At 36.1% G+C, this 57671-nt stretch carries 61 protein-coding genes and 1 riboswitch (2 of these 62 only partly in view); of the genes, 58 read left to right on the top strand and 3 right to left on the bottom strand.

The genetic code is table 11. The features are described 5' to 3' along the window. Both GMJ66_RS05255 and GMJ66_RS05250 read left to right on the top strand, forming a co-directional pair. A protein-coding gene (locus GMJ66_RS05255; protein ID WP_156289278.1) for a M50 family metallopeptidase crosses the window boundary here: on the top strand, positions 1 to 419 show its 3' portion. Its footprint begins 40 nt before the window's first position; 419 of the gene's 459 nt are visible here — the last part of the coding sequence; its start codon lies beyond the left edge, outside the window; its stop codon occupies positions 417 to 419. A 183-nt stretch (positions 420 to 602) separates the two neighbouring features. Beyond that, entirely contained in the window at positions 603 to 959 is a 357-nt protein-coding gene (locus GMJ66_RS05250) for a GNAT family N-acetyltransferase (protein ID WP_156289277.1), read from the top strand. Positions 960 to 1025: 66 nt separating this feature from the next. Here GMJ66_RS05250 and GMJ66_RS05245 read toward each other — a convergent pair whose 3' ends face one another. After that, a complete protein-coding gene (locus tag GMJ66_RS05245) occupies positions 1026 to 1109 on the bottom strand; it encodes a YjcZ family sporulation protein (RefSeq protein ID WP_060668722.1) in 84 nt (27 codons plus the stop codon). A 143-nt stretch (positions 1110 to 1252) separates the two neighbouring features. Between GMJ66_RS05245 and GMJ66_RS05240 the strand changes: the two genes are divergently transcribed. From GMJ66_RS05240 to GMJ66_RS05165, 16 genes are all read left to right on the top strand, one after another. Next, positions 1253 to 1990, top strand: a complete 738-nt coding sequence (locus GMJ66_RS05240; RefSeq protein WP_156289276.1) for a segregation/condensation protein A — start codon at positions 1253 to 1255, stop codon at positions 1988 to 1990. 2 nt (positions 1991 to 1992) lie between these two features. Further along, the gene (gene scpB, locus GMJ66_RS05235) at positions 1993 to 2586 is read left to right on the top strand and encodes an SMC-Scp complex subunit ScpB (protein ID WP_156289275.1); all 594 of its coding nucleotides are present in this window, start codon (positions 1993 to 1995) and stop codon (positions 2584 to 2586) included. 475 nt (positions 2587 to 3061) lie between these two features. Continuing rightward, the gene (locus GMJ66_RS05230) at positions 3062 to 3925 is read left to right on the top strand and encodes a superoxide dismutase (protein ID WP_156289274.1); all 864 of its coding nucleotides are present in this window, start codon (positions 3062 to 3064) and stop codon (positions 3923 to 3925) included. Between the two features lie 126 nt (positions 3926 to 4051). After that, positions 4052 to 5155, top strand: a complete 1104-nt coding sequence (locus GMJ66_RS05225; protein WP_197046605.1) for a D-alanyl-D-alanine carboxypeptidase family protein — start codon at positions 4052 to 4054, stop codon at positions 5153 to 5155. Positions 5156 to 5157: 2 nt separating this feature from the next. Continuing rightward, complete coding sequence (locus tag GMJ66_RS05220; RefSeq protein ID WP_156289273.1) at positions 5158 to 5742, top strand: nucleoside recognition domain-containing protein; 585 nt, start codon at positions 5158 to 5160, stop codon at positions 5740 to 5742. A 2-nt stretch (positions 5743 to 5744) separates the two neighbouring features. Beyond that, positions 5745 to 6275 (top strand): spore maturation protein, encoded by a 531-nt coding sequence (locus GMJ66_RS05215; protein ID WP_156289272.1) that lies wholly within the window; start codon positions 5745 to 5747, stop codon positions 6273 to 6275. A gap of 74 nt (positions 6276 to 6349) precedes the next feature. Continuing rightward, positions 6350 to 7093, top strand: a complete 744-nt coding sequence (locus tag GMJ66_RS05210; protein ID WP_156289271.1) for a pseudouridine synthase — start codon at positions 6350 to 6352, stop codon at positions 7091 to 7093. Positions 7094 to 7147: 54 nt separating this feature from the next. Continuing rightward, complete coding sequence (resA, locus tag GMJ66_RS05205) at positions 7148 to 7720, top strand: thiol-disulfide oxidoreductase ResA (protein ID WP_156289270.1); 573 nt, start codon at positions 7148 to 7150, stop codon at positions 7718 to 7720. A gap of 33 nt (positions 7721 to 7753) precedes the next feature. After that, complete coding sequence (gene resB / locus GMJ66_RS05200; RefSeq protein ID WP_156289269.1) at positions 7754 to 9403, top strand: cytochrome c biogenesis protein ResB; 1650 nt, start codon at positions 7754 to 7756, stop codon at positions 9401 to 9403. Positions 9404 to 9439: 36 nt separating this feature from the next. Further along, on the top strand, positions 9440 to 10627 hold the full coding sequence (gene ccsA, locus GMJ66_RS05195) for a cytochrome c biogenesis protein CcsA (protein ID WP_156289268.1): 1188 nt from the start codon (positions 9440 to 9442) through the stop codon (positions 10625 to 10627). Between the two features lie 364 nt (positions 10628 to 10991). Further along, entirely contained in the window at positions 10992 to 11708 is a 717-nt protein-coding gene (locus GMJ66_RS05190; RefSeq protein ID WP_156289267.1) for a response regulator transcription factor, read from the top strand. Beyond that, positions 11708 to 13456 (top strand): ATP-binding protein, encoded by a 1749-nt coding sequence (locus GMJ66_RS05185; RefSeq protein ID WP_156289266.1) that lies wholly within the window; start codon positions 11708 to 11710, stop codon positions 13454 to 13456. The genes GMJ66_RS05190 and GMJ66_RS05185 overlap by 1 nt, the downstream gene beginning before the upstream one ends. A 62-nt stretch (positions 13457 to 13518) precedes the next feature. Beyond that, positions 13519 to 13703: riboswitch (cobalamin riboswitch) on the top strand. Positions 13704 to 13854: 151 nt separating this feature from the next. Beyond that, positions 13855 to 14283 carry a DUF4430 domain-containing protein gene (locus tag GMJ66_RS05180; RefSeq protein ID WP_156289265.1) on the top strand — a complete coding sequence of 143 codons (429 nt, stop codon included), beginning with the start codon at positions 13855 to 13857 and terminating at the stop codon, positions 14281 to 14283. Between the two features lie 5 nt (positions 14284 to 14288). Continuing rightward, positions 14289 to 14804 (top strand): ECF transporter S component, encoded by a 516-nt coding sequence (locus tag GMJ66_RS05175; RefSeq protein ID WP_156289264.1) that lies wholly within the window; start codon positions 14289 to 14291, stop codon positions 14802 to 14804. 111 nt (positions 14805 to 14915) lie between these two features. Continuing rightward, entirely contained in the window at positions 14916 to 15446 is a 531-nt protein-coding gene (sigX, locus tag GMJ66_RS05170; RefSeq protein WP_156289263.1) for an RNA polymerase sigma factor SigX, read from the top strand. Next, entirely contained in the window at positions 15446 to 16645 is a 1200-nt protein-coding gene (locus GMJ66_RS05165) for a hypothetical protein (protein WP_156289262.1), read from the top strand. Before sigX ends, GMJ66_RS05165 begins: the two co-directional genes overlap by 1 nt. A 702-nt stretch (positions 16646 to 17347) precedes the next feature. Here the strand turns inward: GMJ66_RS05165 and GMJ66_RS05160 are convergent. Continuing rightward, positions 17348 to 17599, bottom strand: a complete 252-nt coding sequence (locus GMJ66_RS05160) for a ferredoxin (RefSeq protein ID WP_156289261.1) — start codon at positions 17597 to 17599, stop codon at positions 17348 to 17350. Between the two features lie 120 nt (positions 17600 to 17719). Here GMJ66_RS05160 and GMJ66_RS05155 point away from each other — a divergent pair, with 120 nt between their 5' ends. From GMJ66_RS05155 to GMJ66_RS05115, 9 genes are all read left to right on the top strand, one after another. After that, a complete protein-coding gene (locus GMJ66_RS05155) occupies positions 17720 to 18760 on the top strand; it encodes a helix-turn-helix domain-containing protein (protein WP_156289260.1) in 1041 nt (346 codons plus the stop codon). Between the two features lie 681 nt (positions 18761 to 19441). Continuing rightward, positions 19442 to 20992, top strand: coding sequence for a RecQ family ATP-dependent DNA helicase (locus GMJ66_RS05150; protein ID WP_156289259.1), 1551 nt, complete (start codon positions 19442 to 19444; stop codon positions 20990 to 20992). Beyond that, positions 20979 to 21545, top strand: coding sequence for a CPBP family intramembrane glutamic endopeptidase (locus GMJ66_RS05145; RefSeq protein ID WP_156289258.1), 567 nt, complete (start codon positions 20979 to 20981; stop codon positions 21543 to 21545). The genes GMJ66_RS05150 and GMJ66_RS05145 overlap by 14 nt, the downstream gene beginning before the upstream one ends. Before the next feature lie 12 nt (positions 21546 to 21557). Further along, positions 21558 to 21860, top strand: coding sequence for a hypothetical protein (locus GMJ66_RS05140; RefSeq protein WP_156289257.1), 303 nt, complete (start codon positions 21558 to 21560; stop codon positions 21858 to 21860). 51 nt (positions 21861 to 21911) lie between these two features. Continuing rightward, complete coding sequence (locus GMJ66_RS05135) at positions 21912 to 22688, top strand: metallophosphoesterase (RefSeq protein ID WP_156289256.1); 777 nt, start codon at positions 21912 to 21914, stop codon at positions 22686 to 22688. Between the two features lie 89 nt (positions 22689 to 22777). Next, positions 22778 to 23356, top strand: coding sequence for a genetic competence negative regulator (locus tag GMJ66_RS05130; protein ID WP_156289255.1), 579 nt, complete (start codon positions 22778 to 22780; stop codon positions 23354 to 23356). Positions 23357 to 23406: 50 nt separating this feature from the next. Further along, a complete protein-coding gene (locus GMJ66_RS05125; protein ID WP_156289254.1) occupies positions 23407 to 24336 on the top strand; it encodes a D-alanine--D-alanine ligase in 930 nt (309 codons plus the stop codon). 137 nt (positions 24337 to 24473) lie between these two features. Next, positions 24474 to 25754 (top strand): Glu/Leu/Phe/Val family dehydrogenase, encoded by a 1281-nt coding sequence (locus GMJ66_RS05120; RefSeq protein WP_156289253.1) that lies wholly within the window; start codon positions 24474 to 24476, stop codon positions 25752 to 25754. 682 nt (positions 25755 to 26436) lie between these two features. Further along, positions 26437 to 27414 carry a YpdA family putative bacillithiol disulfide reductase gene (locus GMJ66_RS05115; protein WP_156289252.1) on the top strand — a complete coding sequence of 326 codons (978 nt, stop codon included), beginning with the start codon at positions 26437 to 26439 and terminating at the stop codon, positions 27412 to 27414. A gap of 187 nt (positions 27415 to 27601) precedes the next feature. Here GMJ66_RS05115 and GMJ66_RS05110 read toward each other — a convergent pair whose 3' ends face one another. Further along, positions 27602 to 28561: an asparaginase gene (locus GMJ66_RS05110; RefSeq protein ID WP_156289251.1), complete on the bottom strand. Its 960-nt coding sequence runs from the start codon at positions 28559 to 28561 to the stop codon at positions 27602 to 27604. A gap of 90 nt (positions 28562 to 28651) precedes the next feature. Here GMJ66_RS05110 and prsW point away from each other — a divergent pair, with 90 nt between their 5' ends. The 31 genes from prsW to GMJ66_RS04955 all read left to right on the top strand — a co-directional run. Continuing rightward, complete coding sequence (gene prsW / locus GMJ66_RS05105) at positions 28652 to 29305, top strand: glutamic-type intramembrane protease PrsW (RefSeq protein WP_156289250.1); 654 nt, start codon at positions 28652 to 28654, stop codon at positions 29303 to 29305. Positions 29306 to 29477: 172 nt separating this feature from the next. Further along, positions 29478 to 30434, top strand: a complete 957-nt coding sequence (sleB, locus tag GMJ66_RS05100; RefSeq protein WP_231514815.1) for a spore cortex-lytic enzyme — start codon at positions 29478 to 29480, stop codon at positions 30432 to 30434. 14 nt (positions 30435 to 30448) lie between these two features. Continuing rightward, complete coding sequence (ypeB, locus tag GMJ66_RS05095; protein ID WP_156289249.1) at positions 30449 to 31792, top strand: germination protein YpeB; 1344 nt, start codon at positions 30449 to 30451, stop codon at positions 31790 to 31792. A gap of 169 nt (positions 31793 to 31961) precedes the next feature. Further along, on the top strand, positions 31962 to 32621 hold the full coding sequence (locus tag GMJ66_RS05090; RefSeq protein ID WP_156289248.1) for a flagellar brake protein: 660 nt from the start codon (positions 31962 to 31964) through the stop codon (positions 32619 to 32621). Between the two features lie 122 nt (positions 32622 to 32743). Beyond that, complete coding sequence (cmk, locus tag GMJ66_RS05085; RefSeq protein WP_156289303.1) at positions 32744 to 33433, top strand: (d)CMP kinase; 690 nt, start codon at positions 32744 to 32746, stop codon at positions 33431 to 33433. A 15-nt stretch (positions 33434 to 33448) separates the two neighbouring features. Beyond that, a complete protein-coding gene (locus tag GMJ66_RS05080; protein WP_156289247.1) occupies positions 33449 to 34051 on the top strand; it encodes a lysophospholipid acyltransferase family protein in 603 nt (200 codons plus the stop codon). Positions 34052 to 34123: 72 nt separating this feature from the next. Further along, entirely contained in the window at positions 34124 to 35257 is a 1134-nt protein-coding gene (gene rpsA / locus GMJ66_RS05075) for a 30S ribosomal protein S1 (protein ID WP_156289246.1), read from the top strand. Between the two features lie 341 nt (positions 35258 to 35598). Next, positions 35599 to 36201 (top strand): YphA family membrane protein, encoded by a 603-nt coding sequence (locus tag GMJ66_RS05070; RefSeq protein WP_156289245.1) that lies wholly within the window; start codon positions 35599 to 35601, stop codon positions 36199 to 36201. Beyond that, the gene (locus tag GMJ66_RS05065) at positions 36198 to 37094 is read left to right on the top strand and encodes a YIEGIA family protein (RefSeq protein ID WP_156289244.1); all 897 of its coding nucleotides are present in this window, start codon (positions 36198 to 36200) and stop codon (positions 37092 to 37094) included. Before GMJ66_RS05070 ends, GMJ66_RS05065 begins: the two co-directional genes overlap by 4 nt. Further along, positions 37091 to 37276 (top strand): capping complex subunit for YIEGIA, encoded by a 186-nt coding sequence (locus GMJ66_RS05060; RefSeq protein ID WP_156289243.1) that lies wholly within the window; start codon positions 37091 to 37093, stop codon positions 37274 to 37276. The genes GMJ66_RS05065 and GMJ66_RS05060 overlap by 4 nt, the downstream gene beginning before the upstream one ends. 100 nt (positions 37277 to 37376) lie before the next feature. After that, on the top strand, positions 37377 to 38687 hold the full coding sequence (der, locus tag GMJ66_RS05055; RefSeq protein WP_156289242.1) for a ribosome biogenesis GTPase Der: 1311 nt from the start codon (positions 37377 to 37379) through the stop codon (positions 38685 to 38687). 12 nt (positions 38688 to 38699) lie between these two features. Beyond that, positions 38700 to 39737: an NAD(P)H-dependent glycerol-3-phosphate dehydrogenase gene (locus tag GMJ66_RS05050; protein WP_156289241.1), complete on the top strand. Its 1038-nt coding sequence runs from the start codon at positions 38700 to 38702 to the stop codon at positions 39735 to 39737. Positions 39738 to 39796: 59 nt separating this feature from the next. Further along, on the top strand, positions 39797 to 40057 hold the full coding sequence (locus tag GMJ66_RS05045) for a stage VI sporulation protein F (protein WP_156289240.1): 261 nt from the start codon (positions 39797 to 39799) through the stop codon (positions 40055 to 40057). A gap of 366 nt (positions 40058 to 40423) precedes the next feature. Beyond that, positions 40424 to 40621, top strand: a complete 198-nt coding sequence (locus tag GMJ66_RS05040; protein ID WP_197046604.1) for a DUF2768 domain-containing protein — start codon at positions 40424 to 40426, stop codon at positions 40619 to 40621. A gap of 22 nt (positions 40622 to 40643) precedes the next feature. Next, on the top strand, positions 40644 to 41366 hold the full coding sequence (locus tag GMJ66_RS05035; protein WP_231514814.1) for a hypothetical protein: 723 nt from the start codon (positions 40644 to 40646) through the stop codon (positions 41364 to 41366). A gap of 210 nt (positions 41367 to 41576) precedes the next feature. Further along, positions 41577 to 43055 carry a stage IV sporulation protein A gene (spoIVA, locus tag GMJ66_RS05030; RefSeq protein WP_156289239.1) on the top strand — a complete coding sequence of 493 codons (1479 nt, stop codon included), beginning with the start codon at positions 41577 to 41579 and terminating at the stop codon, positions 43053 to 43055. 1801 nt (positions 43056 to 44856) lie between these two features. Continuing rightward, a complete protein-coding gene (locus tag GMJ66_RS05025; RefSeq protein ID WP_085992027.1) occupies positions 44857 to 45129 on the top strand; it encodes an HU family DNA-binding protein in 273 nt (90 codons plus the stop codon). Between the two features lie 115 nt (positions 45130 to 45244). Beyond that, complete coding sequence (gene mtrB, locus GMJ66_RS05020; RefSeq protein ID WP_156289238.1) at positions 45245 to 45469, top strand: trp RNA-binding attenuation protein MtrB; 225 nt, start codon at positions 45245 to 45247, stop codon at positions 45467 to 45469. A gap of 118 nt (positions 45470 to 45587) precedes the next feature. Beyond that, positions 45588 to 46379 carry a heptaprenyl diphosphate synthase component 1 gene (locus tag GMJ66_RS05015; protein WP_156289237.1) on the top strand — a complete coding sequence of 264 codons (792 nt, stop codon included), beginning with the start codon at positions 45588 to 45590 and terminating at the stop codon, positions 46377 to 46379. Continuing rightward, positions 46380 to 47090, top strand: coding sequence for a demethylmenaquinone methyltransferase (gene menG / locus GMJ66_RS05010; protein WP_156289236.1), 711 nt, complete (start codon positions 46380 to 46382; stop codon positions 47088 to 47090). It begins immediately after the preceding gene. 65 nt (positions 47091 to 47155) lie between these two features. After that, positions 47156 to 48127 carry a heptaprenyl diphosphate synthase component II gene (hepT, locus tag GMJ66_RS05005; protein WP_156289235.1) on the top strand — a complete coding sequence of 324 codons (972 nt, stop codon included), beginning with the start codon at positions 47156 to 47158 and terminating at the stop codon, positions 48125 to 48127. A 78-nt stretch (positions 48128 to 48205) separates the two neighbouring features. Next, a complete protein-coding gene (gene ndk / locus GMJ66_RS05000; RefSeq protein WP_156289234.1) occupies positions 48206 to 48652 on the top strand; it encodes a nucleoside-diphosphate kinase in 447 nt (148 codons plus the stop codon). A gap of 60 nt (positions 48653 to 48712) precedes the next feature. After that, the gene (locus tag GMJ66_RS04995) at positions 48713 to 49489 is read left to right on the top strand and encodes a CheR family methyltransferase (protein WP_156289233.1); all 777 of its coding nucleotides are present in this window, start codon (positions 48713 to 48715) and stop codon (positions 49487 to 49489) included. Between the two features lie 152 nt (positions 49490 to 49641). Beyond that, positions 49642 to 50811, top strand: coding sequence for a chorismate synthase (gene aroC, locus GMJ66_RS04990; RefSeq protein ID WP_156289232.1), 1170 nt, complete (start codon positions 49642 to 49644; stop codon positions 50809 to 50811). Next, positions 50811 to 51884 (top strand): 3-dehydroquinate synthase, encoded by a 1074-nt coding sequence (gene aroB, locus GMJ66_RS04985; protein ID WP_156289231.1) that lies wholly within the window; start codon positions 50811 to 50813, stop codon positions 51882 to 51884. Before aroC ends, aroB begins: the two co-directional genes overlap by 1 nt. After that, positions 51881 to 52249: a chorismate mutase gene (aroH, locus tag GMJ66_RS04980; RefSeq protein WP_156289230.1), complete on the top strand. Its 369-nt coding sequence runs from the start codon at positions 51881 to 51883 to the stop codon at positions 52247 to 52249. Before aroB ends, aroH begins: the two co-directional genes overlap by 4 nt. A gap of 2 nt (positions 52250 to 52251) precedes the next feature. Continuing rightward, complete coding sequence (locus GMJ66_RS04975; RefSeq protein WP_156289229.1) at positions 52252 to 53352, top strand: prephenate dehydrogenase; 1101 nt, start codon at positions 52252 to 52254, stop codon at positions 53350 to 53352. 18 nt (positions 53353 to 53370) lie between these two features. After that, complete coding sequence (aroA, locus tag GMJ66_RS04970) at positions 53371 to 54660, top strand: 3-phosphoshikimate 1-carboxyvinyltransferase (RefSeq protein WP_156289228.1); 1290 nt, start codon at positions 53371 to 53373, stop codon at positions 54658 to 54660. A gap of 845 nt (positions 54661 to 55505) precedes the next feature. Continuing rightward, positions 55506 to 56771, top strand: a complete 1266-nt coding sequence (locus GMJ66_RS04965; RefSeq protein ID WP_156289227.1) for a tetratricopeptide repeat protein — start codon at positions 55506 to 55508, stop codon at positions 56769 to 56771. A 36-nt stretch (positions 56772 to 56807) separates the two neighbouring features. Continuing rightward, positions 56808 to 57383 (top strand): ReoY family proteolytic degradation factor, encoded by a 576-nt coding sequence (locus tag GMJ66_RS04960; protein ID WP_156289226.1) that lies wholly within the window; start codon positions 56808 to 56810, stop codon positions 57381 to 57383. A gap of 64 nt (positions 57384 to 57447) precedes the next feature. Continuing rightward, on the top strand, positions 57448 to 57671 hold the beginning of the coding sequence (locus GMJ66_RS04955; RefSeq protein WP_156289225.1) for a YpiF family protein. 235 nt of this gene lie beyond the right edge of the window; only the first 224 of its 459 coding nucleotides appear in the window; the start codon lies at positions 57448 to 57450; its stop codon lies beyond the right edge, outside the window.

The raw sequence follows: 57671 nt of genomic DNA, 5'->3' as shown, positions 1-57671 counted from the left end.
TCGCCCCATTAAGTACTTTCTTCCATGAATTAGGTCATGCCTTGGCTGCAAAACAGGTGAAAGCGGAAGTCGTCACGTTAAGGATTGGAAAAGGAAAACAACTGTTTAGGATAGAAATCCGTGAGTTACAAATAGAAATATTTTCTCTCTTCTTTATGGGTGGGCATACCGTTAGCTCACGGAGCCCATCCTATAAATTAAATGAATTAATATACATTACTTTATTAGGACCGCTTCTAAATGGCATAATTGCGTTTCTTTTGATTCTCATTAATAGAATAGAACCTTTTAAGTTCATAGAATTAGCTATATGGTTTAATTTATGGCTGTTTTTCGTCAATATGATTCCAATCCGAATAAAAGATAAACATACAGACGGTTATATTGTATATAAATTATTATGGAAACAATTAAAATAATTCATTCATGTATAATTTTGGCGAAAAATGTACATAATAGTATCTAAACTGCCTGTTGTATGTCGTTATTTGACAAACAACACAATTAGTGCAATAAATATATATATACTTTCCTATAGTGTAATCTGATTTATTTTGATTAAATGAAATTATTCTATTAGTCTTATATTAAGAGGGGTCTTTATGTTAATTCGTTTTAAGAAGAATATGGAAAAAATTGCAATGGGACTATTGTCATTTATGCCGGATGAAAAAAAAGACGTAAAAAAATTACAGAATACTATTAAAGAATATGAAAGCAACCCTAATTGGAATCTTTATTTATGGAAAGAAGAAGATGTTTTGGGAGCAATTGGTGTTAGGGTGGAAGAACATCATGTGATTATTCAACATGTTTCCGTAAATCCATCCCATCGGAATATGGGGATTGGCAAGAAAATGATAAATGAAATAGATCAACTTTATCAAGAAAACTATACTGTTTATGCAGGCGAAGAAGTGCAGGATTTTTACCAGAAGTGTAAAAGTGACAATGTTTAAACCTAAAGCAGTAAGAAAGCCAGCCCTAATAGAAAAGGGCTGGCTTTATAAGTGTCTATATTAATTTTAGAACCAAGCAGCACCAACGATGATTAAAAGAATGAACAATACAACGATTAACGCAAATCCTCCGCTATATCCATGACTCATAACAAATTCCTCCTTTTTCTTCTTTGTATAAATGTTTTATGGTAACATTTATCTTACGTTAATAACTTATGTTGACATTTATCATGGTGTATAGGCGATTGTTACATGTGAGTATAATTTCCAGGTAGAGAGGAAGGAAAACGGTGAATCAAGCTTACCAAGTTAAATTAGATGCATTTGAAGGCCCGCTTGATTTACTTCTGCATTTAATTAACAAGTACGAGATTGATATATATGATATCCCTATGGCGGAATTAACGAAACAATATATGGATTACATACATACGATGCATCAGTTAGAATTAAATATAGCCAGTGAATATTTAGTGATGGCTTCCACTCTTGTTGCAATTAAAAGCCAAATGCTTCTCCCAAAACAGGAAATGGTGGATGATACAGAGGAATACATGGAAGATCCGAGAGAAGAATTGATTGGCCGTTTAATTGAATATCGAAAGTATAAGGAAGCGGCAAGCAAACTAAAGGAAAAAGAAGAAGAAGCAAACCAAATTTTCACAAGACCACCCACAGACTTTAAGGAATTATCAGCAGAGAAGAAGCCGGTTACTCCTGGCGAAGTTTCGGTTTATGACATGCTGAATGCCTTAGGTAAAATGTTTGAGAGAAAAAAGTGGGAAGAACCACTGGATACGAAGGTTAGTCGTGCAGAGATCCCGATAGAGCAGCGTATGACAGATGTATTGCAAATGGTGAAAAAAGCAGAACATGGTATTGCGTTCGATCAATTATTTCCATATCCTTCGCGAACACATATTGTCGTTACGTTTATTGCATTATTGGAATTAATGAAAGTTAGGGAAGTTTATTGTAAACAAGAACAACATTTTGATACATTATATGTATTTTCTATGGAGGAATAACTGTGGAAATTGCAGAATTAAAGGCAATCATAGAAGGGTTATTATTTGCTAGTGGTGATGAAGGGATTACTGTAAAACAATTAAAGGGTATTTTAAATATTTCAGAAGAAACGGTCAGTCATTTAATTGAAGAATTAAAATACGAATATGAGCGAATAGATCGTGGAATTATGATTATGGAATCAAATGAAGTACTTCATTTGACAACGAAACCAGAACATAGTGAATACTATAAAAAGCTTTTAGAAGTGCCTCAATCAAGTCGTATGTCACAAGCGGCACTAGAGACCCTTGCGATAATCGCTTATAGACAGCCAATTACAAAAACTGAAATTGAAGAGTTACGAGGTGTCAAAAGTGACCGGCCAGTACAAACATTAGTTGCAAGGTCTTTAATTGAGGAAATTGGCCGAAAAGAAAGTATCGGGAGACCTATTTTATATGGTACAAGTAAAGATTTTCTGACTTATTTTGGTTTAACATCACTGGAGGAGTTACCACCTCTTCCCGAAACAGGTGAATCTGAAGATGTCAATCAGGAAGCGGATTTATTCTTTGAACGATTTAATGAAGAATTAGAATTAGATAATGAGTAATGAAATCCTTACATTATGATAATGTAAGGATTTTTTATCGTTTGAATAACTGGCTGCTGTAAGACATTCAAGGATAATAAGTGGAGGCCGGGCAGCCGGTAATCTCCTGATTCATATTTAACATGGAGTGGAGGATGAAAAAAACACTGATTGAAGATTCACTTTATTTCACAAGCCTATAGAATTTTGACGCCCTAAGTAAAAAAACGAGCGAATGTGAATTTTTTTAAAGGATATTGTTTAAAACTTCACTTTTTTCGTTGCAAAATATATAAACTCCTGACTAGTATATGTGCACCGTTGATTTCCGCTTTGGACATCCGCTTTCCGTAGCGGTAGATGAATCTCCAACATCATCTAAAGTTAGTTCGCATTTATTTCAACTGAAAAGAGTTTACTTTATAATTAAATTTTCGAACAACCTCTATATACACAATTAAAAATATTGGGCATATGCTGCATAGGGGGTGTAAGAATGGAAAACCAGCTGAATTATCTTAAAAGACTTCGCGAATGGGGAGACCGAGTCAAAGAATCACTTCTTGCGGCAAATATACCAGAAAGCAGCCGTAAAGAATGGATGGAACAAATTGAAGAATTTCTAAACGATATTCATGTCTCTTTAAAGAAACATGAGGTTAGCGGTGACGAAGTTAGACTATTGGAAAGTAAAGGCAAAAAAATAACCAACATGCTGAAAAACGCAGATAGTGAAAGCAGTATTCCTTATGGAAAACATCAATTACCGCCATTACCTTATGCATATGATGCGCTGGAACCATATATCAGCAGAGAAATTATGCGCCTGCATCATGATGAACACCATCAGTCCTATGTAGAAGGATTAAATAAGGCAGAAGAGCAAATATATAATAAGAAAACAGATAAGGATACTTTGAAACATTGGTTAAGAGAGCAAGCGTTCCATGGATCAGGTCATTACTTGCATACAATATTTTGGAACAATATGACACCAAAATCGACGAAGCGGCCAATTAAAGAAATAAAAAGACAAATAGAGAAGGATTTTGGTTCTTGGGACAAATTCAAAAAGTTATTTTCAGATGCAGCCGATTCTGTAGAAGGAGTGGGCTGGGCGATTCTGTTATGGAGTCCGAGAAGCGGTAAATTAGCCATTCAAACCTTTGAAAAACATCAATTATTCCAAATTGCAGATACCATTCCTTTACTAGTACTTGATATGTGGGAGCATGCGTATTACTTACAATATCAAACGGATAAAAAGGAATATGTTAAAAATTGGTGGAATGTTGTTAATTGGGAAGACGTGAATAACCGTTTATTAGTGGCGAAACAGGTGGAGTGGAAAAAGTTTTAAATGCTATATCCTTTTTAAAAAGCGGTGTTCTCTCCAGATATGGTATGTTTTTTGAAAAATGCTCATAACTGTTTTTCTCTTGCATAAACTATATTAGATACCATATCTGTGGGAGGACAACAAAAAATGAAAATAAAATATGTTTTACTGAGTGTTATCATATTAACCGCTCATTTGCTATCTCCTTCAACAGGACAAGCTGCACCGAGTGTTTCTGCGAAAAATGCAGTTTTAATAGAACAATCCACAGGCCGTGTGTTGTTTGAAAAAAATGCACATAATCCAGAATCGATTGCAAGCATTACCAAAATTATGACTGCAATTATAGCCATTGAATCAGGAAAAATGAATGAAAAAGCTACTGTGAGCAGAAATGCCATTTATACGGAAGGATCATCAATCTATTTAGAGCAAGGTGAAAGAATGACAATTGAAGATCTCGTTTATGGTTTAATGCTCCGGTCTGGTAATGATGCTGCGGTAGCGATTGCAGAACATATTGGTGGCAGTGTGGGAGGGTTTGCCTTTTTAATGAATGAAAAAGCAAAATGGTTAGGAATGACAAATACGCATTTTGACAATCCGCACGGTCTCGATTCGGACAACCATTATTCCAGTGCATATGATATGGCTATGCTCATGCGCTATGCAATGGAAAATGAAACATTTAGAGAGATAACCGGGACCACTTCCTATAAGTCCGATGATAGAACATACAGCTGGCAAAATAAAAACAAGCTGCTAACCCAGTTTTATGAATATTGTACTGGTGGAAAAACTGGTTATACGAAGAAAACAGGAAGAACATTAGTTTCTTCTGCTAGCAAGGATGGGATGGATTTAATTGCCGTAACGTTGGATGCCCCTGATGACTGGCAAGATCATATGGCAATGTTTAACTGGGGGTTTGACAATTATAATATGGAATCCATAGCAGAGGAAGGAGAAGTAAACTTTCATTTAATTGATCTAAACAGGAGTGAAGTAGGTTATATACGTGAAACTATTCAGTATCCATTATCTGAGGAGGAAGTAAATCATCTTTCCCTGAAAAATTTTATTTTAAAAGATGCGGAAGAATCGGACAACCATCTCCTAGGTAAAACGGTATTTTACCTAGGAGATGAAAAAATTTTCGAAACACCTATTTATGCAGAAGCGCAAATAGAAAAAGAGAATCATTTCTTCTCGAATATTCTATCATTCTATAAAAAAGTAGCAGGGATGTAATTATGGTTAATCTAATATGGGCATTTATGGCAATTGTTGGTATCGTATATGCAATGTTTAATGGTACGATGGATGAAGTGAATAAAGCGCTTTTTGAGAGCGCCGATGAGGCAGTAAAACTATCAATTGGGTTAATTAGTATATTAGTATTTTGGCTTGGCATTATGAAAATAGCGGAAGAAGCAGGGATATTAAAAGTATTAGCAAAACTGATGCGTCCAATTGTAGTAAAGATTTTTCCTGAAATTCCAAAAGATCATCCTGCCATGGGATATATCTTATCCAATTTTACAGCTAATATGTTTGGCTTAGGGAATGCTGCAACTCCATTAGGAATAAAAGCGATGGAACAAATGAAAGAATTAAGTGGAACAGATACCGCATCTAGATCAATGATTACGTTTTTAGCGATTAATACGGCCGGTTTAACAATCATTCCATCAACGATTATAGCTATTCGTATGCAATATGACTCTGTCTCTCCTACCGAAATCGTAGGTACGACAATTATCGCTACCGGGATTTCCCTAATCAGTGCATTGCTGCTGGACCGCTTCTTTTATTATCGAAGTATTAGGAGGAAGTAATAATGGGAATAATTACCGCAATTAGCACGTGGCTGATTCCGTGTTTCTTATTGATTGTCCTGCTGACAGCCACTTGGAAAAGGATTCCTGCCTATGAATTGTTTGTGGAAGGAGGAAAGGAGGGTGTCAAAATGGCATTTTCTTTACTTCCTTTTTTAGTTGGGATGCTTGTGGCCATCTCAATCTTAAGAAGTTCGGGAGTATTGGAGGCATTCATTCATTTTATATCCCCTTTATTAACCTTTATCGGTGTTCCTCCTGATATAGTTCCGTTAGCATTAGTTAGACCGATTTCAGGTAATGCTGCATTAGGTGTTACTTCCGAGCTAATTGCAACACACGGACCTGATTCATTTATTGGTAGACTGGCATCAACCATGCAAGGAAGTACAGACACTACATTATATATATTAACCGTTTATTTTGGAGCAGTAGGGATTAAAAAAATGAGATATGCAGTGAAAGTTGGACTCTTAGCAGATTTAGTTGGTATAATTGCCTCAATCATAATTGTTACCCTTGTTTTTGGGTAATGCTAAAAAGTAGCGTTAACGTATAGTTAACGCTATTATTATTTATGAAAATATTTATAAGCATGGGTGATAAAATGACAAACAACTTGGAAAGACTGCAAAAAGTAATTGCAAAAAGTGGGGTAACTTCCAGAAGAAAAGCCGAAAAACTAATTCTTGATGGAAAAGTTAAGGTGAATGGTGAAGTTGTTACCACTCTGGGAACAAAGGTTTCCGATAATGATAAGGTAGAGGTTAACGGAGTTCCTTTAGAGAAGGAGTTACCAGTTCATTATCTTTTGTACAAACCGCGTGGTGTGATATCCAGTGTGAAGGATGAGAAAGGAAGAACGGTAGTTACAGATTTATTAGGAGAAGAAGTGGAGGAACGTGTATTTCCAATTGGAAGGTTAGATTACGATACATCAGGCATCATCCTTTTAACGAATGATGGGGATTTTGCCAATCTTCTCATGCACCCTAAACATAAGATTGATAAAGTTTATGTAGCTAAAGTGAAAGGAATCCCTGCGAAATTTGATTTATCACAGCTGAAAAAAGGAGTGAGATCAGATCATGATGTGTTAAGGGCTGTTCATTCACGAATTCTATCAGCAGATAAGAAAGCAAACACAGCGATTATAGAACTGACCCTGCACGAAGGGAAGAATAGACATGTAAGAAGGATGATGGAGGAACTGGGGTACCCGGTTTCGAAACTGAAGCGGGAAAGATATGGTTTGTTGACATTAGATGGTTTAAAGCCGGGCGAATATCGGGCACTAACACCCAAGGAAGTGAAACAAATGTATAATTTGGCTCAGCAAATTGTTGAATAATCGTCAAATTTGCCGGTGATTAACGTGATATAATGGGCTGAGGAGTGATTGGAATTGAGTTTAGAAAAAGCGAAACAATCAAAGAGAAAGAAAAAAAGAAATCGCTTAATTTTCCGGTCTGCAATTTTAGCAGTTCTCATTGGGGCAACTATATTTGCAATTGTATCCAATTCAAAAGCTGATAATTCGATATATCGTGAAGGGGATCTTGCACCGGATTTTCAGTTGCAGCAAGTCAATCATAATAATGAACTAGAGACAATTAGACTTAGTGATCTAGAAGGAAAGGGAGTTATGCTTAATTTTTGGGGGACATGGTGCAAACCATGTGAGGCTGAAATGCCTTATATGCAATCCTTATATCCGGAATATAGCGAAAAAGACGTTGAAATTGTGGCGGTAAGTTTAGATAATACGGAATTGGTAATTAGTCGTTTTATTGACAAATATGACTTAACCTTTCCTATTCCACATGATAAAACAGGGGAAATAAGGGATCTATATAAAGTTGGACCAATACCTAGTACCTTTTTTATCAACCCAGAAGGTGAAATCACGGAAGTTGTTAATGGTGCCCTTACACTAGAAAGACTCGAAGAATCTTTGCAAAAAATTATGCCGGAATAATCCGGTAATTTCAATACAACGTGGGGGTTAACGATGAAGGAAATAAAATGTGAATGCGGACACGTGAATCCATTAGGAACTGTACTTTGTGAATCCTGTGGTAAACCTATCGAAGGAAATCAGCATATTGATGGTAATGATGATGAAAAACTATTAAATATGCGTTATGATGGAACAGCACGCCGGTCAAAAACCTATAATAAATCGTGGATTGATCGGGTATGGAGCTTTTTTTCGTCTGTCAAAGTTGGGATTTGGCTGATCGTATTGGCATTAGTTGCTTCCATGATTGGTACCATATTTCCACAGGAAATGTACATACCAGCCAACGCACCAAATAGAGACCCAGCAGTTTTTTATGAGGAACAATATGGAATACCTGGACTGATTTATTTTCAATTAGGGTTTCATAATTTATATTCTTCCTGGTGGTTTATGGTACTAATTGCTTTAATAGGCATCTCTTTAGTTATTTGCAGTCTAGATAGATTCGTACCGCTCTTTAAAGCATTAAGAAATCAAAAGCCAAAAAAACATAAATCTTTTTTAAGCAGACAGCGTTTATTCAGTGAGACCGATTTCGTAACAGATCATGACATGGAAACAGTGAAGAAGCAATTGAGAAAACGCCGATATAAAATCACAGAAGAAAACGGTCATATTCTGGCAGAGAAAGGCAGATTCTCCAGATGGGGTCCATATGTCAATCATATTGGCTTAATAATTATACTACTGGCAGCTATTTTACGTTCCACTCCTTTATTTTACATGAATGAATATGTATGGGTTCGTGAAGGAGATATAGAAGTTCTTCCAGAAACTAACGGTGAGTATTATATTGAAAATAAAGATTTTATTTTAGAAACTCATGATGAGAATGATGAAAGATTTCGGGAAGCAATCACTCAAGAAGGGGTAGTTGCCAGCAACTTCCAAACTGATGTTATTGTCTATAAGGCGAACCGTCCAATTCCAGGTGCCGAGCCAGAATTGGAGCCGATTGCTGAAGATTCCATTCGAATGAATCAGCCGTTAGAATTTGATGGTTATGAATTATATCAATCTGGCTATCAATTAAATGAGTTTTCCAATATGACTTTTAAAATTCATGAAACCACAGACTCTGATGAAGAGGCTTTAGCTTCATTTACAGTAGATTTAAGAAATCCTGAATCTGAGTTTGAACTAGAAAGTGGGTTTCGAGTTGTTTTGGATCAATATTACCCGGATTATTACTTAGACGATGATGGAGAACCAGCATCGGAAACTAATTTCCCTAGAAATCCGGCATTTGTATTTCTTGTATATCCTCCGAATAGTGAGTCTGCTGAAGTTAGTTTTCTAGGTATTGGAAGGAATATCGATGCAACCGGAGAAAATGAATATAAAATAGGTATTCAGGACTTCGAAATGCATGATGTAAGTGGTTTAACTTTTAAGTATGACCGTTCCCTGCCGTTTTTCGGTATTGGTGCTGCTATCTTTATGATAGGGGTTATCCAGGGCATGTATTGGCAGCATCGGAGATTATGGATTCAGCGGAAGAAAGATGGAAGCCTGTTAATGGCTGCCCATACGAATAAAAACTGGTTTGGTTTAAAGAAAGATATTGAAATAGTGATAGAAAATACAAATGTTAACATGGTAACTGATCAGCAGGAATTAGAAGAAAAAGTGGAATAAGTTTTCACTTGTCGGTTAATCAAGGAGGATATTTTTATGGATTTATTAAATATTAGCAGTACAGCATTATATGCAGCATTTGTCCTTTACCTTATTGCTACCTTTTTCTTTGGGGCTACCATAAGAGATAAAAGAACAGACAATAAAAAAGGAATTTCAGCTAAAATTGCCATGACACTCACTGTTTTGGGGTTCCTTGCCCAACTCGTTTATTTCATTACGAGATGGATGGCAAGTGGACATGCCCCTGTAAGCAATATGTTTGAATTCCTTACTTTTCTGGGGATGGCGCTTGTTCTAGCGTTTATCATTATTTACTCGTACTATAAATTGAGCTTTTTAGGCTTATTTGCACTGCCAATTGCGATGATTATTATTGCTTATGCAAGTATGTTTCCAACCGAACTGGCACCACTTGTTCCTTCTTTGCAAAGTCACTGGCTATACATCCATGTTACGACGGTTGCACTCGGACAAGGAATACTCGGTATTAGTTTTGTAGTTGGTTTAATGTATCTAATTAAGCAAATCGACCAGACAGTAAAAAGTAAGCAACGATCCTGGTTAGAATTTGTTTTATACTTGTTATTTGTATTAATCGGATTTGTTGTCATAACGACAACATTTAATGCAGTGAACTATAATGCATCATTTGAATATCAATCCGGTACAGAAACATTAGTTACAGAGTATCACTTACCTGCAATTGCTGGACCTAATCAGGGTACATTAATTACAGAAGATATCATGGAACCTTGGTTTGAAACTCCTTCATGGTTCCAAGGAGGGGACGCAGGTCGCAAATTCAATACGGTCATATGGTCACTGATTGCTGGTTCTGTCATTTATTTAATTACTCGCTTGATTTTAAGAAAACGGATTGGTGCTGTGATTCAGCCGCTTCTAAAAAATGTAAAAGCGGATTTATTAGACGAAATAGAATATCGTTCTGTAGCAATTGGTTTTCCGGTTTTTACTTTAGGAGGCTTGATTTTTGCATCAATCTGGGCAGAAATTGCCTGGGGCAGATTTTGGGGCTGGGATCCAAAAGAAGTTTGGGCATTAATAACGTGGTTTTTCTATGCTGCATACTTGCATTTACGGCTTTCAAGGGGATGGCATGGAGAAAAATCAGCATGGCTTGCTGTGATCGGCTTCGGGATTATCATGTTCAATTTAATTGTTGTTAACCTGGTATTGGCCGGTTTACATTCTTATGCATAATAGATATTACTAGAAGAGGCGAGGTTATAGTATTTTTACCTCGTCTTTTATTTAGGCTCTTTTGAAAAATTTTTGCTATAAACATAAGAACTTGTTAGAAACTCCGAACTAACTTTAGAATGCTAAGTCAGGTTTATCGATTTACTGGTAAAAGTACAAATCTTTTACACGTTAGGAATGGATATATACTTAGCAGAAAAGTGGATTCGTCGTAGTTAAAATTAACGTCCCAACCCTAGAAAAAACGACCACATTCGTTAAATGACGATCGAATACGGGTTTTTCAAAGAAAACAGCCTTTATTTATACATTTTAATCATTTTCGTTTATAATTGCTTTAAATAGACGGTTAGGGGGGCTTCAAATGGATCAGGAAACGAAGATCTTAATTGTTGATGATGAAGAAAGAATCAGAAGGTTAATTCGTATGTATTTAGAGAAAGAAGAGTATATTATCGAAGAAGCCGATAATGGGAAAGATGCGCTGGATATGGCTTTAAACAATGATTATAATGTCATCATTCTTGATATAATGATGCCAGAAATGGATGGAATAGAAGTATGTCAGGAGTTAAGAAAAGAAAAAACAACACCAGTAATCATGCTAACAGCAAAAGGTGAAGAGGCAAACCGGGTTCAAGGCTTTGAAGTTGGTGCTGATGATTACATCGTCAAACCCTTCAGTCCCAGAGAGGCGGTATTGCGCGTGAAAGCACTGCTCAGAAGAGTTACTACATCTACTTTCAATGATCAAGACGTATCAGCAAAAAATTTACTTGTATTTCCTCACATTACGATAGATTATGATGCACATCGGGTAACAGCGGATGGACAAGAAGTAAATCTGACACCAAAAGAATATGAATTACTTTGCTTTTTAGCGAAATCACCTGATAAAGTATTTAATCGTGAACTTTTATTAAAAGAAGTATGGCAATATGAATTTTTTGGTGACTTACGCACAGTAGACACCCATGTTAAGCGTTTGAGAGAAAAGCTAAGTAAAGTATCTAAAGAGGCAGCAAAAATGATTGTAACCGTATGGGGTGTTGGTTACAAATTTGAGGTTGATGATAAGTAATGTTTTGGCGTAGTGTTGTTGGAAAACTAGCAGTAACTATTTTATTGCTAGTTTGTTTTGTACTGTTTATTCTATCCATTTTTTTATTACAGTTTTTTGAGAACTTTCATGTAGAAGAAGCTGAGGAAGTTATGATGGAAACGGCTACAAAAATATCTTACTTGGTGGAACAGCAGGAAAATCACTCATTTATACAGGAAACGGCCGATTTAGTAAAAGACCCATCCAGTCGTGTCGCTATCCTATATCCTGATGGTGATTTTTGGGTATCCAACACCAGTGATGAACATCTATCACGTCTGGAGGAAGACTGGATACGCAATGATCCGGATTTGATGGAAGTTATCAATGATAAAGAAGAAATAAACAAACAAATTGTTCTTCCTGACAGTGAGATGGAAGTTATTATTGTTGGAAAACCAATTCTTAATAATGGTGGAATATTTGTCTACCAGTCTTTGGAAGTAATTAGTCAAACAAAGGCCGACACGAGGAAAATTATTTTTTTAGCAGGAGGAGTAGCGATTATTTTAACTACTTTCTTTGCTGTGTTCTTATCTACGCGCATTACTTCCCCGCTTATTAAAATGCGTGAAGCTGCCCATGAACTAACAAGAGGAGAATTCAATACGAAGGTACCCATTTTAACGCATGATGAAATTGGTGATTTAGCCATTGAATTTAATCGTATGGGCAGACAACTAAAGTTTCATATCAATGCCTTGAGACAGGAAAAAGAACAATTTTCCAGTATTGTAACCTCCATGGCGGACGGTGTTGTGACTTTAAACAGAAATGGAGATATGATTGTTACAAACCCACCTGCTGAAAAGTTCCTGGAAAATTGGTATTTTGAAAATAACATAACGGCTTCCAATAAAAAATTACCAACAGAACTTAATATGGTGTTACAGGAAGTTATTGGCGGCGAAGAAAAAGTACTGCGAGAAATTATTATACAAGGCCGAAATTACATGATGTTAATGACACCTTTATATGATGGCTCGCATGTTAGGGGAGCCGTAGCTGTTATACGGGATATGACAGAAGAGAGAAGGTTAGATAAATTACGTAAAGATTTTATTGCGAATGTGTCACATGAATTACGAACACCAATTTCTATGCTACAGGGATATAGTGAAGCAATTGTTGATGATATAGCTGAAAGCAAGGAAGAGAAGAACGAACTTGCGAAAATCATTCACGAAGAATCATTAAGAATGGGACGTCTGGTTAATGATTTACTTGATTTAGCACGGATGGAAGCTGGTCACATTCAATTAAACAAAGAAGAGATAAAGGTACAATCTTATGTAGAGCGAATTATGAAGAAATTCCAAGGAATTGCAAATGATAATCAAATTGAATTAATTCTGGAAAAAAATATTATCGCCCCTAGCGCCGTTTTTGATCCGGACCGTGTGGAACAAGTGTTTACGAATCTCATTGACAACGCGATTCGTCATACAAATGAAAAAGGCTATGTGAAGGTTAGTATAGTTAGCAATGAACAGGAATTAAATGTATCAGTTGAAGATAATGGGAGTGGAATTCCTGAAGACGATTTGCCATTTGTGTTTGAGAGATTCTACAAAGCGGATAAATCAAGAACTAGAAACAAGGAAAAGAAAGGTACTGGTCTTGGGTTAGCCATAGCAAAGAACTTTGTTAATGCACATAGGGGTTCTATTAATGTCAAAAGCAAAATAAACCAGGGAACGACATTTACCTTCAAAATCCCACAATAAAGTAGCATTATAGTTTGATTTGTTCATGTAATATGATAATATTTTAATTGCCATTAATTGAATATAGATGCCCCGAAGATGGTGCGATGATGCTTAAAAAGGGAACCCAGTGGAATTCTGGGACTGTCCTCGCAACTGTAAGTGATATACGAAATAAGCGAAACCACTGTATGGCTTTCATATGGGAAGGGCTTAGACTAGGATAATATCACGAAGTCAGTAGACCTGCCATGTTCGACGTTTCAGGTGCTTCGAGGAAGAGCAATGGAGACATTCGGATTACATAGACTGTAGCGTTATTCGTTTGTCAAAAAAAACTGATTCGGAAATCTGAGTCAGTTTTTTTACTTTTTCTTCCAATGTTCAATCGATTAAATTTTTGAAAGGAAGTGGAAAGAATGAAAATGTGGAAAATACCATTGATGACATTGCTATTGTTAATGGGGGTTCTAGCAGGCTGTGCTTCTGAAGAAAGTGATGAAACGGAAAACAATGCCTCTACAAGCACAACGAATAGTTCTCAGACAGAAGAGGTTGCGGAGGATCATGTCCGCATTACGATTTCTGTTGATAATGGGGCTGAGTTTATCACTGAAGAAGAGATACCTATTGAAGAAGGAGATATTTTACTCGATGTAATGGAAGAACACTTTTATGTGGAACACGAAGGTGGCTTTATTACTTCTATTGAACGAGTAGAAGCCAGTGAAGAAGAGCAAACAGCATGGATGTACTTTGTGAATGATGAGATGCCTACTGTTGGAGCTGCAGAATATGAATTATCTTCAGGAGATAAGATTGTATTCGACTTGCAATCCTGGGAATGATTTAGTTGAACACATATAAATTAACCTTACTAGCATTACTTGCAACATTAGCAATCGTTGGAAGATATGTATTTCAATTTCTACCAAATATACAGCCTGTGACTGCCATCATTATTATCTGCGGCTTTTTATTGGGACCAATCGAAGCAGTAATTTTAGCATTGCTTGTAACTTTTCTTTCCAATATGTTAATGGGAATGGGAGTCTGGACCGTGTGGCAAGTAGTTGCCTGGGGGTTAATTGGCCTGATTAGTGGTTTATTGGGAAGATTTCAGCGTCATATTTCCGCTATGAAACTGGTGATTCTTGCAGTCTTTAGTGGTTATTTATATGGATTTGTCATATCGCTTACCACATATCAAATTACAGGTAAGTTTTGGCCTTATTATTTGGCTGGATTGCCTTTCGATACCAGTCATGCCATTGGTAATGCCATATTTATGGTTATCTTTTATCCGATTATTTTACATTTGGTTAAGAAGTATTCCAAGAATCGTTTCTCTATTCGAAATACCAACTAATAATTAGTTGGTATTTTTTACTATAATCATCTATAGTATTAAGTAAAATTGGATAATACATGTAACCTTTTGAAATACATAACGACAAAGGAAATGAACGGAGGATCTTTTATGAAAGCCGTTTTTGATAAATTATATGATAGTTACCATAAGGATTTATTTCAATTTATTTTTTATATGGTGAAAGATAAACCATTAACAGAAGATCTCGTTCAAGAAGTTTATATTAGAGTTTTAAATTCATATGCTTCTTTTAAAGGGGAAAGCAGTGAGAAAACGTGGCTTTTTTCTATTGCAAAACATGTTACGTATGACCACTTTCGCAAGAAGAAAAGAAAGGCACAGCGCATCCTCGATTTCTTTGACTGGAGTGAAAGAGGGGAAACCATTCCTGATCAAAATGCTTTACCTGAAGAAATAGCGATCCAAAGTGATGAAATGCAAAGAATATACAAATACTTAGATAAGTGTACGGTAGATCAAAAAAGCGTTTTACTACTCCGGTTTATCCAATCTTTTTCCATTCAGGAAACTGCAGAGGTGTTAAACTTTAGTATCAGTAAAGTTAAAACGGTCCAGCATCGTGGATTGAAAACATTACGAAAATACCTTGAAAGTGAAGAAAAAGGAGGAGAGATATAGTGAAGAAGCAGGATAGGCATGATGAATTGATTGGATTACTAAAAAACATGCCAGATATTAAAAATAAGACAGATAAAAACATCTTATATCAGCGTATCTCCTCGAATAATAACAATACTAGCGAAAACGTGGAAAAAGCAAAAAGAAAGATGAAACTATTTCCGGTATTAGGATCTGTATTGGCTGTTATTCTTATTGTTTGCATACCGTTTTTGTTTAATGGCACTTCTTTTCAGACAAGTGAAGAACAAAGCAATCAAGCTTATGATACTCAATCAACGGAAGATTCTCTAATGGAACAAGAATCTGCGGACGAATCTGAGAGCGCACAGGAATTTGAAATTGCAGAAGAGTCCGGGGAATCGAATGTTACAGAGGAGGAGAATATTTCCTTATACTCAAATGAAAGTCAATTTGTACTGGATTCAATAAATGACAATGCAAATATTGTCTATGCAGCTATTTCTGATGAACAATTTCAGTACGCTATCCCGATTACTTTTGTTGTATCTGATTCGAAAAATATGAATGATCATTATAATAATCTGGAGCAATATTTACGTGAATATAATCTGACAACTGCTGATTATTTATTGGAAGGGTTATCCTATAACATACATGATACAAATAAAGAAGTACAAATTAGTCTGCCTGATGATTTTTCTATTGAAAGTTCAGCACGTGCAGCAATGTTTGAGAAGTTACTGGAGACAATGTTTATCCCAGCTGGAATTGAGAAAGCGACTTTCCTTTCAGGCAGTGATGAAGGTGTAGAATTAGGTCCTTATGGTGAAATTGATGAAATGCAATTACATGATGACGGGAATGCGAGCTATAAACTTTATAATGATGAATTTTTAGTGCCCATTCCGCATGAAGGAGATAACGTGGAAGAGGCTATAACAGAAATGAAGAATAATCAGGAGGCATTTGATATTTTTCAGACCATTCCTAATGAGATTGATTTTTCTATAGAAACCTTTGAAGATGAACTACGGATAACGTACACAGGGCAAGCACCTTTGGCTAATGACGATCAAGCAATCATCATGATTGAAGCCATCCTTATGACTGCAAAAAGCTATGGATTTCATTTTGTAAACTTTGATAACATGCCATTGGAGCAAATTGGTAATTATAATTTTAATGAGCCCATCAAAGTACCGGAAGCAGTAAATCCTTTTGACATACATTACTAAAACACTCAGTAATAAGGGCGAATGATTTACAATAAGGAAATTTAAAAGGCTCTTTTCGCAAAGTTTGTTGCTATGAATTGATATAAAATACGAATTAGTTTAATTTGAGATAATATTACCGCTACGGAAATTCACTAAGCGCACTTTAGGACGGCTGGTGATCCTTCTCGTACTGTCTCGTCTTTAGGAGTCTCACCGAGCCACATTTCCCGCAGGACAAGGAAGGCTTTGACAGCGTTATATCGCATGCGGAAAAAGCGCTTTTCTTTTTCAAGGAGTCTCCGTGTAATTCCTTCGCTAGTTTTGTGCTTCTATATTAATATTTGATTTCTCTTAATAAATTCGGTTTAGCTAAGCTAACCACTATTAAGCTGGTTGGTTGGAGCGGAGGGCAGTCAACTCCTGCGGGAAAGCGATTGATGAGACCCCGCAGCGAGCGGTTTTTGCTCGTGAGGAGGCTCATCGCTAGCCTCAAGGTGCGTGACTGCCCGGAGCGGAAATCAACATTGCACAATACTAGTTCGAAGTTTATATAAAATACGATATAAAAATTCTCATCTAAAAAAAACAATCTTTAAAAATCAGCCCTAATAATAAGAAAAAATCCGAACTAATTCGAATTAAAAATGAAGAATTAGTTTGGATTTTTTTGGTCCCAGACTCTTTTTTATTTAGAATGTATGTCGTATAATAAAAAATATATTATTCTTCTAATTTCAATAGATTTCCATATAATGGTTTCTTGGATAATTTTATCGAATCCGTAGGACAACCTTCAAAAGCATCTAGTACGTCTTCTTCTTTCTCTTCTGGAACTGGTGTTGTGCCACTGTTATGATCTAAGATAACGTAGGATATTCCTTCGTCATCATAATCGAAGACTTCTGGTGCAGCTGCTCCACAAGCCCCACAAGCGATGCAAGTTTCTTTATCTACTATGGTATATATAGGCATTGTTTTCCTCCTAGAATTAAGAACAGCCATTGGACTAATGATACTACTATCATTGTAGAGTGATTCTCATGTTAATTCAATATTACTTCTGCAATTATATCAAGACAGAGGTGGTCTTTATTGCTATTCGAATGGATTTTACTTGACTGTTTCAAAACTATACATGCGGAGCGAACGGCTTCCAGTGTTTATCATTTATTAAAAGGAAAGCGTTCGATACAAACGGTTCAAGATGCACATATTTACAAATTGAATCAATATTATGGAATCTATAAACATCTGACAAAAGCACATTTTGAATCGAAGCTAACTGGATTGATGAAGGAAAACTTTCTAGAGGAAAGTTCCAGCCTACAATCTGGGTATTTTATCACAAGACCTGGTTACGAATGGTTTCAGAAAAATCAACCTGGTTTGTCCTTTGAAGGATTAAGGTACTATGATAAAACAGATGTGTTCCTGGAGCGTTTGTTATTACTCATTCAAACATTAACGAATAGCAAAATGAGCTTCTATTCTTTCATTCCGGTTATTGATAATTCCAAAGCTGAAAATTGGGTGAAACAAGTATATAAAAAAGTGAAGGGAAAAGAATCTCATGTACTTACAAAAATATACGAGGAATTACATATTTTATTAAGTAGTTTTTCAGAACAGGAAGCAAGTATATTTGTAGATAGGTTAACGGGATATAAAAAATATGGATTAAGTTTGTTCCAATTAGCAGAGAAGTATCAAATGACTGAAGATGATGTTTATTTCACTATTATTAGTATGACGCATCGTATATTAAAAAGTGTGGAAACGGATAAAACTGTATTTTCTGTATTACCCATATTTATAAAAGATAAAAACGCAGTCAATCAACTTACGAAGTCAGCTAATGAAACATACCAATACTTAATAAATGGTTATTCAATAAGCCAGATTACAAGTATAAGAAATCTTAAAGAAAATACGATATTTGATCACATTGTGGAAATCGCATTGTATACCGATAACTTTCCAATTAGAGATTATGTAAATCAAGAGGAACAAAACGAAATCATAGAAGCAATTGAAAAAGCAGAATCATATCGGTTAAAAGATATAAAAAAACTGGTTGCTGATCATATTAGTTATTTTCAAATTCGGCTGGTAATTGCAACGGTAAATAAATAAAGACTGTTTTCTAAATGTTGTTTGTTGCACTAAATAATAAACTGAGAACTAATGAAGGTTCTTAGAGTGGCTCTCGCTAGTTCTAATGATGATACGTGCATGTATTCGCTCCGGTAGAATACTTACGGTTCGTGGGCACGACCTAAAGCCTCATCAAGGAAAACCGGTGCTGCTAAGGTCGACACGTGCTTTTCCCACAGGTTTACTTATTCTGTCTAAGCTAGTGCTGGTTTTCTGATTCATGTATAGCTATAACCTATAATAGTGGCGTATGATAAGTTTCTTTTTTACTGAAGAGATAATACTCTAGAGAAATAAACTGTTCTTTGATCCAATTAAACACCGATTAGCAGCACTTATTAAGAAAGTTGAATAGCATTAACCAAGGGAGGAAAAACATAGAGACTCCTTGAAATAGAAAACCGCTTTTTCTGCGTGCGATGTAACCTTACCGAAGTCTTCCTTGTCCTGTAGGAAAAGAGGCCTCGGTAAGACCCCCTAAAGACGAGACAGCACGAGGAGGCTCACCAGCCGCCCTAAGGTGCGCGTAGTGTATTTCCGTAGCGGTAGATTACGCTCCAACATCATCTTAAGTTAGTTCGTACTTTACATAACTTTAGAAATTGCGAGCGTTAAAAAGACACGAAACTTAGAGTCTAAATAAAAAATAAGGTGGTTAACATGAATCAGGAATTTACATTGGAACAAGAATTAAAAAAGTATTTTCATTTTTCCTCTTTTCGAAAGGGTCAAAAAGAAATTATTCAAGACGTTCTTGAAGGAAAGGATGTACTCGGTATTTTGCCAACAGGTTCAGGGAAATCCATTTGCTACCAGCTTCCTGCCATTTTACTCGAAGGATTAACTATTGTTGTCTCACCTTTAATTTCTTTAATGCTTGATCAAGTAAAGCAGCTAAAAGCCAGCCACTTTAAAAACGTTGTTGCTTTAAACAGTTTTATGAACCCACAAGAAAGAAAAGACATATTGAGAAATTTACATATGTTTAAGCTTTTGTTCATTTCCCCGGAATTGCTGCAGCAAAATGAGATGATTAGGGTGATACAACGGATAAAGGTTAGTCTATTTGTAATTGATGAAGCGCACTGTATTTCGCAGTGGGGGCATGAATTTCGCCCGGATTATTTAAAGCTTGACACCATTATTTCTAAATTGGGCAACCCCACTACTCTAGCATTAAGTGCAACAGCTACACCTGCTGTACAGGAGGATATTGTCTCCTCCTTAAACAAACCAAATATGGTTAAACATATCTATCCTGTAGATAAACCCAATATTGCCTATTGTATCGAGAAGCTGGTAAATGACCAAGAAAAAAATGAACGGCTTATTCAGATTCTATCAAACTATCGTGTTCCAGTACTTATATATTTTTCCAGTCGAAATATGACAGAGAAAATAGCTAAACTACTGTCTAATAAACTGAGTGGATTACGAATTGCTTTTTATCATGCGGGTATGGAAGCCATGGACCGAATAACGATTCAGCAGCAGTTTATGAATGATCAATTGGATGTAATATGTTGTACGAGTGCATTTGGTATGGGGATTAATAAGAGTAACATTCGGCTTATCGTGCATTATCACTTTCCATTGCAGATGGAATCGTTTATCCAGGAAGTAGGAAGAGCAGGTAGAGATGGGAAATCCAGCGTCAGTCTTCTGCTGTTTACCAAAAATGATATCGTCATGCCGCATAATATGATACAGAATGAGCTTCCTGATGAGAAACGATTATCCAACGTATATGACTATTTATATCACCTTTCTCAACAAAAGCAAGATATGCCTGAAGATGATGTGCAAATACAAAATAGTCTTGAATTAAGTGAGATACAGTGGAGGTTTTTGCGTTATCAATTAGAAAAACATGGTATTATTAAAGATAATAAAATAATGACATATAATGAAAATTGGAAATATATTTTTCAGACCATATTCCATGTAATAAAAAGCCGTGTTAAACTGAAGGAAAGTAAACTTACTGAAATATTAAAATGGATACACGAAGAAAAATGTTTAAGAGAAACGCTGTATAAAAGTTTTCAGCCCAGTAGCACCGAAGCTTTATATCAGTGCTGTAGTAACTGTGGTTTTTCATGGGTAGACTGGGAGCCGAAACAAAAATTAAAAGAAAATAATATGGAACTGGACTGGGCTACGCAGTTAAGGAATTTACTCCTCATAGGTGAACAAAATGAAGCAAAGTGAGATAATTAAACAACTATCTGATGAAGAACTCAAAAAGCAGTTATTTTTATCACAAGGTATTTTACTATTTATCGCTGCCTTATTAAGTATCGTTTTTTTTGAGAATGTTAGCGACTGGTTGTTATATGTTAATTGGGGTATACAGGAAATCTTTTATTTTGGTGTTATTCCAGGATTATTCATTGTTTTTTTGGATATTTTGCTGATGAAAGTATTTCCGAAAAAAATGTATGATGATGGTGGAATAAACCGGCGAATATTTGAAAATCAATCGATTGGTTTTATTTTTATATTAGCGTTTTTTGTCGCAGTTTCCGAAGAATTATTATTTAGAGGTGTTCTTCAAACTTCATTTGGCTACTTTGCTGCCAGCCTTATTTTCGCGCTCGTGCATTTTCGGTATTTATCAAAGCCATTACTTTTTATTTCTATAGTTGCCGTAAGTTTCTTCATAGGCTATCTGTTTGAATGGACAGGGAATTTACTTGTTACCATCTCCGCCCATTTTACAGTTGATTTTTTGCTTGGACTAATCATTCGCTTTAAATCGTGAGGTGTAAATATCATGAATCCGAAATTGGAAGACGATCAAGCAAACGAATTAAGAAGCATATTTAATGAAATAATAGAAGATAAACAGGAACAAATACAACAAGAGAAGGCTGAGCCAGAAGAAAAGGATGTCGACATACTTAATTTACCTCCTAGAAGAGAAGTACATACAAGTAATAGTCGAACACATATTAAAATGGACAAGCCTTTAATCCGCTTTTTAATTGTCATTTTTTTACTAACTGCAATAATCATCGGGGCATACTACAACTGGGGAGATAGTTTATTTAATTTGTTCAATCAAACCAATGAATAGTCTTCGAACAGGTGACATAGAATTTATACTTCTAAGGAGAATTATGTTAAGTTGAAAAAATACATTTTGCTATTTACTTTTGCTTTTCCAATCTTATTATTTTACATGATTTATAGAGCACATCATGATAAAATAGACTATCGTATCATTGTTGATCATAAACTGCCTAAAGATTTCGATGGCTATCGAATATTTTATATATCCGATATTCACCGCAGGCATATTGAAAAGTCTACTATTCAATCTGTAACTATGAACATAGATGCCGTTGTCATTGGTGGTGACTTAACGGAAAAGTATGTACCACTAAAACGAACCAAACGAAATATTGAAATCTTAAAGAAATGGGGTGCACCAATATACTTCGTTTGGGGGAATAATGATTACGAAACAAATACGGCAAGATTCTCCGCTTTGCTTGAAAAAGAAAATGTAAAAATATTAGCAAACTCGAGCGAAAATGTAAAAAGGAATCATGCTGTTTTAAGTTTTTTGGGACTTGATTGCACTACATATAAAGAAGCAAGAGTAGATTTGGCATTAAAAGAAGCTACTGGGGATTATTATATTTTACTGACACATATACCATCCTCTTTTTATGAACTGGACAAAAATGACCAGGAAAAAATGAATATCGTTCTGGCGGGACACACGCATGGCGGACAGATTCGTGTTTTTGGAGTGGGGCCGTACGAGAAAGGGTCCTTTAAGAAATATAAAAATACATCTATCCTTGTAAGTGAAGGGTACGGTTATACACTTTTGCCGTTTCGCTTTGGTACAAGTGCAGAGTGTCATGTGCTAACGCTTCACCAAAAGCGTGCTTAAGAAATGAAAAAGTTCAATAATTATATGGTCAGCATATAATGAAGTAAAAGATTCCCCTCGATAAAATGCGTTTAAAGGAGGATACTAGTATGCGCGTTGAACGTTTGTCTGATAATCAATTTTCAATCTTTTTACCTTTTGATGATTTAGTGGAACGGGGTTTTACTATGAAAGAATTATGGAATGATGTATCAAGTGTCCGGAATTTATTTAGTGATATGATGTACGAGGCAAGTTCAGAACTTGGTTTTGAAATAGAAGGAATGCTGCTTGTTCAGGTTCATTTAATGCAGGCACAAGGAATGCACGTCACCGTTACACAAAACTCTGAAGAAATGATCTGGGATGACGATTTTATCGAGATGAAGGTAACCTTGGATGAGAGTCAGGAGGTCATTTTTTCATTTGCAGAATTTGAACATATTATTCAAGTTTCGTCTTATTTATCGTCGGTGTCTATAAATGGTGGTCAAGTATATTATTTTGATAACCGTTATTATATGTTATTTACGGAAGAAGATATTGCAATGCAATCAAGAGAGGATGTAATTGCGATTCTTTCCGAGTATGCATATCCAAGTATTATAACGTCCTATAGGTTAAATGAATATGGTAAAGCAATATATAATCATAATGCTGTTCGCCAAATTATTGACGTATTTTATTGATTACGAAAGAAAGAAAGTGGGTATTTAAGTAGAGGAGTGGAGTACTTATAATGAAGATTGCTGTTCTTTACGGAGGAACTTCCGGTGAAAGGGAAGTATCTCTTTCTTCTGGAAAAGGAATTATAAATGCTTTAAAACAGAAAGGTCATGAAGTAATTGGAATTGATTTTCATCCTGAACGTTTAGATGAAATTATAGGGCTAAATGTTGACCTGGTATTTATCGGTCTGCATGGGAAATATGGGGAAGATGGAAAAATTCAAGGTTTATTGGATATGTTAAACATTCCTTATGTCGGCTCCGGAGTATTGGCTTCGGCATTGGCAATGGATAAAGCAAAAGCAAAACAAATATTTGAGATGAATCATATTCCTGTTGCTAAGAGTAAAACATATAAACTGTTAGATAATATAAATAGCCAGCAGATAGCAGACGCCATTAAAAAAGATTTTCAAACTCCATTTGTGATTAAGCCTAATCAAGAAGGATCCACATTAGGGTTATCTATTATAGAAGATGTGAAACAGATAAGCGATGCAGTAACAACCGCTTTACAAAGTGATGATACGATACTAGCTGAAGATTTCATTAAAGGGAAAGAGCTTACCGTTCCCGTATTGGGTTTAACTGGAAAGGAGAAAGCACTCCCTGTTATTGAAATTATTCCTAAAAATGCGTTATATGATTATGAATCTAAATATGCTCCTGGTGGAAGTGAACATGTTGTTCCGGCAAAGATTAACGGTAAATTAGCGAAGCAAATACAAGAATATGCCGTTCTTGCACATCAGGCTCTTGGGTGTGAAATTTATTCCAGAGTGGATTTTATCCTTTCTGAAGAAAATGTACCTGTTATACTAGAAGTAAATACGCTGCCTGGTATGACACCTACAAGCCTTTTTCCGGATTCAGCGAAAGCGGTGGGCATTTCTTACAATGACATGATAGAGGAGTTTGTTAACTTGTCCGTTAAGAAGTAGGAGGAAATTTGTATGAAGAAGGGAAACGTTCTATTATTCATTAGTTTTACTTAATTGCATATTTGCAATGAATGTGTATACTAATCACTGAATAGAACGTTTACAAAACTTTTATGCATAATCTAGGAGGTAAATTCATGGTAGCCGAACAAGCAGCAAATTCTGCCAATATAAATCAAGAAAATATGGATGTTTTAGTTTCAACACGTGCTGTTATTAAAACTGCATTGGAAAAATTAGGTTACCCGGAAGAGGTTTATGATCTGTTAAGAGACCCGATGAGAATGATGACGGTCCGAATACCAGTTAGAATGGATGATGGATCTATAAAAGTTTTTACTGGTTATCGTGCTCAGCATAATGATGCTGTCGGACCAACTAAGGGCGGAATCAGATTTCATCCAAAAGTAACAGAAAATGAAATTAAAGCACTGTCTATATGGATGAGTTTGAAAGCGGGAATTGTCGATCTTCCTTATGGTGGGGCTAAAGGTGGTATCGTATGTGATCCAAGAGAAATGTCTTTCCGTGAATTAGAAGGACTTAGTCGTGGTTATGTACGTGCAATTAGTCAAATCGTAGGGCCAACAAAGGATATTCCAGCACCAGATGTATTTACAAATTCGCAAATTATGGCATGGATGATGGATGAATATAGCCGAATTGACGAATTTAATAATCCTGGATTTATTACTGGAAAACCAATTGTTCTTGGCGGTTCTCACGGCAGAGAGACTGCAACTGCAAAAGGTGTCACGATTGCCTTAAATGAAGCAGCAAATAAAAAAGGCCTTGATGTCAAAGATGCCAGAGTTATTGTACAGGGCTTTGGAAATGCGGGGAGTTATTTATCCAAATTTTTACATGAAGCTGGAGCTAAGGTGGTAGGTATTTCCGATGCCTATGGCGCGCTATATGATTCAGATGGTTTGGATATCGATTATTTACTGGATAGAAGAGATAGTTTTGGAACAGTAACAAAGCTCTTTAATAAAACCATCACAAATAAAGAACTACTGGAACAAGAATGCGATATTCTCGTTCCTGCTGCAGTTGAAAATCAAATTACGAAAGATAATGCTCATAAAATCAAAGCAAACATTGTAGTTGAAGCTGCAAATGGACCGACTACGATGGAAGCGACGAAAATCCTAAGTGATCGTGGGATATTACTAGTTCCGGATGTTTTAGCCTCTGCTGGAGGGGTAACCGTATCTTACTTTGAATGGGTTCAGAATAACCAAGGATATTATTGGTCTGAAGAAGAAATAGACCAAAAACTTAACGAAATAATGGTTAAAGCATTTAATACAATTTATAATACAGCAGAAACCCGAAGAGTTGATATGCGCCTTGCAGCCTATATGGTTGGTGTAAGAAAAATGGCTGAAGCCTCACGCTTTCGAGGGTGGGTCTAAACAGAAAAAAAGACGAAAAAACTCTTATCGTTTATAATTATGATAGGAGTTTTTTGTTTGGCTATTTTCTAATTAATAAATTCTTTCTGACACATAATATATAAACTTCGAACTAATGATAATTCCTATCGTGATGCTCTCATTTGTTCAAATGATGGTAGCGTGCTTGCATTCGCTCCGGCAGAATTCTTACGGTTCGTGGGCATGACCTAAAGCCTCCTCGGGGAAAACCGGTGCGCCTCTAGTCTTCTAGTAACGCTTCGAAGTTGATTTCCTTGGCGTAAGGGAACAAAGAAGATTACTCAAGAAGTACCCTCGCTGCTCAGGTCTGGAACGTGCTATTCCCACCAGACAAGGACGTAAACTGCAGCTCTACATCGCACGAAGAAAATCGGTTTGTATTTTCGAGGAGGCTACGTATTCTGCCTACGTAATTTCTTGTTTTCTGATTTATGTATAGATATAACCTATAAAAGGAAAGTTTTAAAAACTTCTTTTCACCTGAGGAGGCTCACAAGCCGCCCTAAGGTGATCGTAGTGTGTTTCCGTAGCGGTAAGTTATGCTCCAACATCATTTAAAGTTAGTTCGAAGTTATATCAATAGTGACGATTAAAATGCCCGAAAGCTTACGAAAATAGCCATTTATTTTATTTAATTACATAATTAAAGGAAGTGAATACATTGCAAAATGAGGAGATAATTATAATAGGTGGTGGGCCTTGTGGAATGTCCTGTGCCATAGAGTTGCAGAAAGCTGGATATTCTCCACTTATTATTGAAAAAGAAAATATCGTAAATACGATATATCGTTTTCCAACCCATCAAACTTTTTTTAGTTCTAGTGACAAGCTGGAAATCGGAAATGTACCATTTATAACAGAAAACAAGAAACCTGTAAGAAATCAGGCACTGGCGTATTATCGAGAGGTTGCTTCAAGAAAAAATCTCAGAATACATTCGTTTGAAACAGTTTTAGATGTTAAACGTTTGGATGAAGGAAATTTTGAACTGATCACAAGAAAAAATAATGAGGAACATAACACGTATGTCTGCAAAAAAGTAATTGTTGCGACAGGATATTATGACCAGCCGAATTATATAGATGTTCCTGGAGAAAAATTATCTAAGGTTATGCATTATTTTAAAGAAGCACATCCCTACTACGATAAAGATGTTGTGGTAATTGGAGGAAAGAATTCGGCGGTAGATGCAACTTTAGAGCTGCATAAAGCGGGTGCAAGAGTAACCGTACTATATCGTGGAGAAGAATATTCGAAAAGTATTAAACCATGGATTTTGCCAGAATTTGAATCGCTTATTCGAAATGGCCATGTCAACATGGTTTTTAATTCGCATGTGACCAAAATAACGGAAGGTACGGTTTCTTATACCGTGAATAATCAAGTATCCACCATAAAAAATGACTTCGTATTCGCGATGACCGGATACCGTCCTAATATAGCCTTTCTTGAAAACATAGGCGTTCACGTTGATAAAACGAGTGGGAAACCTGAATATAATGAATCTACTTATGAGACCAATGTCCCAGGACTATTTATTGCAGGTGTTGTAGTTAGCGGATTTAATAATAATGCCATATTTATTGAAAATGGCCGTTTTCATGGAGAAGCAATAACGAAAGCCATACTGAACAATTAAAATATCACATTCGCTCTTCGTGTGTTTTTCTTTTCGCTGTCATTTTATATTCCATTAGTAGTACAAAAAATACTGTAATACTAAAATTTCCTGGATGAAAGTGTTTTAGTTAATAAATCCGAACTATGATTCAAAACTCTTCACTTAGAATTTGAATTAGTTCGGATTTTGTCCCAGTACCTTTTTCTTAAAACATATTTTTGAGCAATTCCATATCTTTCGTTTTTTCAAGTGCAATTAATAATTTAATTCTTGCTTTTGGACCGGAAAGCCCATCTGCAAAAATGACACCCATCTCATATAATTGTTTTCCACCGCCTTCATAACCATAGGTAGGTTGGACATTTCCTTTGAAACTTCTGGAAACGAGGACTACAGGAATTTGGTCATCTATGATTGCTTTTAGAGAAGGTATCATTTCTTTAGGTAAATTTCCTTGACCTAATGCTTCTAATACAATTCCATCTGGTTTAGCTTGATGTACCGCTTTAATTAATTGCTCGTTCATTCCAGCATATGCCTTTAACAGGAACACATCGCATGATATGCTGGATACTTTTCTAGTTGAACGAGCTAATCGTGTACGGTGAAAAATAATTTTATCTTTTGTAATGATTCCAATTGGTCCAAACTGTGGACTTTGGAATGTTGCAACATTGCTTGTCGATGTCTTCGTAACACTTTCTGCGGTATGGATTTCATCATTCATGACAACCAGGACCCCTTTTTCTCTTGCATCTTCTTCCAAAGCTACTCGAATGGAAGACAGCAAGTTGTATAGGGCATCCGAACCAATTTCGTTACTGGACCTCATCGCTCCGGTTAGGATAATCGGCTTATTTGTTTGTACAACCATATCTAGAAAGAATGCCGTCTCTTCCAACGTATCGGTTCCATGTGTTATCACACATCCATCATAGTTCGGCAGTGCATTTTCAACTTCCTTCGATAGCGTTAACATATGCTGTGGTGTAATTTGTGGAGAAGGAAGATCAAATAAAATCCTTTCATCTATTTCCGCAGTTAGTTTGGCCTGATTTGTAATATCGGATAATGGATGTTTTTCTGCTGAGTTGACTTCTCCCGTATCTTTGTTTTCGAGCATGGATATTGTTCCACCAGTATGTATGATTAGTATTTTTTTCAAAAAATCACCTGTTTTCTATAATTTGTATTTTCATAATTCGAACCTCATGATACGATAAGACTAGTGTAAAAGGAAAGAGGTTTTTGAAAAATGATTGGTGTGTTATCTGCTGGCCTGGCTCCTGTGTTTGCATTAATGTGTTATATATATCTTAAAGATCGGGTTACAGAACCTATTTCATTAATTGTTAAAATGTTTATGTTGGGAGCATTGTTAGTATTTCCAATAATGTTTATTCAGTATGCTTTAGCCGCAGAAAACATAACAAATAATCATTTTATTCAATCCTTCTTTTTTGTCGCATTATTAGAGGAATTTTCAAAATGGTTTATCTTTATCTTTGCAATTTATCACCATTCTGATTTTGACAATCACTATGATGGTATTGTATACGCGGTATCCATTAGCCTTGGCTTTGCTTCATTGGAAAATGTTTTATACTTATTAACCAATGGAATTGAATATGCCTTTCTAAGAGCTTTTTTTCCTGTTTCCTCACATGCATTATTTGGAATAATTATGGGCTATTATTTTGGAAGGGCAAAAGTTACGAATTTACACACAAACTGGAATAGAATATTTGCATTGCTTATTCCTTTTATATTACATGGTATATATAACTATATTCTAATGAGTGTTGCAAGTTATTGGATTTATTATTTAAGTCCATTTATGATTTTCCTTTGGTGTGTTGCCCTACATCGAATGAAAGCAGCCAATCAATCAGTAACTATGATAAAATAATTTGACAATAAATGAAAATAATATGAACAACCCTTTGTATAACGTGATTGTACAAAGGGTTTTTTATTTATATCGCAGTGTTAAAAGGATACTTTATCTCTAATTATGCATAAAAAGGGGATTTAATCAAAAAATAGATATCACAATACTAAGTGTATCAGGAGGAAAAATAATGGTCTATAAACGAACATGCCTATTACTTATGGTTATTTGTACGATGTTCATTGCTTTTGAATCAACGAATCCGACGAAAACAGTTCATGCATTTAGTCCACAGGTCATCCAGCAAGGTGCAACAGGGGATGATGTTATAGAATTACAGGCAAGATTACAATATATAGGTTTTTATAACGGTAAAATTGATGGAGTATTTGGCTGGGGTACGTATTGGGCATTACGAAACTTTCAATACGAATTTGGAATGAAAGTGGATGGACTAGCCGGTCAAAAAACTAAGGATAAGCTGGTTCAAGTAACAGACTATGATGAATCCTTTGTCAAAGAACAAATAGCCAAAGGTAATAAATTTACGCATTATGGTGGTGTAGATAAAGAGAAACAATCCGCACCTCAACCACAGAAGCAACAGCCTAAGCAAGATGGGGGGGCTAAACAGGAACAACAACCAGCTAATGATGGTGGAGAACAAGCGCAGCAACAGGCTGAACCAGCACCTCAAGAAGAACAAGATGAACAGCCTGCAGAGCAAGGTGCTGATGCAGATGCCCAGGCGGAAGGGCCTGCTACAACTGCGGTAAACGTCCCACAAGGTTTTTCACAAAATGATATTCAATTAATGGCTAATGCTGTCTATGGTGAAGCAAGAGGAGAACCATATGAAGGACAGGTGGCAGTAGCTGCAGTAATTTTGAATAGGGTAGAAAGCGCAACCTTTCCAAACACAGTATCAGGAGTGATTTTTGAACCGAGAGCCTTTACAGCTGTTGCGGATGGTCAAATTTGGCTAACTCCAAATGAGCGGGCACGAGAAGCCGTATTAGATGCTATTAATGGATGGGATCCAACTGGAAATGCTATTTATTACTTTAATCCAGACACTGCTACATCAAGCTGGATTTGGTCAAGACCACAGATTAAACGAATTGGTAAGCATATATTCTGTAAATAGGATGGTGATTAACGATGAAAAGATGGATATTAATAGCGGTGTTGGGGCTAGTAGTCGCCGGAACTGCGTTTTGGGGTTATCAGGAACATCAGGAGAAAAATGCGATTCTTATTCAGGCGGAAAATACGTATCAACGAGCGTTTCATGAACTTGCCTATCATATTGATTTACTTCATGATGAAATCGGAACGGCTCTTGCAATGAATTCGGATCAGCGTCTATCTCCGCAAATGGTAGAGATTTGGAGGTTAACATCTGAAGCATCATCAGATGTGAATCAGCTTCCTTTGGGATTACTGCCATTTAATAAAACAGAAGAATTTCTTTCTAACATCGGTGATTTTACTTATCGGACGGCAATTAGAAATTTGGATGATGAACCATTGAGCGATGAAGAAACGGAAACATTGAAGAACTTATATGAACAATCTGCAGAAATTGAAAGAGAACTTAGGCAAGTTCAGCATCTTGTATTAGAAGAAAACCTTCGTTGGATGGATGTTCAAATGGCCTTAGCAGATGAAGATGCACAAGTAGACAATACCGTCATTGACGGGCTGAAAACAGTGGAAAAGACAGTAGAAGGATTTTCTGAAGCAGATGTGGACTCTTCTATCATCGGTACATCCGCAAAAAATCATCAATATAAGTTTTTGCAAGGCAGTAAAGACATTGATGAAAACGAAGCTTTGAGAATTAGTAAGGAACTATTCAAAATCGAGGACGAGTCACAAATCCGAATTACAGAAACGGGTAATGGTGCAGAGGTTCCAATGTATAGCGCTTCTTATACGAATGGGGATCGTCATGGTTATTTGGATATAACCAAACAGGGTGGCAATCCAATTTCGTTACTAGTAGAAAGACCAATTGGTGATAAAAAAATAAGCCTGAATGAAGGAACGGAAAGAGCCGAGGAATACATTGAAAAATTAGGCTTTGAGGATATGATTTTATTTCAGAGCAGTGAGTATGATAATATAGGTGCTTATTCCTTCCTTTACAGTCAGGATGGTGTTCGTATATACTCCGATGCGATTGAAGTAAAAGTAGCTCTGGATAATGGAGATATACTAGGTTTAACCGCCCAAAATTTTATGCAAAATCATAAGGAACGGGATATCCCACAACCGGATATAACTGCATCCGAAGCGAAGGAAATGGTTAATTCTAATGTTGATATTCAGGAAGAATTTTTAGCTGTTATTGATAATGATTTAGGTGAAGAAGTGTTAACACATGAATTTTTAGGTATTTATGGTGATGATACGTACCGGATATTTATAAATGCCATGAATGGGCAGGAGGAAAAAGTTGAAAAATTAGGTGGCAGTGAAATTAATTATGCAGTTAACTAGGGAATGGCTTAAAAGCCTTTCCCTTTTTTTATTTTTCTGTAATAATGGGTATATCGTAACAAAAATTTACCAATACACTAGCCAAATTTGCGAAGTCTTTTCAATAAAAGAATTCTTGAGTAAACTCGAACAACTATGACTTTTATACATTAAAGGAGTGTATTTAACGATGAAAATAGGCACCTTAATTAATATAGAAACAAGAGATTCACATACAGAGGAAGTAGAGAAGTATCGCTGTAAAGTAATCGAGAAAAAGAATCATTATATTATTATTGATTACCCTATAAATGTAAAGGATAATAAAACATCCTTTCTTCCGGTAGGTACAAATATTACGGTTACTTATATGGGTAGGGACCAGGCTGTCTATCAATTTGAAAGTAACATTGCCTCGAAAGTGAAATCTAACATACCTGGATTGGCTATTCCATATCCAGATAAAAAAGAAATAAAACGGATACAGCGAAGGGAATTTGTTCGAATTGAAACATCAGTAGACGTAGCAATACACAGCTTGGAACATTCATTTCCTGCATTTGCTACAGTAACTACAGATATTAGTGGGGGAGGTCTTTCGATACTTCTAAAGCATGAGAAAATGGTAGCTGTTGGAGATAAGATTAAGACAGTCATTGTATTGCCAATAGAAGCCCATCGTTTTCACTATATGATAGCAAACGGCGAAATCGTCTTTCTAAAATCTTTAAAAAACAATGTTAAGACCGCATCATTGAAATTTACCGATATTGATAGCCAAGATCAGCAAATGATTATGCGCTATTGTTTTGAGAAACAGCGTGAAGCAAGACAAAAAGAAATACAATAATTCCTGCTAAATTAGACCAAAATTTTCTATGTATGTTATTATTTATTGTAGGTATGTTAACAAATACTTATCATACCCCATCTTTTGAATGATTTGGTTAATGAGAGGAATGAAGGATGTACATGAAAAAAAGAGACATAGCGATTGCAATTGATGGCCCTGCGGCAGCTGGGAAAAGTACGGTTGCAAAAATAGTTGCAGAAAAGTTGTCTTATATTTATATTGATTCGGGAGCGATGTATCGCGCACTTACATTAAAAGCATTGGATCAGTATGTAGATTTAAATGATGAGAAAACAATTCTAGAATTATTATTACATACTAAAATTGAATTAAGCCAAAGAAATCAAAAACAAATCGTGCTTTTAGACGATGCTGATGTAACTGATGAAATACGAACGCAGAAAGTAACAAATAATGTCTCGTATATTGCAAAACTCTCCAGTGTTCGAAGAGAAATGGTTTTGCGCCAGCAGGAACTTGCAAGTGCAAGAGATCGGGGAGTAGTAATGGATGGAAGAGATATAGGCACACATGTGCTTCCTGACGCAGAAGTTAAAATATTTCTTATAGCCAGTGTAGAAGAACGTGCAAAACGAAGATATGAGGAAAACACCCGTCGTGGAATCGAATCAGATTTAGAAGAATTAAAGGAAGAGATTAAAAGGCGAGATGAAATTGATTCTAAACGGGAAGCTTCTCCCTTAATTAAAGCAGAAGATGCGACGGAAGTAGATACCACTTCGTTAACCATAGACGAAGTTGTACAGGAAATCTTAAATGCAGTTTCGAACTACATGGAGAAAGGCTAAAAAAGGAGACAAAATATGCTATATAAAATTGCTAAATATGCCTTAGCTATTATCTTGTATCCATTATATCGTATAAAAGTTATCGGAAAAGAAAACATACCAAAGGAAGGGCCGGTACTTATATGCTCTAACCATATTTCTAACTTTGATCCACCAGTAGTTGGAATTACATCCAGGAGAGATATTTACTTTATGGCAAAAGGTGAATTGTTTGAAAACCGAGTATTAGGTGGATTATTAACAGGAATCCATGCTTTTCCGGTAAGGCGCGGATTAGCTGATCGGAATGCTTTAAGAAAAGGTTTGGAAATTCTTAAAGAAGGTAAAACAGTCGGATTATTCCCTGAGGGTACGAGAAGCAAAACCGAAGAAATTGGTGATCCATTAGCAGGTGCGGGCTTTTTTGCCTTACGATCTGAAGCAGCAGTGGTACCGTGTGCAATTATTGGACCATATCAAAAGTTTAAAAGGCTAACGGTTATATATGGTAAACCGCTTGATATGGAATATTATCGAACATCGAAGAAATCTGCGAAGGAAACAGCTGATGCGATTATGACAGAAATAAAAAAATTGAAGGAAAATTATCAGAATCAAATAACTTTACTTGACAAATAATTGTAATTATTAGAAGTTATAGAAAGAATAGGTTTATTATTTATTTGTTATTGTATTTAGGAGGCTATGGATATGAGTGAAGAGACCAAAGATCTAAAAGAATTAAATGTAAACGATACGGTTACAGGTACCGTTATGAAATTAGAAGATAAGCAAGTACTTGTGGATATCGGCTATAAGACGGAGGGAATTCTTCCAATCAGCGAGTTATCCAATCTTCATGTAGAGACAACGAGTGATGTTTTAAAAGAAGGTGATGAGTTGACTCTAAAAGTGAAGAAAGTAGAAGATGATGAAGTAATTCTATCCAAAAAAGCGGTAGATGCAGAAATTGCCTGGAGTGACTTAATAGAAAAATATGAGAAAGAGGAAATATTTGAAACCGAAGTAAAAGAAGTTGTAAAAGGTGGACTAGTCGTTGACGTAGGTGTTCGGGGATTTATTCCTGCTTCATTAGTGGAGACCCATTATGTGGAAGATTTTACAGATTATAAAGGGAAGAAATTAACTGTAAAAATTGTTGATCTGGATAAAGAACAAAATCGAATTATTCTGTCTCATCGTGCAGTGGTTGAAGCAGAAGAAAAAGAGAAGAAACATTCTTTACTTCAGTCATTAGAACCAGGTCAAGTAGTAGAAGGTACCGTTCAACGAATAACCGGATTTGGTGCTTTTGTTGACCTTGGCGGCATTGATGGTTTAGTACACATATCTCAACTTTCTCATGAGCATGTAGAAAAAACTTCTGATGTCGTTTCAGAAGGAGATAAAATTAGTGTAGAAATTCTTTCCGTAGATCGGGATAATGAGCGTATTTCGTTGTCACACAAGAATACATTGCCAGGGCCATGGACAAATATTGAAGAACGTATTTCAATCGGAGATACATTAGAAGGTACGGTAAAACGTCTTGTGAATTTTGGTGCTTTTGTCGAAGTCTTACCAGGTGTAGAGGGATTAGTACATATTTCACAAATTGCTAATCGTCACATTGGCACACCACAGGAAGTATTGGAAGTTGGACAAAAGGTGAAAGTAAAAGTTCTTGATGTGAACGAAAATGAAGAACGCATTTCCTTAAGCATTAAAGAGCTCGAACAGGAACAAGAAGAAAAAGAATATAAACAATATGAAAAAGATGAAGAACAGTCAGGTTTCCATTTAGGAGATTTAATTGGTGACAAGCTGGATAAATACAAAAATTAATCGATAAGTCCTTTCCTTCTGGGGAAGGGCTTTTTTTGTACCCTCTAATCTTTTTGCAAGAAGTAGACACGATACACTAATATTTTTATGTATTATCACCACTAATTACTACCGATTAAATAGCAGAAGTGTGGAGCAACATAACTTAGGAAAAGATTTATTTGAAGCCCTGTCTTAAGAATTATTGCTATATACAAAAAAATTTTATTTCGCAGTTGGTATATACTCCTAACTAATGAAAATTCCAATTTTGTGATGCTCCTGCTTGTTCTAATGATGATATCGTCGTATAGATTATATATTTTCCTGGTCATAATGCGTAATAGGTGGTGGTGAGTAGTTTGATAACTGGTATTTTATTTTATTGGTTTAGCTGGATTTTTTGGATAATTGTCACATTTTTAATGAAAAAAGGTGTACTGCGAACGTTATTGGCATATTGGATTCTATTTACTATTATTGGATCGTCATTTTATTTCCAATTGGGTTACTATACTATATCCTTAAGTATCATTATACTCTTTCTTGGAGCAATTGTGCTGCTATCCAAGCAACCTCGAACACTATATCATTTGTTTTCCGCTTTTACGATATCGATTGGCTATACAGCAATGTTATTCTGGGAAAAGCTTTCTCCAATTTGGATTATTATCCCTCGAATTCTGTTAATTAGCATTCTTATTGGCTGTTTAACATCGATTCTATCCAAAGCCTATCTTGGACGGATTAGTGTTTGTCTGTTTGGGATGATTGCGGGAGAAATGATTTACAGCGTTATTCTATCCAGTTATGGATTACAGGAAGAAATTGGTGAAATGCTATTTTTAGATACTTTGTTTTGTACGCTTTTATTATTAACGTTTTTAGACATACTACATAAGGGGAAAGCTAAATTATCCATGTACATCACAAAATTACAAACAAAACTAGAGGTGGCAAAATGAACGAGTATACTTATCCAATTCTTTTTGGAATTATAACAGGTACTGTCTTACGTATGTTGATGCTTCGAACCGATTACAGACAATATCCAACATATTTACATGGGAAAATTATTCATGTGTCTTTAGGGTTTATTGCAGCTTCTTTAGGGGCTTTAATAATTCCTGCAATTATGGAAAAAGATTATACCGCAGTAACAATTCTGACAGTTGCTGCTACACAGTTCAGAGAAGTGCGCAATATGGAAAGAAATACGTTAAGTGAAGTGGATGATTTTGAGTTAGTTTCACGCGGAAAAACATATATAGAAGGCATAGCAATTTCTTTTGAAAGCAGAAATTATCTCGTGATTATTACTGCATTTGTTGGGACATTAGTTTATATTTTAACCAATCCAATTTTTGCTGTGATTGCTGCTGTCATATGCTATTTTATCTCAAAAATACTGATGAGCGGAAGTACATTGAAAGATATTGTGGATATTGAATACAAGGAATTACATTTCGAAGGTGCAGGATTGTACGTCGACAATATATATATTATGAATATCGGTCTGCCTGAAAGACATAAAGAGATTCAAAAATATGGCATGGGATTTATTATTAAGCCAAAAGATATTAATACCATCAATACCATAGCAAATTTAGGACAAAGACAGGCGATATTACACGATATTTCGGTAGCTTTAGGTGTGTTCCGTGATTCCGGAACGCCAGCCTTAACCCCTTTAATTAAACGGGATTTGGATGATGGACGATTAGGAGTATTTGTACTGCCGCAAATTCGAGATATTGAGAAAGCAAAAGAGGTCATTGGGGCAGTGCCGGTTCTTGAAAGTGCTATTAGAATGCCTTCCCAATCCAAATCACATAATAAGGAGGTACATGGGAAATGATAATTGAAAAGGCTATTTTAGCAGTCATTACACTGAATGAGTCTAAAATCTCTGGTGGAGCTCCTATTTTTATTTGTGAGACGAAGAAGGAACTCGAGCAGGTGGCTGCCAATATAGAAGCCATTACCGATGGGATCGTGCATGCTTTGAGTGATGAATTGTATATTGTTGTAAAGCATTAACTTACCATTACTTGCTATTTTTAATTGTTAATATTTTCTTCTTTTGCTAGAATATATTAAGTTAAGCAAATAAGAATGTAAAAGAGAAAGGACTCTTTTTATGAGGAAATCTGTAGTAGCAATTGTAGGAAGGCCTAACGTTGGCAAGTCAACTATTTTTAATAGATTGGTTGGAGAAAGAATCTCCATTGTGGAGGATATACCTGGCGTAACAAGAGATCGAATTTATTCCCAGGCAGAATGGTTAAACCATACATTTAATCTCATTGATACTGGTGGGATTGAATTAGGGGATGAACCATTACTCGTACAGATGCGAGAACAGGCTGAGGTTGCCATAAATGAGGCGGATGTGATCATTTTTTTGGTAAATGGGAAGGAAGGAATAACTGCTGCTGATGAAGAAGTAGCCAAGCTGTTATTTAAGTCCAATAAACCAATTGTATTAGGCGTAAACAAAATCGATAACCCCGAAATGCGTGACACCATTTACGAATATTATTCACTGGGTTTCGGTGAGCCGTTTCCTATTTCCGGTTCTCATGGATTAGGTTTAGGTGACCTATTGGATAAAGTTGTCAGCTATTTTCCGCAAACAAACGGAGAAGAAAAAGATGAAGATACGATATATTTCAGTTTAATTGGGAGACCAAATGTTGGTAAGTCATCTCTCGTAAATGCCATTCTTAATGAAGAACGGGTTATTGTGAGTGAAATGGAAGGAACCACTAGAGATGCGGTTGATACCCACTTGCGTAGGGATGGTCAAGATTATGTAATTACTGATACAGCTGGAATGCGAAAACGAGGTAAAGTTTATGAATCAACAGAGAAATACAGTGTATTAAGAGCATTAAAAGCAATTGAACGCTCTGATGTCGTGTTGGTTTTAGTTGATGCCGAGACAGGGATTAGAGAACAAGATAAAAAAATAGCTGGTTATGCACATGAGGCAGGAAGAGCGGTAGTCATTGTTGTAAATAAATGGGATACCATTGAATCCAACGAGAAAGCAATGAAAGAATTTGAAACAAAGATACGAGCACATTTTCAATTTTTGGATTATGCTCCAATTGTTTTTCTTTCAGCAAAAACAAAAAAGAGATTACACACTTTAATTCCAGCTATACAATATGCCAGTGAAAATCATGCGAAGCGGATTTCAACAAATGTATTGAATGATGTGATTATGGATGCTTTAGCCATGAATCCAACTCCAACGGTAAAAGGGAGAAGGCTGAAGGTATTATATGCTACACAAGTTGCAGTAAAACCGCCAAGCTTTGTCATATTTGTGAATGATCCCGAATTAATGCACTTTTCATATCAGCGTTTTTTAGAAAATAAAATTAGAGATGCTTTTGGCTTCGAAGGCACTCCAATTAAAATTTTTGCTAGAAAACGCGGGTAGAGGAGGAAAAACATGGAAAAAGTTGCAGTACTTGGAGCAGGAAGCTGGGGAACAGCACTAAGTATCGTCTTATCGGATAATGGATACGGTGTTCGTCTATGGTCCCATAAAAAAGAACAAGTCGAAGAAATAAATCAAACACATAAAAATGAACGGTATCTAAACGTAACACTTCCAGAAAGCATTCAAGCTTTTGCTGACCTGGAGAAAGCTATAGACGGTGTAAAAGCAATTGTAATCGTGGTGCCAACAAAAGCCATTCGAGAAATTTCGCGAAAATTAAACAGCATACTTGACCCTTCTGTAACAATCATCCATGCTTCAAAAGGTATAGAACCTGGTACCTTAAAAAGGGTATCACAGATGATTGATGAGGAGCTTGATCAATATAGCTATCATGATATCGTTGTTTTATCAGGTCCTAGTCATGCAGAAGAGGTTGCATTAAGACACCCGACGACAATTACAGTTGCCTCACTGAACATGGAGTATGCAAAAGTTGCCCAGGATTTATTTATTAATGAGGCATTTCGCGTCTATACAAGTACAGATATTTTAGGGATTGAACTTGGCGGTGCACTAAAAAATATCATCGCTTTAGGTGCCGGTATTTCAGATGGATTAGGCTATGGGGATAATGCCAAAGCAGCTCTGATGACAAGAGGGCTCGCTGAAATTGCAAGATTAGGTACAAAATTGGGAGCAGACCCACTTAGCTTTCTAGGCTTATCTGGAGTAGGAGATTTAATTGTAACATGCACAAGTGTTCATAGCAGAAATTGGCGTGCTGGTAACTTGTTAGGTAAGGGGCATCGATTAGAAGAAGTGTTGGAGCAAATGGGGATGGTTGTAGAAGGGGTTAGGACCGTAAAAGCAGCCTACCAGTTTGCCAAAGAAGAAAATGTCGAAATGCCCATTACAACCGGAATATATGAGGTTTTATTTGAAAATAAAGTTCCTAAAGAAGTAGTAGAACAATTAATGAGCCGTTCGAAACGAGAAGAAATGGATGATATTGCCCATTTATTATATGAGCGTTATTCGAATTAACACGTAATCACTGTCCTTGCATATAATATGATGAATTAACAATGCAAGGAGGAAAAAGTGTGAATAATTTTCAAAAGGGTATGTTTGATAAAATACAGCAAAATGCGAATATAAATCCTGATGATATTTATAAAGTTGCTGAATCGGTTAAACATGCAGATTTCTCAGATGAGAGAACGGTAAGGAAATTGGTCCGTCATCTTGCAAAAATGGCAAATAAGCCTTTATCCAAGGAAAAAGAAGACTCTATTGTTCAAGCTATTACCAATAACAAAATTCCAGCAGATGCACAATCTTTAAATGAATTATTTAAAAAGTAACGATTCATGGGCAAGTGAGGATACATTAAGACGTTTACACGCATAAAATAAATCGCACAAGCATTCCAAAATAGAGCCTGCATGGAATTTATTTAGTCAACCCGAGATGAAGCTAGCCCCCTTCATCTCGGTTTTTTTATACCATTGGAAAAAAGCATATTCATTCGTCTTTTAGCTTTCAGTTACTCGTTCCACCGAAAAGATTTCTTACCACGTTAAAAGTTTGCCAAATCGAATTCACTTCTTGGTCTGAAATCTAATCTTTTCCTTACCTGTAAAATACGAAATACAGACATAAAATCCATATTCATACGGGAAAATGTGTTATAATACGACATGCATAGAAAAATAATAGGGGTGAATAATGTGTCAATTTCCATGCTTAAAATGTATATTTCCTTTGCTGGGATGATATTTTTATTTTTAGCTATGGGCTTAATCCTTCTTAGCCGATATAAACTAAATGGGTGGCTGGCTAAAACTGTTTCACTAATAGCTTACATATGTTTAGTTTTAGGATCATTTATCATTATTTATATTGTTATCACTGGTCCAACAGCTTAGTTTAGATAAGGAGGGCATTTAGTTGAAACGTACATATACCGGTTCATTAATCATGTTTTTTTGCATGATTTTTCTAAGCGGCTGCTTGTATCCAGAAAGCGAAAAGGCGGAAAATCAAACACCTTATGAAGATCAGCTGGATCTGGTGCAAACCGCAGTCGACAAATACCGAGAGGAAACAAATGGTTTGGTTCCGATACGGACGAAAGAAAATGATACACCAATTTTTGAAAAATATTTAATTGATTTCAGTTTATTAAAGGAACGGAACTTTATTTCAGAAATACCTGGAAATGCCTTTGAAAATGGTGGGATGTATCAATATGTACTCATCACACCCGAAGAGGATCCAAGGGTAAGATTGATTGATTTAAGGCTCACTGAAGCTATTCGTAGTGTTAATATACGGGTAGATGCATATCGTGATGAACATATTTTCCCTCCATTTGGGGAGGTTATTCAAGATGGAATCTATACGGTTGACCACGAAAAAATAGGATTAGAGTCGCCGCCAACTGTGAATAGTCCCTATTCCAACGAGCACCTTCCTATCATTATGGACGCTGAAGGGAAATTGTATATAGACTATCGAATAGACTTAAACCAGGTATTACAAGAGTATAGTCATGATTATGCTGAAGGGGACGATATTCGCTACATATTAGCGGAAAATACGCCCTTCGTACCAGCCTATTCTTTAGCCTATACGATGGAAAATAATGAACCAGTTTTTTTAAATAAATAAGGATTATATATCATATTCCTTCCCTTGTAACATATATTGTTGCAAGGGTTTATTTGTTTATCAAATTTTATTCAGCCATCACATATTCAAATTTTACTCTTTTATAGGAAATTTAAGTCATATTTTGATAGGACAACATCATAGACTTGTAATGTCAATTATTCGTAGTTTATCTGAAAATCAAAGTACTCAAGATCGGGAGGGGATCTTTTGGAGAAGATTGATATTTTTAAAGATATTTCAAAGCGGACAAACGGAGATATTTATCTAGGTATTGTCGGGGCAGTCCGTTCGGGTAAATCCACCTTTATAAAAAAGTTTATGGAATTAGTTGTATTACCCAATATCGATGATGATGGCGAACGTGAAAGAGCGCAGGATGAGCTACCGCAAAGTGCTGCTGGAAAAACTATTATGACGACAGAGCCTAAATTTATTCCAAACCAAGCGGTATCAGTCAATGTGGATGAAGGATTAGATGTAAATGTCAGACTGGTTGATTGTGTTGGATATGCAGTAGATGGCGCAAAAGGATTTGAAGATGAAAATGGCCCTAGAATGATAAATACCCCATGGTATGAGGAACCAATTCCTTTTCATGACGCAGCTGAAATTGGTACGCGAAAAGTTATTCAAGAACACTCTACAATTGGTGTAGTAGTCACAACAGATGGAACGATTGGTGAAATACCACGTAATGACTACGTAGAAGCAGAATCAAAAATTGTAGAAGAGCTAAAAGAAGTAGGAAAACCGTTTATTATGGTAGTTAACTCAACAAGACCGTCCAGTCAGGAAACGGAACTGCTTCGTAATCAGCTATCAGAGGAATATGATATCCCTGTTTTAGCAATTAATATTGAATCCATGTCCGAACATGATGTAAACAGTGTGCTTCGTGAAGCACTTTATGAATTCCCTGTCTTAGAGGTTAATGTGAATTTGCCTAGCTGGGTAATGGTACTTAAAGAAAATCACTGGTTAAGAGAAAATTATCAGGAAGCGATTCAAACAACCGTTAAAGATATTAAAAGGTTAAGAGATGTGGATCAAATTGTCGGTAACTTCGATGAGTATGATTATATTGAAAAGGCGAATTTAGCAGGTATGGAAATGGGGGAAGGGGTCGCTGAAATTGACCTGCATGCTCCAGATTACTTATATGATGAAGTGCTGAAAGAAATCGTTGGTCAAGAGATAAGAGGAAAAGATCATCTTTTGGAATTAATGCAGGATTTTGCACACGCAAAAAGGGAGTATGATCAAGTAGCTGGGGCCCTTCAAATGGTGAAACAAACAGGCTATGGGATTGCTGCGCCTAGGTTAGAAGATATGATTTTAGATGAACCTGAAATTATTAGACAAGGCTCCAGATTTGGGGTTCGCTTAAAAGCAGTAGCACCTTCCATTCATATGATAAAAGTGGAAGTAGAATCTGAATTCGCTCCAATTATTGGCACGGAAAAGCAAAGTGAAGAACTTGTCAGATACTTAATGCAGGACTTTGAAGAAGATCCATTATCTATTTGGGAGTCAGATATCTTTGGAAGATCTCTAAGTTCCATCGTCAGAGAAGGCATTCAAGGAAAAATTTCATTAATGCCAGAAAACGCAAGATATAAATTAAAAGATACACTGGAAAGAATTATTAACGAGGGTACAGGTAGTTTAATAGCAATTATTTTATAGCAGCTTCTTGGTAAGCTGCTTTTTCTATGGTTGAAACTAATAAGGAATCCTCTTTATAAATTTCCTAACAAATATACATTTTTATACGTTAGGAAAGTATAAAAATTTAGCATGAAGAGGATTCGACGTAGTTAAAATTTAAATGTACCAAGTATAAGAAAAACTAACACATTCGATAAAGGACAAGCGAATGCGAGTTCTTCTAAAAAGCTTAGTTGTTTATGATGTAAAATCTATAAACTGCGAAGTAACCTTAGATGATCTTGGAGTTTAATCTACCGTTACGGAAATACACTACGCTTTCCGTGGACGGCTGGTGAGCTAGGGCCGACAGGACGTTGGTCACAAAGGCGCTGCCACAGGTCGTGGCGTTCTTAGCCTTTGTTCTTGCTTAGGAAATTATAAAATGTAAAACCTGTGGATAATTTTTATTACTTTAAGTAGCCACATCCAGCTCCAGCGCCCAGCGACTAGCGAGACTCCCTTCACCTCCGTACGATAAAGAAGACTTGTCGATTGGTGAAACCAGAGGCTTAGTCGCACTTATACCCTTACGGTGAAAGTCAACATCGACTCCCTTTTTTTAAGGAAGGCCGACTAAAAGCGGGCTAGCGCTCAGGCGTCGGCATACCCCTATGAAGGGGCATGTTTCCTTTATCTCCTGCGGGGACTGTTCGGTTAAAACCCCGCTTTGCGCGGCAACACCGAACCACCTGGCATGGCCAGGCGCAGTCCGTACGTCGCTAAACGGGCGCTTGCGCCTTTGTTCCTTAAATGTCGCGTCTTTTGGGGTTTTACCGATGCCTCTTTTCCCAAAGGACAAGGAAGGCTTCGGCAGCGTTATGCCGTACGCAGAAAAAGTGCTTTTCTTTTTCAAGGAGTCTCCGTGTATTTCCTTCGCTAGTTTTGAGCTTTTCAACTTTCTACCTGAGTGTTACTAACGATGTTTGATTGGATTAGTGAACAGTTTGTTTCTCAATACAATAACATATAACATCTTCTTTTTGCTGATGTAACTCGCTTCTGTTAAAACAGGTAACTAGAATATTTGCGGCCAAAAGTAATCTCGTGGAGTACATATCTTTTTTATAGTAAAGTAAGGTCTCACTTCAGGTGAAAAGAAGCTTATCTAACGTACCTTTTATAGGTTATAGCTAAAGATTAACCAGAAAACCAATACTAGCGTAGGCAGAATATGTAGACTCCTCGAAAATAAAAACCGATTTTCTTCGTGCGATGTAGAGCTGCAGTTCGCGTTCCTTGTCTTGTGGGAATAGCACGTTCCAGACCTGAGCAGCGGCAGTTTTCCACGAGGAGGCTTTAGGTCGTGCCCACGAACCGCAAGTATTCTCCCGGAGCGAATGCAAGCACGCATTCAAAATTAGAACAAGCGAGAGCATTACAATGGAATTGTTTACTGTCGCAGTTTATACGAACTGCGACGAGTAAAATAGTTACCGGGCTTATGAAAAAATTAGAAGGGATTTAACGTTTCCGTGTCGTATGTGTAATAGTGTAAGCAATCGTCTATCATATTTAGTAGGTTATTTTGACTTATATAATTATTTTGAAAACATGACAAAAAAAGCCATTTTTTATCAAAATTTAGGGTTTTTGGTAATAATTATTAAAGAAATGGATACTTATTGTTGAATTTTATAGCAATCTCAGTTATTATAAGCCTTGTCATCAATTCATTTTAGATGACTAACGTATAAAAACAGGCAAAATAGTGAACAAATGATGTTAGACTAATTATTTTGTTCTGATTGATAGTACGATTTGGGAGGAGGTGAATGTCATGAATAAAACAGACTTAATTAATGCAGTCGCTGAAAAAAGCGAGCTTTCTAAAAAAGATGCTACAAAAGCTGTTGATGCAGTTTTTGAATCTGTCATGGATTCACTTAAAAATGGTGAAAAAGTACAATTAATTGGATTTGGTAACTTTGAAGTACGTGAACGTTCTGCACGTAAAGGTCGTAATCCACAAACTGGTGAAGAAATCGAAATCCCTGCAAGCAAGGTTCCAGCTTTCAAACCAGGTAAAGCCCTAAAAGATGTAGTTAAATAATATATACATAGGGCAATGAAAAAGGGTACGTTACACAAAAACGTACCCTTTTTATATTAATGTTTTGGAATAAATTTTAAGATGCGATTGAACATATAATGAGGAGGGTGTAAAGATGAGTGATGCAAAATATAATCCGGACTTTTTTGTCATCAAAGCATTGGAAGATGGAGTAAACGTTATTGGCTTAACTAGAGGCTCTGATACACGCTTTCACCATTCTGAAAAATTGGATAAAGGGGAAGTGATGATTGCTCAGTTCACAGAACACACCTCAGCTGTAAAAGTTAGGGGCAGTGCCATTATTCAAACAGGTCATGGTGAAATGAAGTCAGAATAAGAGTGCACTTTATTGTGCGTTTTAGCAGAAAAAAATCAAACATTTGGTTCATGCTAGAAATATGCTATAATAACTAGAGCAATCAAAGAGAGTTGGAGAAAGGCTTTAGGTGATTTTTTTGAATACATCTAGCATGGATATAGCTAATCTGAAAGAACAAATAAGAGATAAATTAAATCATTCATACATAAAACAAATCGTTGGTCAACCATTCATTGATGATGATAAACTGATGATTTTATCTGCGCTAATGGATTGTCAGTCATCCTTATCGGAAATAGAAAAAGAGCGCTGCATTATTACAGCAATGTTGATTCAGGTAGCTTTGGATACGCATGAACAGGTTCCCATAACGTTTCAGCCAAATATGAGTAATGATGAAAAAGCGGTAATTCAATTACGTGTTTTAGCAGGAGATTATTATAGTGGTCTATACTATTTACTATTGTCTGAAATTGAGCAATATGACTTAATTCATACATTAGCAGCTGCAATTAAAGAGATTAATGAATACAAAATGAAGTTATACTATTTGGATGAAAATCTTATAGAAGAGAGCATGGATCTGATTAGGAAAATTGACATATCATTAATTTTATATGTTGCTGATTACGTAAAAGACCCGTCTTTAAATGATATCTCTAGCGAATGGTTAATTATAAATAGATTGATTCGGGAAAAGGACAATTTGAATAATAAGGTAGAGTCAACATTTCTTAGAAAATTTTTAAATAGCAATCATATATCTTTTATAAACCGGGTTGATTCTGTTATTCATGAAAAGTGCCTAACAGTAAAGAATCGACTGGCCGATTTGCCGGAACATCACAAACTATTAAAAGAACACATAAGTAATAAATTGCGCATTGCTGAGAAAAACTTCAAAGCCTCCATTGTGGAAGAGGGATAAATGATGCAAGAACAATCAAAAGAAGAAAGAGTTCATCACGTATTTGAGAAAATTTATAAAAGTTATGATTCCATGAATTCGATTATTTCATTTCAGCGCCATAAAGCTTGGCGAAGAGATGTCATGAAAAGAATGAACGTCCAAAAGGGATCCACAGCAGTTGATATTTGCTGCGGAACCGGTGACTGGTCTATCGCTTTAGCTGAAACAGTCGGAGAAACCGGAAAAGTAATAGGTCTTGATTTTAGTAAAAATATGCTGTCTATTGCAAATGAGAAAAAAGAAGAGATGAAAATCAATCATCTTGAATTAATTCATGGAAATGCAATGGAACTTCCATTTGAGGATAATTCCTTTGACTATGTTACAATCGGGTTTGGACTTCGAAATGTGCCTGATTACATGACCGTGCTGAAAGAAATGTATCGGGTTGTTAAACCAGGAGGTAGAGTAGTTTGCCTGGAAACGTCGCAGCCTACAGTTATTGGTTTTAAACAATTATACTTCTTCTATTTTCGCTATATTATGCCTTTGTTTGGAAGGATATTCGCAAAGAGCTATAAAGAATATGTCTGGTTAAATGAATCTACGAGGTCTTTTCCAGATAAATATAAATTGAAGCAAATGTTTTTAGAAGCTGGATTCTCTCATGTAGAAGTGAAAAGTTATACTGGTGGAGTCGCGGCAATGCATATGGGATATAAAAATTAGAAATCAACTGTACACATTTTGTTACAAAGAATGTGTAACTTCTAGTAACTATAAAGGTGAAACACATGAAACTTCCGAAAACATATGGATATTTAAAAAGGGATTTAGATTTTATAGAGACATCCTTACATCAAACCATTCAAGCTGAACATCCAGTGTTGCGCAATGCTTCTACTGAATTATTAGATGCCGGAGGGAAGAGAATTCGTCCTGTATTTGTTTTGCTTTCTGGACAGTTAGGTGAATTTGATTTAGAAAAGATAAAAAAAGTGGCTGTCTCACTTGAATTAATACATATGGCAACACTTGTGCATGATGATGTGATAGATGAAGCAGAACTTCGACGAGGAAAGCCAACGATAAAAAAACGATATGGAAATAGAGTTGCAATGTATACGGGGGATTATATATTAGCACGTGCACTGGAAGAAATTTCTACACTTAGAAACTCTAATGTTCATCGCATTTTATCCAAAACGATTGTGGAAGTCTGTATAGGTGAAATTGAACAGATGAAAGACAAGTTTAATTGGGATCAAAATTTACGTAATTATTTACGCCGAATTAAACGGAAAACAGCATTATTAATAGCTACGAGCTGCCAATTAGGAGCAGTAGTAGGGGGACTGTCGGAAAAGGAAGCTAAGAAAATGTATCAATATGGCTATTACATTGGAATGTCCTATCAAATAATAGATGATATTTTAGATTTCACATCTTCATCTAAGGAACTTGGAAAGCCAGCAGGAAATGATTTACTTCAAGGAAATATAACGTTGCCTGTGCTATATGCAATGGAGAATCGTTCATTTTTCCTGCTTTTAGAAAAAACGTTTAAGAATCCCGAAACGATTAAAAAAGAGGAAATGAATGAAATAATAAAAGCATTACACCATACGGGTGCTATTGAGAAGTCCTACCAGTTAAGTAATCATTATCTTCAGAAGGCACTATCCACGCTAGAGAGCTTACCAAATAAGAGGGCTAAAAAGACGTTAGAGGATATTGCGAAATTTATTGGCAAAAGACGTACGTAAATCTATTGTTATTTTCTAATAAATTTGATAAGATTTATAGAGCTAGACTAGTATACATACAAATGGGGTGTAAGTACTATGGAGAAAACTTTTTTAATGGTAAAACCAGATGGGGTACAAAGAAATTTGATAGGGGAAATTGTAAGTCGTTTTGAGTCGAAGGGCTATAAACTAGCCGGTGCGAAACTCATGTCCATTCCCCGGAATCTGGCTGAAAAGCATTACGAAGAACACAAAGAAAAACCTTTCTTTGGTGAATTAGTAGACTTTATCACTTCCGGACCAGTATTTGCTATGGTATGGGAAGGTGAAAACGTCATCAGTACAGCTCGTAATATGATGGGGAAAACAAATCCATCTGAAGCAGCACCTGGTACAATCAGGGGGGATTTCGGATTGACTGTTGGAAAGAATGTTATTCACGGTTCCGATTCTTCGGAAAGTTCGGAACGTGAAATCAGTCTGTTTTTCAGCAAGGAAGAGTTACTATCTTACGACAAACAAGATAGTGCATGGATATATTAGTTTATCGACCTCCGTTCTTGGCGACGGAGGTTTTTTAAACTTTGGGGAGTGGCGGGAATATTGGCAGACGAATATTATCATTTCATAAGTGAAATACATAATAAATTAGGTATTAACCTTAGTCTTTATAAAGAAACACAAATGAGAAGACGCATAACAACGCTTAGAAAAAAACGAGGATTTACCAGTTTTGAAGCTTATTATGATGCATTAATGAACGATATTGGGCTACTGAATGAATTTATCGACCGACTAACGATTAATGTGTCCGAATTTTACCGCAATCCCAAAAGGTGGGAAGTATTAAGAAATACGATTTTCCCCTTACTGCTGGAAAAGAATCGTAACTTGTCAATTTGGAGTGCGGCTTGCTCAACTGGAGAAGAACCCTATAGCATTGCGATGATGATCAGAGAATATTTTCCTGAGGCTAATGTGAAAATAGTAGCAACCGATTTAGATGAAAACGTCCTGTTCAGAGCAGAAGAAGGAATTTATCTTGAACAGGCATTAAAGGATCTCCCCAGGGAATTCGTTCATAAATATTTTACTAAGGTTCATAATGTTTATCACATTGATCCATCATTGAAGGAGAACATTACTTATAAAAAACATAATCTCTTAGCTGATCCATACCCGATAAACATGGATTTAATCGTCTGTCGCAATGTGTTAATTTACTTTACAGATGAAGCTAAGGAGCTAATATATCAAAACTTTAGAAATACACTTAAAAAGAATGGTGTGTTATTTGTAGGGAGCACAGAGCAAATCTTTAATCCAAGTAGCTATGATTTAAGATTAATTGATACGTTCTTCTACCAAAAACAAGAATAAGTATCTAGGAAATATTGAGGCATCAAAGTGGCTATTAGCAGATTTCAAAATATTTAAATTTACACCATTTTTATCACAAATTGCGAAAGATATGCTATAGTAATTAGAAAATATTTAGCATTCTAAAATATTGCAGTAAAGGAGAATGTAAATTGCGCTATTTAACAGCAGGAGAATCCCATGGAAAACAATTAACAACAATCGTAGAAGGTATACCAGCCGGAATGCCAATAACAAAGGATGATATTAATGCGTCATTGCTGCGTAGACAGGGTGGCCATGGCAGGGGAAAAAGGCAGCAAATCGAAAAGGATTTGGTGAATATTACAAGTGGTATTCGCCATGGATATACGTTAGGATCACCTATTTCTCTAGTAATCAGTAATGATGATTTTAAACATTGGACAGATATTATGGGAGAAGACCCAATTGATGAAAACGCGGAAGTTCGTAGAGTCGTATCCAAGCCAAGACCAGGGCATGCTGATTTGAATGGGGCATTAAAGTATGGTCATCGTGATATGCGTAATGTACTAGAACGTTCATCTGCTCGGGAAACAGCTGCTCGTGTAGCTGCTGGGGCTGTTGCTAAGACATTGTTAAAACAACTGGGTATTGAAGTAGCCGGATATGTTAAGGAAATCGCAGGAATTCGAGCAAAGGATATAGATTCCCTATCGATGGAAGAACGAATCAATATTTCCACTCATTCACCGGTTATGGTGCTAGACAAAGATGTTGAACAGGAAATGATGGATAAAATTGACCAAACGAAAAAGGAAGGAGACTCCATTGGTGGGGTTTGTGAGGTTTATGTAGAAGGTATGCCAGCAGGAGTTGGTTCATATGTCCATTATGATCGTAAACTTGATTCGCGAATTGCTGGTTCTGTTGTAAGTATTAACGCCTTTAAAGGGGTGGAGTTTGGGATTGGATTTGAAGCAGCCAGAAAATATGGAAGTGAAGTCCATGATGAAATCGCTTGGAGCGAGGAGAAGGGTTACTACCGCACTTCCAATCGTCTAGGTGGTTTTGAAGGCGGAATGACTACCGGAATGCCAATTGTAGTCCGTGGAGTGATGAAGCCCATTCCAACCTTGATGCTAAAACCACTAAAAAGTGTTGATATTGAATCAAAAGAACCATTTAAAGCAACGGTAGAACGGTCAGATGCTTGTGCAGTGCCTGCTGCTTCTGTTGTTATGGAACATATTGTTGCATTTGAGCTGGCAAAAGCGTTAACTGAACAATTTCCGAGTGATCAATTTTCTAAACTGAAAAAAGCCATGGATGATTACCGGGAAGAAATAAGGTGTTTTTAATGGAAGAAATTCAAGTTAAATCGAGTTCGCATAAATACAAGATTGTAATCGGTGAAGGAATTCGTTATACCATTCAACAGTATTTCAAGAAGGAGTATTCTTCCATATTTATCATTTCAGATGATAAAGTAGCCGACTTACACTTAGCTGCTGTAAAGGATAGTCTTCCAAATGAAAATGTGTATGTGACGATTATTCCAGAAGGGGAACAATCGAAAAGCATTGATGTCTATTATCGTTTACAAACGGATGCTATCAACTTTGGTTTAGACCGCAAGTCCTTAATTATCGCACTAGGTGGTGGGGTAGTTGGGGATTTAGCCGGTTTTGTGGCTGCTACATTTATGCGGGGAATCGATTTTATTCAGGTGCCTACCACAATTCTTGCTCATGACAGCAGTGTTGGTGGGAAAGTTGCCATTAATCATGAACTTGGTAAAAATATGATAGGCAGTTTTTATGCACCTGTTGCAGTCATTTATGATGTGGAGGCATTATCTACATTGAACAATAAAGAAGTGCGGTCCGGATATGCGGAGCTGATTAAAGAGGCTTTGATTGCAGATGAGGACAGCTTTCATCATTTCATGCGAACAAATTTAAAAGAGATTACAAATCAGCAGTTACAAAATCATCTATCATTTGGTATTAAAGTGAAGGCCAATATTGTTGAAGAAGATGAAAAAGAAACAGGAGTCAGAAAGTATTTGAATTTAGGTCATACGCTAGGACATGCACTGGAATCAGAATTAGGCTACGGAAAACTATCGCATGGAGAAGCGGTGGCGATTGGATTATTATTTTCTTTATATGTCAGTGATAAAGTATTTTTAAATGAAGCACCTTTTGATACATTGCTCGCTTGGCTGAAAAATAATGGATATCCAATTGACTTAGAGGAATGGAACATTGAAGCGCTCATCCAACGTATGAAAGCTGACAAAAAAACAACGAATAAACGAATTCAGATGGTACTATTGGAAAGAGTAGGAAAACCTACTGTAAAAGAAGTGGAAGATGAAGCATTAATTACTTACTTACAATCATTTAAAGAAAAGTTGGTGACAAAATGACAAGAGGAATACGAGGGGCTACAACTGTTTCTGTTAATGAAGAGAGTGAAATTTTAGATTCGACTAAAGAATTAGTAGAGACGATGATAGAGGAAAATCAGGTACAAGCATCAGAAGTGTCACATGTTTTTATTTCTATTACTAAAGATTTAAATGCAACGTTTCCTGCTAAGGTACTGCGAGGGATAGATGGATGGAAGTATGTACCTGTTATGTGCATGGCAGAAATTGATGTACCAAACAGTTTACAAAAATGTATTCGTATAATGATGGTAACCAATACCAGCAAATCACAGGAGGAAGTCAATCATATCTTTTTAAATGAAGCGGTAAGATTAAGACCAGATTTAATTAAGGGTGAGTAGTATTGAAACGTACAATTTTAATTGCGGGGCTTGGCCTAATCGGAGGATCTTTAGCCAAAGTCATTGCTCAATCTTCAGAAAATCACATTATCGGTTATGACGTTAAGGAAGAGAGTCTGGAATATGCCATTATGAATGGGATGATTCATGAAGCTACAACTATTTTTACAGACGCTGCACAGAAAGCTGATATCATTCTTTTAGCGGCGCCAATTACACAATCAATTCGCCTTATAGAAGAATTAGATACCGTTCCATTAACGAAGGACGTTATTGTTTCCGATGTCTCATCTGTTAAAAGCACCATCATCGAAACTGCAAAAACGTTAACGAATAAACATATCGCATTTATCGGTGGCCACCCTATGGCTGGGTCGCATAAGAAAGGTATTGAGGCAGCAAAAGAATATTTATTTGAAAATGCTATTTATGTATTAACTCCATCCATACGTAGTACAGAGCAAAAAGTAGAGACATTAAAAGAGTTATTGAAATCGACAAGTAGCCGATTTGTCGTATTAAATCCAGATGAACATGATGAAATGACGGGTGTTGTTTCCCACTTTCCGCATTTAATTGCTTCGTCTCTTGTGCATCAGGCGAAAAAATGGCAGGAAACACATGCTTTTTTACCAAATCTTGCTGCAGGCGGTTTTCGCGACATAACTCGAATTGCTTCGAGTAACCCGGAATTATGGCAAGATATTTTTTATCATAATCGTGAGAAATTATCTCATCTTATGGATGAGTGGATACAAGAAATGAAAGAAATAAAAGCGTTAGTAGAGAACAATGAAAAATCAAAAATGATTACATATTTACGAAATGCTAAAAATTATCGAGACGGCTTACCAGTTAAAGATAAGGGGGCTATCCCAGCATTTTATGATATCTATGTTGACATTGCTGATAAGCCTGGTGCAATAGCTTCCATTGTACTTTTATTGGCAAACAAAAAAATCAGCATTAAAAATATCGAAATTTTGGAGATTAGAGAAGGAATAACTGGTGCATTACGGTTAAGCTTTTATACGAAAGAAACACAGCAACTTAGTTTGTATATTTTGGGAAATCATGGATATGAAGCGATGATTCAAGATTAAGTAAGGAAGTGAGAAAACATGGGAGAAGTAATATTGCGTCCTTATCAACATGCATTAATGGGAGAAATAGAAGTGCCTGGGGATAAATCGGTTTCCCATCGGTCTATCATTTTAGGCTCATTGGCAAATGGGGTTACAAAAGTAACGAATTTTTTAGATGGGGAAGACTGTATGCGAACCATCAACGCATTTCGAGCAATGGGAGTAACTATTCATAAAGAGGGTTCGACTATTACCGTTGACGGGAAAGGAGTTTCCTCGCTAAAAGAGCCAATGGAACCATTGTATTTCGGGAATTCTGGAACAACTACTAGATTAATGCTGGGAATAATTTCGGGGTTAGACTTTTTTACAACTGTTTATGGAGATGAGTCTCTCTCAAACAGGCCGATGGACCGTGTTGTTCAACCACTTAGAAAAATGAATGCATCCATCGATGGTAGAAGTGATGGCAAGTATTTACCTATTTCCATTCGCGGGAAAAAGCTTACGGGCATGGACTATTCACTACCAGTTAAAAGTGCTCAGGTTAAAAGCGCGATATTGTTAGCAGGTTTATTCGCAGAAGGGGAGACAACCGTAACGGAAAAAACACAAACAAGAGATCATACTGAAAATATGCTAGAAGCATTTGGAGCTGACATCTCTCGAAATGGTCTGTCTACTACGGTAACTGGAAAAAATACCCTTTCAGCTTCAAATGTCCATGTGCCAGGTGATATTTCGTCGGCAGCCTTTTTCCTGGTAGCAGCTGCTATTGTCCCGGACAGTAAAGTAACCCTGAAAAATGTAGGATTAAATGAAACAAGGACAGGAATCATTGATGTACTTTTGGATATGGGTGCTAATATTAAGATTGAAAATCAGCAAACAGTGAGTGGGGAATTGATTGGTGATATAACAGTTTGTTCTTCCGATTTAAATGGAGTGACAATTGAAGGTGACATGATTCCAAGGCTAATTGATGAAATTCCAATCATCGCATTATTAGCAACCCAAGCAAACGGAAAAACAATTATTCGAGATGCAGAAGAACTTAGAGTAAAAGAAACAGATCGAATAGCTGCAGTAGTAGATGTTTTATCTACATTAGGTGGAGATATCAAAGGTACAGATGATGGCATGATTATTGTAGGAAAGACAACATTAAGCGGTGGAAAGGTTGCTTCCTACAATGATCATCGAATTGCGATGATGAGTGCTATTGCCTCATTAGTTGCAAAAGACGATATTGTTATTGATGATGCATCATCCATTTCTATTTCGTATCCGACATTCTTTGAGCATTTACAATCCATTATAAGTTAAATGAAAAACTGAATGACCAGCACACAAAGCGATTGGGACAAAAGTATTTTAGTTAAAAGGAAAATCCGAACGATGATTCAAAATTCTTCCGTTAGAATTTTAATTAGTTCGGGTTTTTTCATGTTTAAGGCGGTTTTCTCTAGAATACAAAAATTGCTTCTTTTTGGCGATGAAACACTGTTCTTTTGAAAAACAAGTAATTAGAGTTTTACGAGCAAAAAGCAATCTGGTGGATTACGTATCTTTTTACTAAGAAAAAAGATGGTCTCCCTTCAGGTAAAGAGAAACCTATTAAACGTCCCCTTTATAGGTTATAGCTATATATTAATTAGAGAACCAATACTAGCGAAGGCAGAATACGGAGACTCCTCGATAATACAAACCGATTTTCTTCGTGTGATGTAGAACTGCAGTTCGTGTTCCTTGTCTTGTGGGAATAGCACGTGTCCAGACCTGAGCAGGAAGTGGTTCCGAGGAGGCATTAGGCCGTGCCCACGAACCGTAAGTATTCTGCCGGAGCGATTGCAAGCCCACTATCATCATTAGAACAAGCGAGAGCATCACCCATAGAAAATTTTTTACTAGTTTGTAAATTATAGCTACTGCGAGGTTAAAAAACAACAAATCTAATCGTTAAATCATTCGTCTTTAGAGCAATATTTATTGTTCACAATAAGCAAATTATTTTTGAATATAATCCAATATGGTATAAGATGGGGCTAAGGATTATGTAAGACAATAACTGATAAATACAGTATAATTAAACGAAAGAGAAGGTAACATTAATTTTTTATCAAGCAAATTATCTTAGAAAAGCAGTTTTATTAGTAAGAGAGGACGTTACCATGGATAACATAATGGAAGTATATGAACTGATCGAAAACAACCAGTCCGAAAAAGCGATTAAAATGTTAAAGCAACTCGAAGCCAAAGCGGATGATGATGAAAAGTTTACCATTGCACAAATGTATAATCAATTAGGATTTTTACAGGAGGCAAGTGGTATTTTGTATGATTTGCTAAACAAGTATCCTGATGAGAGTGAAATAAAGATTACACTGGCAGATGTATATATCGAGTTGGAAGAAGATGAACAGGCTATTGATTTACTTGTTCAAATTAAGGAGGAGGATTCTTCCTATATACAGGCGTTAATCCAACTAGCTGATTTATACCAGGCACAAGGATTATTTGAAGTTGCAGAGCAAAAATTATTAACAGCAAAGCAGCTCGAACCAAATGAAGAAATTATTGACTTTGCACTTGGTGAATTATTCTTTTCCATTGGAGAATATAAAAAAGCGATTCTTTACTACGAAAAAATGGTGCCCGGGACAGAGTATATTGCCAATATTTCACTCCATGATAGATTAGGAGAGGCATACGCCGCTTCCGGTGAATACGAAAAAGCATTAACATATTATAAAGATAAAAATGATAAAGATCCTGATACTCTTTTTCGCTATGGGATAACTGCATATCAAGCAGACCGGATCGATATTAGTATTAAGGCTTGGGAGAAGGTTATTGACATTGACCCGTATTATCATACGGTTTACGTTCATTTAGCGAAAGCATACGAAGATGAAGGGAGACCGGAAGAAGCGTTTAAAACAGCCAAAAAAGGGCTACAATTTGATGAGTTTAATAAGGAGTTGTATTTTCTTGCAGGAACCCTGGCACATAAATTAGATAATAATGAAGAAAGCCAAGCGTTTATAAAAGAAGCGGTTGCTTTAGAGCCAGATTATAAAGAGGCAGTATTATTTTTAGTTGAACTTTATAAAAATGGAGATGAGCAAGAGAAGATTATCGATTTATTAACTGAAATAAAAAGATCGGGAGCGGATGATTCACTGTATGACTGGGAATTGGCACGAGCATATAATGAAATCGAGTTATATGATAATGCATTAAAACACTATAATGAAGCATATAATAATTTAAATCAAGATAGCGACTTCGTGAAGGAATTTGGTTATTTTCTAACGGAAGAAGGGAGGATGGGAGAAGCCATTCCAGTATTTGAATCTTACCTGAAATTAGTACCGTTAGATGGGGAAGTGGAAGAGTTTGTCAATCGTTTAAAACTGTCAAAACAAGATTTTTAGACTGTTCTTAGAGGATTAATTTAAGGAGGAAACTGAATGGATACTCCTATTTCCGCACAAGATAAAAAAAATTTTATACAATGGTTTCTTAAACATTATCAATTAAAGAAAAGAGAAAGCGTATGGATTTTGAATTATATTTTAAATCATAACCAATTACTTAAAAAAGTCCATTTTGTAAGAGACGTAAAATTTTGCCCTAGAGGAATTGTGATTACAAGTCAATGTTCTTCAGAAGTTCCTTTTCGATTTTATAAAAATCATTTAGTTACAACAGATGCGGAGAAATCATTTCATGATATTCGCTTAAATCAGGATGAAGATTTATATATTCAGCTGAATTTCAGTAAATCCCATCAAAATTCTTACTATGTTTCGGTGTTGGAAGAAAACCCTTTTGTCCCGGATGATTATTTTGTTACAAAGAAAGATAAAATATTAGCAAAAAAATTGTTGGATAAGACCGTATTTGATTACAAAAAGAAAAATCTTCTGAGGGATATCGACCGAGCACTGGATGAATTAGATCAAGATACATTTTTAAAATTATCCAAGGAATTAAACGAATTGGAATTAGCCTATGGAAATCAACCTAAATTGCAAAAGCAATAGGGTTGATTTTTTTTGTGTTTTTAAGATAAAATTTATTAATGATATTAAAAAAGGTGGGCATCCTATGAAATGGAGAAATAGAGATTTAGCACAATATGTAAAAGCCAAAGAATACATAGACACGGCCATGATACCGTTGATTCCTTTCCAACTGGTAAATGACCAGGGTATGGAAACGGATTCGTTCCAAAGTGAAGTATTATCTCTTTTATCAAATGAAATGGAAAAGGAATTATCAGGAAGAATTTTGTTAACTCCTAATTACAATTACATAAGGGCAGCGAATAT

The sequence above is a fragment of the Oceanobacillus salinisoli genome, assembly GCF_009733865.1.
Taxonomy (GTDB): Bacteria; Bacillota; Bacilli; order Bacillales; family Amphibacillaceae; genus Oceanobacillus; species Oceanobacillus salinisoli.
This window is presented reverse-complemented; position numbering and strand designations above follow the sequence as displayed.

What these genes read in the sequence shown, in the direction of transcription:
- resB (WP_156289269.1), top strand. Translation starts at nt 7,754, where the DNA reads ATGAAGGAAATAAAATGTGAATGCGGACACGTGAATCCATTAGGAACT.
- sleB (WP_231514815.1), top strand. Translation starts at nt 29,478, where the DNA reads ATGGTCTATAAACGAACATGCCTATTACTTATGGTTATTTGTACGATG.
- GMJ66_RS05210 (WP_156289271.1), top strand. Translation starts at nt 6,350, where the DNA reads ATGACAAACAACTTGGAAAGACTGCAAAAAGTAATTGCAAAAAGTGGG.
- GMJ66_RS05120 (WP_156289253.1), top strand. Translation starts at nt 24,474, where the DNA reads ATGGTAGCCGAACAAGCAGCAAATTCTGCCAATATAAATCAAGAAAAT.
- aroB (WP_156289231.1), top strand. Translation starts at nt 50,811, where the DNA reads ATGGAAGAAATTCAAGTTAAATCGAGTTCGCATAAATACAAGATTGTA.
- menG (WP_156289236.1), top strand. Translation starts at nt 46,380, where the DNA reads ATGATGCAAGAACAATCAAAAGAAGAAAGAGTTCATCACGTATTTGAG.
- GMJ66_RS05125 (WP_156289254.1), top strand. Translation starts at nt 23,407, where the DNA reads ATGAAGATTGCTGTTCTTTACGGAGGAACTTCCGGTGAAAGGGAAGTA.
- mtrB (WP_156289238.1), top strand. Translation starts at nt 45,245, where the DNA reads ATGAGTGATGCAAAATATAATCCGGACTTTTTTGTCATCAAAGCATTG.
- GMJ66_RS05140 (WP_156289257.1), top strand. Translation starts at nt 21,558, where the DNA reads ATGAATCCGAAATTGGAAGACGATCAAGCAAACGAATTAAGAAGCATA.
- aroH (WP_156289230.1), top strand. Translation starts at nt 51,881, where the DNA reads ATGACAAGAGGAATACGAGGGGCTACAACTGTTTCTGTTAATGAAGAG.
- ypeB (WP_156289249.1), top strand. Translation starts at nt 30,449, where the DNA reads ATGAAAAGATGGATATTAATAGCGGTGTTGGGGCTAGTAGTCGCCGGA.
- aroA (WP_156289228.1), top strand. Translation starts at nt 53,371, where the DNA reads ATGGGAGAAGTAATATTGCGTCCTTATCAACATGCATTAATGGGAGAA.
- GMJ66_RS05185 (WP_156289266.1), top strand. Translation starts at nt 11,708, where the DNA reads ATGTTTTGGCGTAGTGTTGTTGGAAAACTAGCAGTAACTATTTTATTG.
- GMJ66_RS05180 (WP_156289265.1), top strand. Translation starts at nt 13,855, where the DNA reads ATGAAAATGTGGAAAATACCATTGATGACATTGCTATTGTTAATGGGG.
- GMJ66_RS05065 (WP_156289244.1), top strand. Translation starts at nt 36,198, where the DNA reads ATGAACGAGTATACTTATCCAATTCTTTTTGGAATTATAACAGGTACT.
- rpsA (WP_156289246.1), top strand. Translation starts at nt 34,124, where the DNA reads ATGAGTGAAGAGACCAAAGATCTAAAAGAATTAAATGTAAACGATACG.
- GMJ66_RS05230 (WP_156289274.1), top strand. Translation starts at nt 3,062, where the DNA reads ATGGAAAACCAGCTGAATTATCTTAAAAGACTTCGCGAATGGGGAGAC.
- GMJ66_RS05215 (WP_156289272.1), top strand. Translation starts at nt 5,745, where the DNA reads ATGGGAATAATTACCGCAATTAGCACGTGGCTGATTCCGTGTTTCTTA.
- GMJ66_RS05145 (WP_156289258.1), top strand. Translation starts at nt 20,979, where the DNA reads ATGAAGCAAAGTGAGATAATTAAACAACTATCTGATGAAGAACTCAAA.
- cmk (WP_156289303.1), top strand. Translation starts at nt 32,744, where the DNA reads ATGAAAAAAAGAGACATAGCGATTGCAATTGATGGCCCTGCGGCAGCT.
- der (WP_156289242.1), top strand. Translation starts at nt 37,377, where the DNA reads ATGAGGAAATCTGTAGTAGCAATTGTAGGAAGGCCTAACGTTGGCAAG.
- GMJ66_RS04960 (WP_156289226.1), top strand. Translation starts at nt 56,808, where the DNA reads ATGGATACTCCTATTTCCGCACAAGATAAAAAAAATTTTATACAATGG.
- GMJ66_RS05250 (WP_156289277.1), top strand. Translation starts at nt 603, where the DNA reads ATGTTAATTCGTTTTAAGAAGAATATGGAAAAAATTGCAATGGGACTA.
- GMJ66_RS05220 (WP_156289273.1), top strand. Translation starts at nt 5,158, where the DNA reads ATGGTTAATCTAATATGGGCATTTATGGCAATTGTTGGTATCGTATAT.
- GMJ66_RS05090 (WP_156289248.1), top strand. Translation starts at nt 31,962, where the DNA reads ATGAAAATAGGCACCTTAATTAATATAGAAACAAGAGATTCACATACA.
- prsW (WP_156289250.1), top strand. Translation starts at nt 28,652, where the DNA reads ATGATTGGTGTGTTATCTGCTGGCCTGGCTCCTGTGTTTGCATTAATG.
- GMJ66_RS05080 (WP_156289247.1), top strand. Translation starts at nt 33,449, where the DNA reads ATGCTATATAAAATTGCTAAATATGCCTTAGCTATTATCTTGTATCCA.
- ccsA (WP_156289268.1), top strand. Translation starts at nt 9,440, where the DNA reads ATGGATTTATTAAATATTAGCAGTACAGCATTATATGCAGCATTTGTC.
- GMJ66_RS05025 (WP_085992027.1), top strand. Translation starts at nt 44,857, where the DNA reads ATGAATAAAACAGACTTAATTAATGCAGTCGCTGAAAAAAGCGAGCTT.
- GMJ66_RS05130 (WP_156289255.1), top strand. Translation starts at nt 22,778, where the DNA reads ATGCGCGTTGAACGTTTGTCTGATAATCAATTTTCAATCTTTTTACCT.
- hepT (WP_156289235.1), top strand. Translation starts at nt 47,156, where the DNA reads ATGAAACTTCCGAAAACATATGGATATTTAAAAAGGGATTTAGATTTT.
- GMJ66_RS05150 (WP_156289259.1), top strand. Translation starts at nt 19,442, where the DNA reads ATGAATCAGGAATTTACATTGGAACAAGAATTAAAAAAGTATTTTCAT.
- GMJ66_RS05060 (WP_156289243.1), top strand. Translation starts at nt 37,091, where the DNA reads ATGATAATTGAAAAGGCTATTTTAGCAGTCATTACACTGAATGAGTCT.
- GMJ66_RS05160 (WP_156289261.1), bottom strand. Translation starts at nt 17,599, where the DNA reads ATGCCTATATATACCATAGTAGATAAAGAAACTTGCATCGCTTGTGGG.
- sigX (WP_156289263.1), top strand. Translation starts at nt 14,916, where the DNA reads ATGAAAGCCGTTTTTGATAAATTATATGATAGTTACCATAAGGATTTA.
- GMJ66_RS05245 (WP_060668722.1), bottom strand. Translation starts at nt 1,109, where the DNA reads ATGAGTCATGGATATAGCGGAGGATTTGCGTTAATCGTTGTATTGTTC.
- GMJ66_RS04965 (WP_156289227.1), top strand. Translation starts at nt 55,506, where the DNA reads ATGGATAACATAATGGAAGTATATGAACTGATCGAAAACAACCAGTCC.
- ndk (WP_156289234.1), top strand. Translation starts at nt 48,206, where the DNA reads ATGGAGAAAACTTTTTTAATGGTAAAACCAGATGGGGTACAAAGAAAT.
- GMJ66_RS05050 (WP_156289241.1), top strand. Translation starts at nt 38,700, where the DNA reads ATGGAAAAAGTTGCAGTACTTGGAGCAGGAAGCTGGGGAACAGCACTA.
- GMJ66_RS05190 (WP_156289267.1), top strand. Translation starts at nt 10,992, where the DNA reads ATGGATCAGGAAACGAAGATCTTAATTGTTGATGATGAAGAAAGAATC.
- GMJ66_RS05225 (WP_197046605.1), top strand. Translation starts at nt 4,052, where the DNA reads ATGAAAATAAAATATGTTTTACTGAGTGTTATCATATTAACCGCTCAT.